We start from the raw sequence: 57,671 nt of genomic DNA on the forward strand, positions 1-57,671 counted from the left end.
GTTCGCCGACGACGGTGCGGGCCCAGCAGCGGTTGTTGAGCGCCTCGACGTCCTTCGGATTGATCCGGATGGTGTCGTCGAAATCGCGGATCGCCTGCGCGTAGGCGCCCTTGCTCGCATACACCTGGCCGCGCCGGTACAGCGCGCCGGCATCCTCCGGATTGGCCGCGATCTTGGCGCTCAGGCTCTTGATCGTCGGATCGTCGGCGAACGGATCCTGCGCAGGCGCTGCCGGAGCGGCGGGGGCCGCGGGCGCAGCCGGAGCGGCGGGCGCCACGTTCGCGATCACAGGAGATGGCGTGGGCGCCGGCGGCGCTGGAGCAACCGGCGGCGCGGGCGGCGGGGTATCCACCTTCTGCACCGGCGTCGGCTGCGGCGCGGGCGGAGCCGGCGGCAGCGGTGACGGTACCGGCGGCGCCACCACGACCTGTGTCGGGGTCGGCGCAGGTGCAGGTGCAGGTGCGACACTGCTCTCGGCCGGCGGCGTCGGCCTGACGCCGTTGCCCGGCACGAAGGAGAAGTCCTCCGCCAGCGACGACGAGATCCACGGCACCTGCTCGCTGCGCGACGCGCGGGTGACGCCGACGCGGGTGCGGTTCAGCGTCTCCTCGGCGGTGAGGTCGGGAACGCGGATCTCCTTCAGCAGCTCCTGTACGAACAGGCTGCGATCACGCCCGCCATCCGTCACGACAGCGGACAGCGCCGCCGAGTACATCACCAAAGTACCGCTCGGTGCGATGACCGGCGCGAGGCCGGCCGAGGCGGTGCGGAACCTGCGCTCATAGGGATTGCGGCGGGAGGCATCGAGCAGCGCGATCTTCACGCCGGCGCCGCGGCTGTTGATCTCCTGCAGCACCTGCTCGAGGCCGATGCCGTCGCGCCGCACGTCGGCCTCCTGCCAGATCTGCGCGTCGACCGGGATCATGTAGCTCTGCCGGCTCGACTGGATGCCATAGCCGGAGAAGAACAGCAGCGCCACCGAGCCTGGCTTGATCTTGCCATAAAGCCGATCGAGGCCGCGGCGCATCGCGTCGCCGCCGGCATTCTCCAGCGTCTCGACGCTGAAACCGTCGCGCTTCAACTCGTCGGTGAGATCGCGGGCATCGTTGACCGGTTCCTTGAGCGGCGCCTCGGCATCCGGATATTTTGCATTGCCGATCACCAGCGCGAAGCGGTCGCCGGCCGCGTGCGCGGGCCAGGAGACCACGGCCGAGACCACGGCCGAGAACGCGACGGAGAACATCAGGCCGAGCGGCAACAGCAGGCGGAAAGTCATCACGATGGCGGTCCAGCGGTCAGCAATCAGGCGCCGTCCAGCTTGCGCCGCGGCGACCATATCCCACGCGTCAGGCATTATCAAATCGCCGTGACGGCACGTCAACCGCTTGCAGAGGTTGAAGAATCGTCTGAGGCGGCGACCGCCCGCAGGAGCCTCTTGCGAGCTGCGGGTCATGACACGAGCGGACCATGCAACGATCCCAATGGCTTGAAATGTGAGATGCCTCACGCTGTGTCGCGGCAGCGCACCGTCCGGTTCGACGCGCACCGCGATTGACCTCGATGCGATTGACCTCGATCCCTGCCGATGGCTCGATGGCGGCCGTGCCCAACCAACGAGAAGGCCATCATGGGGAACGCCGCCGAGATCTACGCGCTGCGCTATGCGACGATGTCGCCGCGCACGCCGCACATGAACTTCCTGCAGCCCGATCCGCACGACAGCATGGCGCAAGACCTCGACTATTTCGTGTGGCTGATCCGCCGTGACGGGCGCGACATCCTGGTCGATACCGGCTTCAACGCCGCGGAGGCCGAGATCCGCCACCGCACCCTGACGCGCGATCCGATCGACGCGCTCGCTTCCTTCGGCGTCGACGCGGGCGGCATCCGCGACATCATCGTGACCCATCTGCACTACGATCACGCCGGCAATCTCGACCGCTTCCCGAACGCGCGCTTTCATCTGCAGGAGCGCGAGATGGCCTATGCCACCGGCCGCTGCATGTGCAACGGCATGCTGCGCTACCCGTTCACGGTCGAGCACGTCACCACCATGGTGCGCCACGTCTATGGCGACCGCGTCACCTTCCACAACGGCGACGGCGAGGTCGCGCCGGGCGTCACCGTGCACCGGGTCGGCGGCCATTCCGACGGGCTCCAGGTGGTGCGCGTCGACACCGCGCGCGGCCCGGTCGTGCTCGCCTCCGACGCCGCGCACTACTACGCCAACCTGCAGCGCCGCAGCCCGTTTCCGATCGTGCTCAATATCGGCGACATGATCCAGGGCTGGGAGATCATCGAGCGCCTCGCCGGGCATCCCGACCGCTTCATTCCGGGGCATGATCCGCTCGTCACCGAGTTGTATCCACGCGTCAACGAAGCGGCCGATGCCTACGCGCTGCACGTGGCGCCGTCGCGCTCGTTTGCGAGGTAGTGGCCGGGCAGCCCGGGCCTCATGGTTCGAGACGCGCCGTAACCGGCGCTCCTCACCATGAGGGTCAAAAGCCGAGGCGGCACTGCACACTGGACCATGAACAGGCCGAGAGGCGTGTTCATGGAGAGGAGGAGCAATAGCTCGCTACGACCTCAGTCCTCATCCTGAGGAGCCCGCCGCAGGCGGGCGTCTCGAAGGATGGCCACACCAAGGATGGCCGCATCGAGACGCTGGAGACCTGTTGTTCTGATGTGATTGTCAAACAGCCCACGCGGCTGCACGACCGCGTTCTCGCGACGCATTTCGCATCCGAGCTGTGATCATCGGGACACCCTCTTGAAGCAGAGGGCGCAGGGAGAGCCAGGCCTCGGCTGAGGCCTGCGGTCCGCGTGCAGCAAACAAGCACGCGGCAGAACCACAGGTACAGCCGGAATGACCCGGCCCTCCCTGCGCGATGGCTTTACGATTTATACGCAGTCTCCCCGGTGACCGGCTTGTTTGCCACCGTGGCGACAACGCGCGCATGACGCGCATTGCGCGGACCTCAGCGTCGGGAGGCCAGGACCCTGCGACTTCACCGTCCGCGGCATGGCGTACGTCGGCGTGCCGAGCACGCTGCGCCACATCGCGGCCATCGCATCCCACCCCAACGCGTCGTGACGTTCGCGAAAGCGCCCCTCTTCAATGAGGCGGGACGGGCGCAAATCTCATCCTGATTTGCCCGACGGCGCAAGAGATTTCTTTTTTACCGAATGACTGGACTAGGCAAATCAGTTTGAGATGACTAGACAAATTCGCTTTTTGCGACCAAGGATTGAGCGCAATTTTGATGAGACAATTTGGCTGCGATGGGGGCTTCCAGCAATTTCGATTTTCTCGCCGCGCAGGACGAGCGTCTTGCGCGGCTCGGCGCATTGGCTGAGCGCTATTTTTTCGATGACGCTCCCTCTGCCCTGATCAAGCTGCGGCAGCTCGCCGAATTCCTCTCAAAGGAAGTTGCGGCACGTCACGGGCTGCTGCCGAGGAGTTCGATCACCTTTGATGAGGTGCTGCGCACCCTCCGGGTCCAGGCGATCCTGCCGCGCGAGATCGCCGATCTCCTCTTCCACTTGAAGCGTCTGGGCAACGAGGCCGTTCACGAGGACGTCGGCACGACCGCCAACGCCTTATCCGCCCTGAAGATCGCGCGGGCCGCCGCCATCTGGTTTCACCAGAGTTATGGCGGCAAGATGAATTTCAAGCCCGGGCCATTCGTTCCGCCGAGGCCGCCGGTCGACGCCACTGCCGCTCTCAAGGCGGAGCTGGAGGAATTGCGAAATCAGGTCCGCGCCAGCTCCGACGAAGCGGCGAAGGCGCTGCTGGCTTTTCGAGAGGCAGAAGACGCGCGGCTGAAAGCGCTCTCCGAAGCAGAGGCGCACAGGCAGGACAAGGAGTTCTGGGAAGGCTACGCCGCCCAGACCGAGGCCGGCCTGCGGAGCACCGAGGCAGCGCTGAAGGCGGCCCAAGCAACGGCGGAAGCGGCGCCGCCGCAGCAGCTCGATCTCCTGGCACAGCTCGCCAACCGTCAGGCGCAAGAAGTCGAGCTGGACGAGGCGACGACGCGCCTCCTGATCGACGACCAGCTCCGCGCCGCCGGCTGGACCGTCGACAGCCGCACGCTGCGGCATGCGGCCGGTACGCGGCCGCAGCCGGGACAGGCAATCGCCATCTCTGAATGGCCGACCGACAGCGGCCCGGTCGACTATGCGCTGTTCGTCCAGGCCCGCTGCGTTGGCGTCATCGAGGCCAAGCGCGGCATCGCCGATGTGCCCGGCCGGCTCGGCCAGGCCAAGCGCTACGCCCGCGACATCCGCCTGCTGCCGGATGAGACCGTTCCGGGCGGCCCGTGGCTGCAGGGCCTCGATCGCTTCCGGGTGCCGTTTCTGTTCGTCACCAACGGCCGGCCCTATGTGAAGCAGTTCGAGACCAAATCAGGCATCTGGTTCTGGGATGCGCGCCCGACCGGCGGCAATCCCTGCGCGCTGCCGGAATGGTTCGCGCCGCGCGACCTCACCGAACGGCTGGAGCAGACCGAGGATTTCGATGCGCTGGCCGAGCGCGAGCTCGGCGTCACCGGCCTGCGTCCGTATCAGACCGACGCGATCACGGCGGTGGAGACCGCAATCGCCGCCGGCCAGAAGAACATTCTGCTGGCGATGGCGACAGGCACCGGCAAGACCCGGCTCGCCATCGCCCTGATGTACGAGCTGCTGCGCCGCCAGCGCTTCCGCCGCATCCTGTTCCTGGTCGACCGCAATGCGCTCGGACGCCAGACGCTGGATGCGATGAGCACGACCGACACGGCCGGCTTCCTGAAGTTCGACCAGGTGTTCCCGGTCGCCGATCTCACCAAGAAGTTTCCCGAGGCCACCGACCGCGTCCAGGTCGCCACCGTGCAGGCGATGATCCGCCGCGTCTTCGACGACCCCGACGTCACCAGGCCGACGCCCGGCACCTATGACCTCATCATCGTCGACGAGGCGCATCGCGGCTATACGCTCGATGCCGAGCTGCGCGAGGACGATCTCGGCTTTCGCAATCTCGACGACTATCTCTCCGCCTATCGCCGCGTCCTCGACTATTTCGACGCCACCAAGATCGCGCTCACCGCGACGCCCGCGCTGCACACCCGCGAGATCTTCGGCCCCGCCGTGTTCCACTACGGCTACCGGCAGGCCGTGATCGACGGCTACCTGATCGACCACCGGCCGCCGCGCCGCATCACCACGGCGCTGAGCCAGACCGGCATCAGCTTCGAGGCCGGCGAGGACGTCAACATCATCGATCCCCGCACCGGCCAGATCGATCTGTTCAACCTCGACGATCAGGTCGATTTCGAGGTCGCCGAGTTCAACAAGAAGGTGCTGACCACGGCCTTCAACCGTGCGGTTGCCGACGCAATCGCACGCGAATGTCCACCGAGCGACCGCGGCAAGACGCTGATCTTTGCCAGCCGCGATGATCACGCGAACACGTTGGTCAAGGCACTCCAGGATGCGCTGACTGAGGAATACGGCTCCCAGCCGCACGACATGGTCGAGAAGATCACCGGCTCCGTCGACAAGCCGCTCGACCGGATCAAGGCGTTCAAGAACGATCCCCGCCCGAAATACGTCGTCACCGTCGACCTCCTGACCACCGGCATCGACGTGCCGGCGATCACCAACCTCGTGTTCGTCCGCCGGGTCAACAGCCGCATCCTCTACGACCAGATGATCGGCCGCGCCACGCGGCGCTGCGACGAGATCGGCAAGGAGTATTTTCGCATCTTCGACGCGGTCGACATCTATGCCAATCTGCAGGAGGTCAGCGACATGCGGCCGGTGGTGGTCAACCCCGCGCTGTCGTTCGCAACCCTCGTCGGCGACCTCGAACGTGCCGCGACCGAGGAGGACCGCGCATTCGTCCGCGACCAGATCGTGGTCAAGCTGCGCCAGCGGCTGAAATATATCGAAGGCCAGCCACGCGAGACCTTGGAGACCGTGCTGGGGCCGCTGGCTGCATTGCCGGACCGCCTGCGGGATGCGCCACCGGCCGACACGCTGGCGCTGTTCCAGCAGCACCCGCTGCTCGCCGGCATTCTCGACAATTCGAACCCCCGCCGCGGGCGCGACGGCGTCTATATCTCCGAGCACGAGGACGAGCTTGTCAGCGTCGAGGACGATTTCGGCGGCCGCGCCAGCCCGGCCGACTATATCGAAAGCTTCGAGGCCTTCGTGAAGGCCAACATGAACGCCGCCCCGGCGCTGATCGCCGCGACCCAGAAGCCGCGCGAGCTGACCCGCAAGGAGCTGAAGGCACTCGCGGTGCTGCTCGACGCCAACGGTTTCTCGGAAGCCAGCCTGCGCCAGGCCTATGGCCGGGTGCGCAATGCCGACATCGCCGCCCACATCATCGGCTTCGTGCGCCAGGCCGCGCTCGGCGATCCCCTGGTGCCCTACGAGACCCGGGTCGAGAACGGCGTTCAGCGCATTCTCGGCAGCCGGCCCTGGACGGCGACGCAGAAGCAATGGCTGATCCGCATCGGCCGCGCGCTGAAGGCGCAGCCGGTCGGCGACCCCGACATCCTCGCCGACCCGCTCTTTGCACAGGCGGGGGGCTTCGCGGTCATTGATCGGGCCTTCGATCACGGGCTAGGTGACATCCTGAAGGACCTCAACGGCGCGATCTGGGACCACCACGTCGCCTGAGGATGGAACGGACATGAATCCAGCGACCGATCTCGTCAACAGGCTGTGGCGTTTGTGCGCGATGCTGCGCAAGGACGGCGTCACCTACCAGCAATACGTCACCGAGCTGACCTATCTGCTGTTCCTGAAGATGGCCTCGGAGCAGAAGGACGAGAGCCGCATCCCGGAGAAATATCGCTGGAGCGCGCTGAAATCGGCGCCGGAGACCGAGGTGCTGCAGCGCTATCGCCAGGCGCTGATCGATCTCGGCGACGGCACCAAGATCGCCGACCGGTCGGTGGTCGCGATCTTCCAGAACGCCGCGACCATCATCCGCGAGCCGGTCAATTTGCGCCGGCTGATCGACGCCATCGACGGCCTGCACTGGTACAGCGCCGAGCGTGACGCCTTCGGCGACACCTATGAAGGCCTGCTGCAGAAGATGGCCGAGGAGACCAAGCGCGGCGCCGGGCAGTATTTCACGCCGCGCGTGCTCATCGAGGTCATGGTGCGGCTGATGAAGCCTGATCTGGGAGAGGTGATCCAGGACCCGGCTGCCGGCACCGGCGGCTTCCTGATCGCATCTGATCGCTTCATGCGCGCGGCCAACGACGATTACTACGTCCTGCTTGAAAATCCTCGCAAGGCGAAATTCCAAATGACCGAGGCCTTACGCGGCATCGAGAACGTACAGGACACCTTCCGCCTGCTCTTGATGAACCTGCATCTTCACAAGATCGACCCTGACCATATCGATTTCGCCGACACGCTGTCGCCGAGCGGCATGCAGCCGAAGTTCAAGAACGCCGACCTGATCCTGACCAATCCGCCGTTCGGCCCGGCCGGCGGGCCGCCGACCCGCGACGACCTCACCATCACCGATCGTGTCTCGTCCTATCAGCTCCCCTTCGTCGAGCACTGCATCCGCGCGCTCAAGCTCGGCGGCCGCGCCGCGATCGTCGTGCCCGACAACGTGCTGTTCGATGACGGCAAGGGCAAGCAACTGCGGCAGCGGCTGATGAACTGGTGCGATTTGCACACCATCCTGCGGATGCCGACCGGCATCTTCTACGCCCAGGGCGTCAAGACCAACGTGCTGTTCTTCACGCGAAGCAAGGAAGAAGCCCCCGCCAAGGACGCCACCGAGGCGGTGTGGATCTACGACATGCGCTCCGGCGCACCGGCCTATGGCAAGACCAATCCGCTGAAGCTCGAAGATTTCGACGGCTTCGTCGCCGCGTTTGGTGATGATCATCATGGTCGCGGCGTGCGGACAGACCAGGGCGAGCAAGGCCGCTTCCGCTGCTTCACCCGCGAAGAGATCGCGGCGCGGGCTGACAATCTAGATATTACGTGGCTCAAGGACGGCAGCGGCGATCCTGAAGACGGGCTGGAATCTCCAGAGGAGATTGCAGCAGCGATCGAGGGACATTTGTCGTCAGCACTAGAGGAGATCAGGGCGCTGGTCGAAGAGCTTGGTGTTGAGGAAATCGCCTCCGAAGTCGGCGAGGCTGCGGAGTGACTACCGGCAAAGGACCCTGGCCCCTGCCGTCTTCTTGGTCTTGGGCGCCCGCATCCGTAGTAGGGGAAGTGACTCTGGGTCGCCAGCGCTCTCCCGAACACCACGGCGGCCCAGATATGAGGCCATACGTCAGATCAGCCAATATCACTTGGGGCGGATGGGACCTTAGCGACGTCAAGGAAATGAACTTCGACGCGCGCGATTTCGAGACCTTCCGTTTAAGCGCCGGCGACGTTCTTCTTAATGAAGGATCTGGTAGCGCCGACGAAGTCGGAAAGCCGGCCGTTTGGGAGGGGCAGGTTGATAATTGCTGCTTCCAAAACACACTATTGCGTTTCAGATCGAATGGCCTCGACCCTTGGTTTGCTCACGCTTTCTTCAAACACTCGGCGCGAGCGGGCCATCTCGTGCAACACACGCAGGGCGTAAATATCTTCCACATCGGAAAGAAGAACCTCGAGCAACTGCCCCTTCCTGTTGCGCCCTTGGCCGAACAGCGCCGCATCGTCGCCAAGCTGGATGCGCTGTTCGCGCGCTTGGCCCGCGCGCGGGCGGGACTAGACAGGGTGACCAACTTGGCCGAGCACGCTCGTACTCAAGCGCGAGCTTCGGCATTCGTCGGCGGGCTAACGCGCGCGGATCGCAAGGGTGCAGACGCTGACTGGCCTGAGAACAAGCTCGGCGAGGTTGCAGATGTTGTCACTGGATCGACGCCGCCCACGGCGGACAAAGAGCGCTACTTCGGTGGTGACCTTCCATTCTTCAAGCCAACTGACCTTGACGCGGGCTACTTCGTGAGAACTCCGCGAGAGACGCTAACCGCGGAAGGCGCAGACCGGGCCCGAGTTGTCCCAGTAGGCACGACGCTTGTTACATGTATCGGCGCAACCATTGGGAAGGCGGGGTTGGCGCGCGTCGCATGTGCGTTCAACCAGCAAATAAACGCTGCGGTACCCAAGGCAGAGGCAGTAAATCCGGAATGGCTTTACTGGGCCATTACTTCTCCGCAGTTTCGTAGCAAGATCATTGCTAACTCATCGGCTACGACCATGCCGATTATCAATAAGGGGCGATTTCAGGCTTTGCGCCTACGTATCCCGCCGCTTTGGGAGCAAGCCATCATTGTCGAAAGACTTGAGGCGATCCACGTCCGCGCCGACCGCCTCGAAGCCGAGGCGACGCGCGCACGGGCGCTGCTCGACCGGCTGGAGGCGGCGATCCTGACCAAGGCGTTCAAGGGCGAGCTGGTGCCGCAGGCCCCGAACGACGAGCCGGCGAGCCGGCTGCTGGAGCGCATCCGCGCGCAGCGCGCGGCGGCGGAGCCCCCGAACGGCAAGCGAGGTCGGCGGGCCCCCCTGTCAAATGATCGGCTTTCGTTTTGAACGGGGGCGACCGCCCCCTCGAAGCGGCCGTCAGCGACTGACGAGCACTTGAGGAACTGGGTTTCGCATCAGCATGTACGTCTCCGAATAGAGCGAGCCGCTGACGTTGCTCATCGGTGCGGCGCCGATCAAGACCTCCTTCTGCTGTGACTCGCTGTCGGGCAGGATCACGTGGAAACGCAGGCAGGCCAGCATGAGGTCGCCGTTCTTCGGCGCGGGTGTGAGATCGAAAGCAGTTAACCTGCCGTCCCGGACCTCGTAGCTGATCGCACGCGTGGGCCCCGAAAAGCCCGACGCGGCGGCGCCAGCTTCACCGTCCTCCAACGTGTCGAGCGCGAGGAGACTCATTTCACCTGGCTTGATCACCAGAGGCGTGAAGACATAGTTCAAAAGCGCCTTCATTCCATGCTCATCGCACGACGGCTCTGGCCTCTCGTTACCGGGACGAAACCAGACGGTGAGGTTGATCTTGGTGACCGCCACAGGCCGGTTGCCAGCGTTGACGAAGACGAGATTTTGGCTCAGCCCGCTCAGCTCCTGCGCTTTCGACGACACCGACATGAATGGGATATTGTTGATGACCACGCGGAGGTCGTCCCTGGTCCTCACCACGGTCGCATACAGGCTCGCCGCCGATAGCAACAGCGCCAGCCACGCCACCGGCGAGCCGATCCACTTCGACCAATCGACACCTGGCTTGGGCGGCGGCCACAGGCGGTCGCGCAAATGCTCCGGGGTCATGTTCGGGCCAGCTTTCCGGTTGCGGTGGACGCGATTATGCGCGCTGGATGGGCGTTGGCAATGTCCGGGCGGCGGCGTAGAGCGTGTTTGTCTGGCTTTGCTACCGTCTCCTCATGAGTTGCGTCGTCATTTGCGAGGCGCAGTTGCGCCGAAGCATTCCAGAATGGCCCCGCGGACATCGTCTGGATCGCTTCGCTGCGCTCGCAATGACGTGCTGCGCTCGCAATGACGTAGGGCTGGCATGGTGCGCTCAGCCGTCGTCCCGCAGGCAGCATCGCGCGATGGCGCGGCGTGGCACTGACTAGGGCCCCCACGCGCCGCAGCGGTTGTCGGGGCGCGGTGTCAGCGACCCGTCTGCCTCAAACGACTTCCTGGGGTTATGGGTCCCGGCTCAAGGCCGGGACGACAGCGGAGGTTGCCGATGCGGCTTGGGTCCAAAGAAGGCCGATGGAAATCGCAGCAGCAACGCCCCGTTCAATGCAGCTCCACCTTCGCCTTCTTCGCGAGGTGGTCGCCGAGGAATCGCACGTCCCAATTGGTCAGCCGCACGCAGCCATGCGACTCCGACTTGCCGACCTTGGACGGCTCGGCGGTGCCGTGGATGCCGTAGCCGATGCCGACCGACAGGCCGATCCAATAGGCGCCGACCGGGTTGTTCGGGCCGGGCTTGATGGTGAACGGCTTGCGCGCCTTCACACCCTTGAACTTGTAGTCGGGGTTATAGCGGTAGTTCGGGTTGGCATCGATCGAGATCACCTTGAAGCTGCCGACCGGCGTCGGCTTCTCTTCGCTGCCGACCGTGGCGGGAAACACCGCCACCAGCTTGCCGTCCCGGTCGAACGCCTGCACGGTGCCGGCGTCCTTGCTGATGTCGAGCCGCATGATTTTCGGCGCGGCGTCGTCCGGCTTGATCACATTGGCGACGGAGATCTGCTCGCCCTCCTTGTCGAAGCCGGCCTTCGGATTGAGCGCCGACAGCAGAGCTTCGCTCATGTGGAATTTTTCGGCCAGCGCCTCGCGCGGCGAGGTGTAGCCGAGCGCCGGCAGGTCCTTCATGTCCTCCATGTGCTGCGGCAGCTTCTTCAGGAACGGCCCTTTCACATCGTCGCGGGTGATCGTGTAGGAGACGATGGCAGGCGCCTGGTCGCCGCGCAGCAACGCATCCCACAGCTCGGGCGTCAGCTTCGCATCACCGGCAAGCCCCTTGGCGCGAGCGAACGCGGCGAGCGCCTTGCGCGCATTGTCGCCGAAGCGGCCGTCGATCTCGCCGGGCGAGACGCGCGCGCGATCGAGCAGCACCTGGGCGCGGATCGCCACCGGATCCATCTTCTCCTCGGCCGGCGGCCGCTTGCGCAACTCGGCGCCGTTGACGGCGTCGGCGGTGAGCTCGGCGGAGACCGCAGGCGTGACGACGACGGCGCAGAGCAGAAGCGGTATCCAGAGCCGAAGCATGAGCGTGAGTCCCAAGTGGAGATGGCTGACATTCGGCAGCGTCAACGAGGACCCGGCCGAGAAGTTCGGCACAGTCGGCTGAACGTCGCGGCATCCTGGCGCGACTACCAGGGACGCGGGTCGGCTGGCCCGGCGGCTGCGCGTCTGCTATCTCGACCACGGCCGTTCAATGAATGGGTTTTCGCGAGGATCGGTTTCGCATGGGACATGCCGCAATTGCCGCCACGATGCGCCGGATGCCGATGCTCGCCGCCGCGGGCCTGCTGGCGATGATCCAGGCTGCGGCGGCGGCCGAGGACACCGCGCCGAGGGGCGCCGCGGTCAGCGTGCTCAAGGCGACCAAGGCCTGCTTCGACAACACCGTCGAGGTGTCCGGCATGGTGCTGGCGCGCGACGAGACCGCGGTCAGGCCCGACCGTCCCGGACTGAAGGTCGCGGAGGTGCTGGTCGATGCCGGCGACACCGTCACGGCCGGACAGAACCTGGCGCGGCTGACGCCGCCGGAGGGCGGCACGATCATGATCCAGGCGCCGGTGGCGGGCACCATCCTGTCGTCGAGCGCCACCATCGGCGCGTTTGCCTCCGGTCGCGGCGAGGCGCTGTTCTCCATTCTCGCCCGCAACGAATATGATCTCGTCGGCCTGGTGCCGAGCGCGCAGCTCGCCAAGCTCGCGGTCAACCAGACGGCGCGGATCCGCATCGTCGGGGCCGGCGAGGTCGAAGGCAAGATTCGAAGGGTCGCGCCGACCGTCGAGCCGAACAGCCAGCTCGGCCAGGCCTTCATCGGCATCAACGGCACGGCGCGGCTGCTGGTGAATTCGTTCGGGCGTGCCGTGATCAAGATCGGCCAGAGCTGCGGCGTCGCGGTGCCGCTGACCGCCGTGCTGTACGACCCGGACGGCACGGTGGTGCAGGTGGTCCGCGCCCAGCGCATCGAGACCAAGCGGGTCGAGATCGGCCTGATGGCCGGCGGCCAGGTCGAGATCCGCGACGGCCTCGCCGAGGGCGACGTCGTGGTCACCCGCGCCGGCGCGCTGCTGCGCGAAGGCGACCCGGTGCGGCCGGTGATGGCGAGCAATTGAGGGACACGGCCGAGTCCTGCGGGACATAGCGGGGGAGACCGCGCCAGACGCGGTCCGCTCCCCTCCCCCTTGCGGGGAGGGGTCGGGGGTGGGGGTTCTCCGAGTCGCACTCGACGTGATGAGCGCGCGAGCTCCAGGGAAATCTTCAGCGATCTAGGACAGGGCCATGCGGGGAATCGCTATCCCTGCCAAAGCGGCTTGTAGGGAAGGCTCAAGCCAACGACGCGCGGCGCCCTGACCGACCGGGTTGATCCCTGACATTTTGGACCGGGCTGATCCCTGACACTATTCGATCACTGCTGTGTTGTCTCCGCCGTTTCCTGCGCGACGCGGAGCCGCGCACGCGGCGGAGCAAAGCGCAGGAAACGGCGGTCGCGGTCGATCAGCCCGAGGTCTCGGCCCCAGAAGCGGACGATGTGGCCGCCGGTATCGTGCTTGGCGAGGCCGATGAGTTCGCCGGCGAGCGCTTCGCCAACGAAGACGTGCTCGCCTTGCCATTTGATGTCCCCGGTGGGACGCACGCGGCGGACCTCGTGATCGGCGTCGTACCAGGGATCATCGAGACGGTCTGGCATGAAGCGCACCGGCCTGCGCCAGAGCTTGACGGGGGCCACCTGGTCGAGCGCCTCGTGCGGCCGCTCCTCGTTGAAGTGGCGGCGAAAGGCGTCGAAGCGTCGCTGCTGCTCGGCGGCCGTGTCTGCCGGTGGCTTCGACGTCTCGGCCTTCAGCGTGCGGTGCATGCGCTCGTGCCGGCCGTTGTCCTGCGGGCTCGCTGGTGGGATGTAGCGTGGCTCGATGCCGAGCTTGAGCCACCACACCGAGAGCGCCGAAAGGCCGCCAGCTCCCGTCGATCCGAACGGTACTCCATTGTCGGAGCGGATCGCGTCGGGAAGGCCGATATCCTTGAAAACGCGCTCCAGAGCGCCCTTCACGCCAGCCCAGGTCGGATCGACAATGCGCACCTCGATGAGATAGCGGCTCGCCGCATCGGTGATGGTGAGCGGATCGCAGCGCGTGCCATCGCCAGTGCGGAACCAGCCTTTGAAGTCGATCGCCCACTCGTCATTGGGGCCCTCCGCCGGCGTGATCAGCTCGCCTTGCGCGATCGCCCGACGTCGGCGTGGCCGCGCTTCGACCAGGCCTTCACGCTTCAGGAGGTCGCCGATCGTCGAGGCCGCCGGCCAGTCGACCTCCGTTCGCTCGCGCGCGAGCCAGGCCTTGATCTTCTTGGGGCCAAAATGCGGAAACCGTCGTCGTGTTGCGATGATGCGCCGTGCCAGCCGGTCCGCTGTGGCGTGCGGGCAGTTCTGCACGGCGTGGCTCTTCTCCTCGAACCACTGCGGATCCCCGCTCGCGCGGCGGCGCTCCCAAACGTAGAACGTCTCCCGGCTGATGCCGTGCCGCGCGCACAGCTCCGTCACCGAAAAAGCTCCCGTGTCGTACTCCCGAAACAACCCGATACGCTGCTCCACAGGACTGCTCTCCCTGAAAGGCATCGACCGATCCTCCTTCGAATCGGACGAAGCTTGCCTGTCAGGAATCAACCCGGTCTGAATTGTCAGGACTCAGCCCGGTTCATACCCCTGCGGACCCCCACCCCCAACCCCTCCCCGCAAGGGGGAGGGGAGCTGACCGTCAGCTTGGTGAGAGCGGGGCAGACGCTCCGAGCGTCAGATGCGTTGGACGAGAGATGGAAAACCGCCGCCTCAACTGCCGGCGTTCGCGACGTCGGCGCTGAAGCGGATGTCCTCGACCAGCGAGGACGACACGGTCGGCACCTGCTCGCCGTCGGAGCTGCGCGCGATGGCGTTGCGGGTCTTGTTGAACACCGCCTCGGCGCTCGGGCTCTTGCCGAGCTGATTGAGCAGCTCGCCGACCAGCACGCTGTTCTGGCCCTTCGGATCGTCCAGCACCTTGCCGGGCGTCGCCGACGACAGGATCAGCGCATTGGCAGGCGCATTGATCGGCGCCAGGCCGTGCGAATAGGCGCGGAAGCGGCGCTCATAGGGATTGCGGCGCGCGGCGTCGATCACGACCAGCTTGGCGCGCGCACCCTGCTCGCGGACCGTATCGAGCAGGCCCTCGATGCTGGTGCCGTCGCGGCGCACGTCGGCCTCCTTCCAGATCTTGGCATCGACCGGGATCATGTAGCTCTCGCGTCCCGCCTGGATGGCGTAGCCGCCGAAGAACAGCATCACGACCGAGTCGGGCTTGATCCTGGCCTTGAGGCGCTCGACCGCGCGGATCATGTCGTCCTTGTTGGCATCCTCGACGACATCGACGTCGAAGCCGTCGCGGCGCAGCGCGCCGGTCAGCGCCCGGGCATCGTTGATCGGCTGGACGAGCGGCGCATTCGCATCGGGGTAATGACCATTGCCGATGACCAGCGCGAGGCGCGCGCCGTTGCCGGTCGCCACGCTGCTCTGCTCGGAGGCTGCCGCCTTGGGCGCCTCGAGCGAACGCTTGTTGAGGGCAGCATGCGCACCGATCGCGAGCGACACCGTGCAGAGAAGCGCGGCGGCGATCACGGCCGATCGGCGGGAGAGAGAAGGCTGCCTTGCGGTCATCACGTCAATCCTGGTCCGAGCCTGCCCAAGCGTGACCAAAGGGGCGCACCCTTTGGTCGCGCTGGCGCCTCTGAGGTTTGAGGGGTTGCGAGACGATGTGTCGTCGAATTGCGCGCAATTTGCGGCACCGCAACGAGGAAAGGCTTAACCCGAACCCGCATCCCAAGCAACATCGGAACAGCCTTGACTTTTCAAGCACTTGAAGAGAAACGCAAATTTAACCATGGCGCCGATCTCCAAAGGGCCCTGGGCGGACCGCCGGGAGGCCATATTGCCGCCCAATCCGCCTCGCGCCGTGACCGCCGTCACGTTGTCTTTGGCCGTCCAGCGTGTCAGTTTGCCCCATGCATGCGCGTGACGCGCCGTTTGCCGGGCGTTTCGAGCAGCGCATGCCGTTCGTCCCGCCTCCGACAACCCGCGAGTCCTCGCTTGAGTTTCCAGTATTTCGCCGGCGCGGCCTGCCGCGCACTGACGGCCCGGAAGGATGGGCCCTCGCTGTACGAGGTCTGCGATCCCATCCTGCGCCGGCCCGGCAGCGGCGACCCGCATCTGTCGAAATTCTACCGGACCGCGCTGGGGAACCCCGCGCTGCGCGCATTGCTGCGCCGTGCCGGCCTGCCCGAGTTGAACGATCCCGCTGTTCTCAATGCGCTGCGCGACGCGCTGGTTCTCGCCCGCGACAATCCGACGCCGGACTGGGAGCAGGTCGGCCGCCCGATCGCCGATCTGGTCGACAGCGTCGCCTTGCATCACCCTGCCCCGCCGCGCCGGACCGCGGCGGCGGCCATGCCGCCGGAAGGCGAGATCGACCGCGTGATCCGGGCCTGTGGCGCCGACCTGCTCGGCTCGTTCAGCCGCAATGGCTTCATCCCGACCTATGCCGCCTTCAACCTGATCGGCGATCCCGACATGAAGGGCCGCGAGGTGCTGATGGCGCTGCAGGGGCTGGACGCGCGCGGCTACAAGAACTCGACGTTGCTGTTCAACCTCGCCCGCGTCTTCATCGCGCGATCGCCGGCGGCGGCCGTGATCAATCCGCCGTGGCGCGGCATCGCCGAGCCGATGTGGGAGCCGGTGCAGATCCGCCACCGCTCGGCCTATTACGACGCGTTCTTCACCGAGGCGCTGCTGAGCTATCTGGAGACCGGCCTCGCCTCGTCGGAGCAGACGACCGCGGCGCGCACGGCGATTTCGGCCATGGTCGAGTTCTGCCTGACCGTCAGCCGCGAGGAGGTGCGCGGTGCCGACGGCAAGAGCTACAATGTCGTCACCGCGCTGGCGCCGCCGCCGCATCCGCGCTTCTCGCGCTTCTTCACCCAGATCAAGCAGGACCTCGGCTTCGGCGTCTACGTGCCGGATTGCGACACCACGGCGTGCTCGTTCTCGGCGGCGACGCAGGCCGGCTCGGACGATCCGATGCTGAACCAGCCGCTGCTGGATTTCTATGCCGGCTACCAGGTGCGCGCCGGCGGCAACGAGCCGCGCGTGACGGTGCCGATCAACGACAACATCGACTATGAAGGCGGCATCGCGACCTGGATCGACAGTCTGGCCGGCGAGCGGCCCTACGGCAACGATCTCGATCCGACGCTGAATCTCGACGTGCTCGAAGTGTCGTTCCGCAATCTCGGGCGCTGGCAGGTCCTGGAGACGCAAGCCCGGCTCGACGTCGTCAGGCGAATCGTCGGCTTCCAGCAGCGGCTGGTTCTGAGCGGCGCCTTCGCCGACCCGCGCGCGCACATCTATTATCTGCCGGAGCTGTACTGCGCCTATTTCGGCCGCTGCTACCACGCCTTCATGGCACTGCCGCCCGCCGCGCGGCGGGCGATCGATCCCGACGGCGCGTTCGAGCTCATTCGTCTGCGCGTGCTCGGCTATGTCGAGGACGAGCTGATCGGCCGCGAGATGAACCCGTTCGACGCCGCGCTGGCGCTGATTGCGCTCGGACATCTCGGCGGCGCTGCGGCGAGCTTCGCGCCCGCGGTGCATTGCATCGTGACGTCGTTCGGCGAGGGCGGCCGGCGGCATCCGTACCGCGCCTATGAATGGAACAAGATGAAGACCCCGACCCGCATCCTGGTCGGCGGCCCCGAGGTGACATCTGCCTTCGTGCTGATGGGCCTGGCGCTGGCGCGGCGGGTCGTGGTGCGGTGAGGACGAAGCTGTGTCGCCGATGTCGGTCCACTCCCCTCCCCCTTGCGGGGAGGGGAGCGCACCGCCGTTGTGGTGATAGCTCGAGTCGCAACTCCCGTCCCACCATCGCGCGAAGTTGAGCGGCTCAGGCAATCACGGCGCTGGAACCACGGGCCGATCCGCCGCACAATTGCCCCCATCAATCCATCCCAAGGACGTTCCGCGCCCTTTCATGTCGATGAAGCCAGCACTTCTTCTCCTGCTCACGCTCGCCCCGTCGCTCGTCCATGCCGCCGACATCACCGGTCCCGCCAAGGTCCGCGAGGCCGACAGCGTGCTGATCGGCACGACGCGCATCCGGCTCGGCGGCATCGACGCGCCCGCCGTCGATCAGCTCTGCCTGAACAAGAACGGCGAGCGCTGGACCTGCGGCGTGGCGGCGCGTGACGAACTGATCAAGCACGCCGACGGCAAGAGCTGGACCTGTCATCCGCGTTCGATCGATCGCCGCGGTCGCCAGGTGGCGCGCTGCGACGTCGACGGCGAGGACATCCAGAAATGGCTGGTGCGCAGCGGTTGGGCGCTGGCCTATCGCACCATCTCGCACGATTACGAGCCCGACGAGGCCGAGGCGCGCGCCGCCAAGGCCGGCATGTGGCAGGGTGCATTCATCGCGCCGTGGGACTGGCGCGTGCGCAACAAGAAGACCACGATCCTCGGCGCCACCAAGCCACCGGACAGCGCGAAAGCCATCCTGCTCGCCTCGGCCTCGGGACCGGTCGCGCCGTCGCCCGACTGCACCATCAAGGGCAACGTCAACGGCGCCGGCGAGTGCATCTATCACACGCCGAAGAGCCGTTGGTACGCTCAGATCAAGATGCACGTCGCCAAGGGCACGCGCTGGTTCTGCTCGGTCGAGGAGGCCGAGGCCGCCGGCTGCCGCGAGACGAGGCGCTGACGGCCTGACGCGCCGGCCTGCCGGGGCATGCCAGCCCCCCGGCTTCTCCGGCTTTTCTTAATGCGCCGCGCCACGTAAAACGACCATGGGCCAGCCGTGTGCGAGAGCCCGCCACCACCCTCAACCGCCAAACCACATCGCCGAGGACACTGACAATGACCGTTCGCGCGGGCCGGGAGTTTCTGGCCATCCCGGGACCCACCACGATGCCCGACGAGGTGCTGCAGGCGATGCACCGCCCGGCGCTCGACATCTACTCCAAGCAGATGGTCGAGCTGACCGACGGCATCATGGCCGATCTCGGCCGGCTGTTCGCGACCAAGGGCAAGACCTACATCTACATCGCCAACGGCCATGGCGCCTGGGAGGCCGTGCTCTCCAACGTGCTGTCGCGCGGCGACAAGGTGCTGGTGCTGGAGAGCGGCCGCTTCGCGATCGGCTGGGGCCATGCGGCGCGCGCGATGGGCGCCGAGGTTGAGGTGCTCCGCGGCGACTGGCGCCGCGCGGTGCGCCCGGCCGAGGTCGAGGCGCGGCTGCGCGCCGACAAGGAGCACACCATCAAGGCCATCGTCGTGGCGCAGATCGACACCGCCTCGGGCGTCGTCAACGATGTCGAGGCGATCGGCCGCGCCATCAAGGCCGCGGGCCATCCGGCGCTCTATATGGTCGACACCGTCGCCTCGCTCGGCTGCATGCCGTTCGAGATGGATGCCTGGGGCATCGACGTCGCGATGTCCGGCTCGCAAAAGGGCCTGATGACACCGCCCGGTCTCGGCTTCGTCGCGGCCAACGACCGCGCGCTCGAGGCGCATAAGCGCGCCAACATGCGCACGCCCTATTGGGACTGGAGCGAGCGCGAGGGCGCCGAACACTATCGCAAATATGGCGGCACCGCCCCGGTGCATCTGTTGTTCGCGCTGCGCCAGGCCATGGACATGCTGTTCGCGGAAGGGCTGCCGCATGCGTTCCGCCGCCATGCCCTGCTCGGCGAGGCCGTGCGCCGCGCGGTCGCCAAGTGGAGCGAAGGCCAGGTGATCGGCTTCAATATCGTAGACGCCGCGGAGCGTTCCAACACCGTGACCACGGTGCTGGTCGGCGGCGGCTATGATCCGGCCGTACTGCAGACCTACTGCAAGGAGCAGTGCGGCGTCGTGCTCGGCACCGGGATCGGCGACCTCCAGGGCCAGGCGTTCCGCATCGCCCATATGGGCCATGTCAACGCGCCGATGGTGCTGGGCACGCTCGGTGTGATCGAAATGGCGCTGGTGGCGTTGAAGATTCCGCATGGCCGCGGCGGCCTCGACGCCGCGATCCAATGGCTCGGCGAGAGCGTGACCCCGTAAAGGACGACATGACCGACAGCAGCACAAGTGCGCCGGTGGCGCCGCGCCGCCCTTATTCCTTCACTCGCCACGGCATCACCGTGAGCGACGATTATGCCTGGCTGAAGGATGCGCGCTGGCAGGAGGTGCTGCACGATCCGTCGCTGCTCGACGCCGACATCCGCGCCTATCTCGAGGCCGAGAACGCCTATGCGGAATCCGTGCTCGGCCACACCGCACCGCTGCAGAAGAAGCTCGTCGCGGAGATGCGCGGCCGCATCAAGGAGGACGATTCCTCGGTGCCATCGCCGGACGGGCCCTACGCCTACTTCCGAAAGTACCGCGAGGGCGGGCAGCACGAGCTGTTCTGCCGCACGCCGCGCAACGGCGGGGCGGAGACCATCGGGCTCGACGGCGATGCGCTGGCGCGCGGGCATGAGTATTTCAAGTTCGGCGGCAGCCGGCATTCGCACGACCACAAGCTGGCCGCCTGGAGCGCCGACACCAAGGGCTCGGAATATTTCACCATCCGCGTCCGCGACTGGGACGGTGGAAACGATCTCGTCGATCTCGTCGAGGAGACCGACGGCGGCGTGGTGTGGTCGCGTGACTGCAAGAGCTTCTTCTACGTCAAGCTCGACGACAATCACCGCCCGATGCAGGTGTGGCGGCACAAGCTCGGCACCAACCAATCAGACGATTTGCTGGTCTATGAGGAGAAGGACACCGGCTGGTTCACCCATGTGCACGAGTCGACCTCCGGCCGGTTCTGCGTGATTGCCGGGGGCGACCATGAGACCTCGGAGCAGCGGCTGATCGATCTCGATGATCCCGATGCGCCGCCGCGGCTGGTCGCCGCGCGCGAGAACGGCGTGCAATATTCGATCGCGGATCGCGGCGACGAGCTGCTCATTCTCACCAATGCCGACGGCGCGATCGACTTCAAGATCGTGACCGCGCCGCTGGCCGCGCCCGAGCGCGCTAATTGGCGCGACCTCATTCCGCATCGCGCCGGCATCTATGTGCTCGACCACGATCTCTATGCCGGCCATCTGGTGCGGCTGGAGCGCGCCAATGCGCTGCCGTCGATCGTGATCAGAGACCTGAAATCCGGCGAGGAACACGCGATCGCCTTCGACGAGGGCGCCTATTCGCTCGACGCGATGGGCTCCTACGAGTTCGACACCACCAACCTGCGCTTTGCCTATTCGTCGATGACGACGCCGTCGGAGGTGTGGGATTACGACATGGTGACGCGCGCTAGAACGCTGCGCAAGCGCCAGGAAATCCCGTCGGGGCACAATCCGGCGGACTACGTCACCACGCGCATCATGGCGAAGGCGGACGACGGCGCCGAGGTGCCGGTCTCGCTCTTGCATCGGCGCGACTTCAAGGCCGACGGGTCAGCGCCGCTGCTGCTCTACGGCTACGGCTCCTACGGCCATGCGATGCCGGCGTCGTTCTCGGCCAACCGGCTGTCGCTGGTCGACCGCGGCTTCGTCTATGCCATCGCGCATATTCGCGGCGGCACTGACAAGGGCTGGGGCTGGTATCTCCAGGGCAAGCGCGAGAAGAAGACCAACAGTTTCGACGATTTCTCAGCCTGTGCGCGGGCGCTGATCGCGGCCAACTACACGAGCGAGAAGCGCATCGTCGGCCATGGCGGCAGCGCCGGCGGCATGCTGATGGGCGCAGTCGCCAACCGCGCGGGCGAGCTGTTCGCCGGCATCGTCGCCGAGGTGCCGTTCGTCGACGTGCTCAATACCATGCTCGACGACAGCCTGCCGCTGACGCCGCCGGAATGGCCCGAATGGGGCAACCCGATCGAGAGCGAGAAAGACTTCCGCACCATCCTGTCCTACTCGCCCTACGACAACGTCGCCGCCAAGCCGTATCCGGCGATCCTGGCGATGGCCGGCCTGACCGACCCGCGCGTCACCTATTGGGAGCCGGCGAAATGGATCGCGCGGCTGCGCGCGACGATGACCGGTGGCGGCCCTGTCGTGCTGCGCACCAACATGGGCGCCGGCCACGGCGGCGCCTCCGGCCGCTTCAACCGCCTCGACGAAGTCGCGATCGCCTATGCGTTTGCACTGTGGGCGGTGGGCTTGGCGGATAGAAGCGCGTGAGCGCGGCGACTGACAGCAACAGCGAGATGTGTAGCGGGATCTCGCCCGACCAACAGTGTCGTCCCTGCGAACGCGGGGACCCATAGCCACCGTCCCCGGTTGTTGGGCAGGCTGGAGCTACTTTCTTCGTAGTCACATCCGCCTGTGTTTCTGGGTCCCGGCTCGAGGCCGGGACGACAGCGGAGTGTGTGACGGTTACCTGCCGTTCTTCGCGCGCCACGCGGCGAAATCCGCCGGCGTCTGCGGATCGGTCGCCGGATAGAGGCCGAGGATGGAGCGGCCGTTCGCGACCTGCTCGGCGACGAAATCTTCGAACGCGGTCATCTCGAACGTCTCCTCGGCGATCTCGTCGGCGAGATGGGCGGGGATGACGATGACGCCGTCGGAATCGCCGAGGATGACGTCACCGGGAAACACCGGCGCGTCGCCGCAGGCGATCGGGCCGTTGATCTCGATCGCATGATGCAGGGTGAGATTGGTCGGCGCGCTCGGGCGCTGGTGGAAGGCGGGAATGCCGAGCTTGGCGATCTCGGCCGCATCGCGAAACCCGCCATCGGTGACGACACCGGCGACGCCGCGCTGCTGCAGGCGGCTCACCAGGATGGCGCCGGCCGAGGCAGCCCGCGCGTCCTTGCGGCTGTCCATCACCAGCACGGCACCGGGCGGACACTCCTCCACGGCCTTGCGTTGCGGATGGGCACGGTCGCGAAACACCTCGATGGTGTTGAGGTCCTCGCGCGCCGGGATATAGCGCAGGGTGAATGCCTCGCCGACCATGGTCGGCGCGTCCGGATTGAGCGGATGGACGTTCTGGATGCACTGGATGCGCAGGCCGCGCTTAAACAGCGCGGTCGCAACGGTGGCGGTGGAGACGGTCTTGAGCTTGTTGCGGGTGGTGTCGCTGAGTTTGGTCATGCGGTGCTCGTCGTTCTCCCCTCCCCCTTGCGGGGAGGGGTTGGGGGTGGGGGTCCACATCAACGGTGTCGCTTGGGGTACCCCCTCCCCGACCCTCCCCCGCAAGGGGGGAGGGAGCGCACCGGGTGCGCGGAAACAGCGCGGGCTAACGCGGCGCTATGAACTAATAAATCGCGGGCTCCCCGACCGCGGCGCCGAAGCCGGTCTCGAGGAAGTCGAAATCGCAGCCGTCATTGGCCTGCTTGATGTGGCGGGCGAACATCCAGCCATAGCCACGCTCGAAGCGCGGCGTTGGCGGTGTCCAGGCGGCACGGCGGCGCGCCAATTCGTCCTCAGGCACATCGAGATTGATGGTGCGCGCGGCGACGTCGAGCGTGATGCGGTCGCCGTTCTTCACCAGCGCCAAGGGACCACCGACATAGGCCTCCGGCGCGACGTGCAGGATGCAGGCGCCGTAGCTGGTGCCGCTCATGCGGGCGTCCGACAGCCGCACCATGTCGCGCACGCCCTGCTTCACGAGCTTGGTCGGGATCGGCAGCATGCCCCATTCGGGCATGCCCGGCCCGCCCTGCGGCCCGGCATTGCGCAGGATCAGCACGTGATCGGCCGTGACGTCGAGATCGGGATCGTCGATCGCCTTCTTCATCGACGGATAGTCGTCGAACACCAGCACCGGGCCCGTGTGCCTGAGGAAGCGCGGCTCGCAGGCGGAGGGCTTGATGACGCAGCCATCCGGCGCGAGGTTGCCCTTGAGCACGGCGAGCGCGCCCTCGCGGTAGATCGGGTTGGATTGCGGGCGGATGACGTCGTCATTGTAGACGCCGGCGCCTGTGATGTTGTCGCCCAGCGTGCGGCCGTTGACGGTGAGGCAGTCGAGATGGAGATGCTCTTTCATCCGGCTCATCAGGCCGGGCAGCCCGCCAGCGTAATAGAAGTCCTCCATCAGATAGGTGTCGCCGCTCGGCCGGACATTGGCGAGCACCGGCACCTTGCGGCTCGCGGCCTCGAAATCGTCGAGGCCGATATCGGCGCCGGCGCGGCGTGCCTGCGCGATCACGTGGATGATCGCGTTGGTGGAGCAGCCCATCGCCATCGCGACCGCGATCGCATTCTCGAACGCTGGCCGCGTCTGAATCTTCGACGGCGTCAGGTCCTCCCACACCATCTCGACGACGCGGCGGCCGCACTCCGAGCTCATGCGGATGTGCTCGGCATCGGCGGCGGGAATCGACGAGGCGCCGGGCAAGGTCATGCCGATGGCCTCGGCAATCGCGGTCATGGTCGAGGCCGTGCCCATGGTCATGCAGGTGCCGTGGCTGCGCGCGATGCCCGCCTCCATCGCATTCCAGTCGGCGTCCGACAGTTTTCCGGCGCGGCGCTCGTCCCAGTACTTCCAGGCATCGGAGCCGGAGCCGAGCGTCTTGCCTTTCCAATTGCCGCGCAGCATCGGTCCTGCGGGGAGATAGATCGCCGGCAGGTTCATGCTGGTGGCGCCGAGCAGCAGCGCCGGCGTGGTCTTGTCGCAGCCGCCCATCAGCACGACGCCGTCGACGGGATGGCTGCGCAGCAGTTCCTCGACGTCCATCGCCAGCATGTTGCGATAGAGCATCGTGGTCGGCTTCAACAGCGACTCCGACAGCGACAGCGCCGGCAGCTCGATCGGGAAGCCGCCGGCCATCAGCACGCCGCGCTTGACGTCGTCGACCCGCTGCTTGAAGTGCATGTGGCAGGGCTGCGCGTCGGACCAGGTGTTGATGATGGCGATGACCGGCCGGCCCTTCCATTCCTCCTGGGCGTAGCCCATCTGCATCACGCGCGAGCGATGGCCGAAGGAGCGGAGATCGTCGGGTGCGAACCAGCGCGCGCTGCGCAGCTGATCGGGTTGCTTGCGCTCGCTCATGATTGCGTCCCCCAGGTCAGCACGGTCCGGCGCTCGATGGTGCGGAAGATCAGGTTCTCGACCACGAGGCCGATCACGATCACGGTCAAGAGGCCGGCGAAAACGGCGGGAATCTCCAGCAAATTGCGGTTCTCGAAGATGAACCAGCCGAGGCCGCCCTGCCCCGAGGACACGCCGAACACCAGCTCGGCCGCGATCAGGGTCCGCCACGCAAACGCCCAGCCGATCTTGAGGCCGGTGAGGATGGCGCCGAACGCCGCCGGAATCAGGATGCGGATGACGTAGGAAAGGCCGCTCAGCTCGTAGTTCCGGCCGACCATGCGCAGCGTGTTGGACACGCTCTTGAAGCCGGAATGGGTGTTGAGCGCGACCGGCCACAGCACCGAATGGATCAGCACGAAGACGAGGCTGCCGCTGCCGAGCCCAAACCAGATCAGCGCCAGCGGCAGCAGCGCGATCGCCGGCAGCGGGTTGAACATCGCCGTGACGGTCTCGAGGAAATCGGTGCCGATGCGGGTCGATATCGCGAGCACGGTCAGGATGGCCGCCAGCGTAATGCCGGCGGCATAGCCCATGAACAGCACCTTCAGCGAGGTCCAGGCGCGCATCGGAATGGCGCCGTCACGGACCTTCTCCCAGAGAGCAGCGATGGTGTCGGAGAAGGTCGGGAACAGCAGCGGATTGTCGAGATAGCTGCCGTAGGCCTGCCAGATCGCGGCGAGCACGACGATGATCAGGGTCTTGCGCACGAAGCCGTCGTTCCACAGCAGCTCGAGCATGCCGAGCTTGCGCTCGACCTCGGCCGGGGACGCGCTCGCCGCAGCCGTGTCGCGCAGGATGATCTTTGCGTCAGCCATGGGAGCGGCCCTCAATGTGCCGTTGCGGGTTCAGAAAACAGCAGGTCATGGATCTGCTTCTCCAGGCGTGCGGCACTGCCATCCTCGGCCGAGACCTTGTCGACGTCGATGACCTCGGCCTTGACCCGGCCAGGGTGCGGCGACAGCAACAGGATGCGGTTGCCGATCTTGATGGCTTCCGCAATCGAATGCGTCACGAACAGCACGGTGAACTTGGTCTCGCTCCAGAGCTGCAACAGCTCGTCCTGGCAGGTCCGCCGCGTCAGCGCGTCGAGCGCCGCGAAGGGCTCGTCCATCAAGAGAATGTCCGGCTCCATCGCCATGCCCCTGGCGATCGCGACGCGCTGCTTCATGCCGCCCGACAGCGTATGCGGATAGGCATCGACGACGCGCGTCAGCCCGACCTTCTCGATATAGGCGCGGGCGCGGCTCTCGGCCTCCTTGCGCGGCATGCGCCGCGCCGTCAGCAGCGGGAACATCACGTTGGCAAGCACGGTCTTCCATGGCAGCAGTTGATCGAACTCCTGGAAGATCATCATGCGGTCGGCGCCGGGACCGGTGATCTCGCGGCCGTTGATGCGCATCCGTCCCTCGCTCGGCTTGATGTAGCCACCGACCGCTTTCAGCAAGGTGGACTTGCCGCAGCCGGACGGTCCGAGCAGCACGAAGCGATCGGAGCGGTCGACGGAGAAGCCGACACGTTCGGTCGCCGTGATCACGGCGCTGGAGGTCTTGTAGCGCAAAGTGACGCCATCGACATCGAGCAGCGCAGACATCAGTTGCCCTTCAGATCATGGGCGACCGGAAGATAATAGTCGGTCCAGGCCTTGGGCTGGGTCTTGATGGTGCCGATCTTGGCGAGATGCGCGGCGAACTTCATCGTGCCCTGCGGCTCCAGGTTCCACTCCATCATGCCGGGCTCCTTGAGCCAGGCGAGCAGATCCTCGACCGAGGTCTTGTCGCCGGTGATCTCCTTGTAGATCTCCACCGCCGTCCGGGTATCGCTGCGGATCAGGTCTTGCGCCTCCTTGGTGGCGTCGCGGACCGCCTGGATGATCTTCGGGTTAGCGTCCGCGAACTTCGTCGTGGTGAAGAACTGCGCCTGGCTGAGCGGTCCACCCATCACGTCGGGCGAATTCATCACGACGTGCGCGCCGGGGACGTTCTTCAATTCGAGGAACGTATAGGGCGGAATCGAGAAATGGTTGTGCACCTCGTGCTGCGGGTTCGAAAGCGCGGTATAGGCGTCGGGATGGCCGAGTTGCACGGTGTTGGCGTCGAGCTTGTTCCACTGATCGGCGCCGAACGCCTCGGCGGCCGCGATCTGCAGCACGATGGCCTGGGTCGAGACCTTGACGGTCGGCACGGCGATCTTGTCGCTGGGACCGAAGTCCTTGATCGACTTGATGTTGGGATCGCGGCTGATCAGGGTCATCGGCTGTGCGGAGGTCGCGACGATACCCTTCACGCCGCCGCGGGTACGGTCCCACAACAACAGCAGATTGCCGGTGCCGGTGTTGAGAATGTCGACGCTGCCCGACAGCAGCGCATCGGTCTGCGCGCCGCCGCCGGAGAAGGTCAGCCATTTGGTGGTGACGCCGGGCACGCCAAGCGCGGCAGCATGCTTCTCGATCAGCTTGTTCTTCTCGATGATGTGGCTCGGCATGTAGAAGATGCCGGGCTGGCGCGACAGCGAGACCTCGGTCTTCTGCTGGGCCTGTGCGGCGTCATTCCAGGCCGCCGCTACCAGCAGCGCGGCCAGCAGGCCGGCGGCTCGTGCGGCCGAGCGCCCGAACTTCTCGAACATGGGACATCCCTCCTTGCGTGCCGGCTCCTTCTTGACGGCCGGCGGAGAGATGCACTAATGCATTAGTGCATCTCTGACAAGGGCTGTTCTGCCCTGCGACATTCGAGCCGGACGTCCGACCAAATGGCATTGCCCGCGACGCCTGCTGCGGTTCTCCCGCCCGAACGGCTCGATCCGAGCCGGCGCGCGGCACCGCAGGTCTTCGAGCGGTTGCGCGACCAGATCATCGCGCTGGCGCTGCCGCCGGGAGCGCCATTGTCGCGGCCGGCGCTGCAAGCCGAGTTCGGCCTCAGCTCGACACCGATCCGGGACGCGCTGATGCGGCTGGCCGAAGAGGGCCTGGTCGACGTCTTCCCGCAGCATGCGACCCTGGTCAGCCGCATCGACGTGGCACGCGCGCAGCAGGCGCAGTTCCTGCGCCAGGCGCTGGAGCTCGAGATCGTGCGGCTGCTCGCGCTGACACCGGCGGCGGCCCCGATCGACGAGCTGCATGCCCTGATCGCCCAGCAGAGACGGTTCGCCAAGGACGGCAACTTCACCTCGTTCACGATCGTCGACAACGCATTCCACGAGCGGCTCTACACCGCCGCGGACAAGCACGAGCTGTGGAGTCTGGTCCGCAGCCGCAGCGGTCACATCGACCGGCTGCGCCGGCTGCATCTGCCTTCGCCCGGCAAGGCGCAGACCATCCTGCGCCACCACAAGCAGATCGTCGACGCGATCGCCGCGGGCCGGCCGGACGAGGCGCAGACGCATCTGCGCGAGCACCTGACCGGCACGCTGAGCGACCTCGCGACCATTCGCGGCCGCTGGCCGGACTATCTCAGCGGCTAGCGGCCCGCCCAATCGGAGGACGTAAGCGGTGTCACGCCGCATCCCGGCATGTCGCTCCTGTGGCCACTCCGTCCCGTGCAGGTCCGCATCGCCTCCCACCCGTCGCGCCGCCCGGGATCGTAGGCCTTAGACATGTGCTCAAATATTGTGCATTCAGCGCAACTGCCCTCGCCGGGACGGGGCGATTGTGAAGCGCTCCGCGCCATGCAACTACGGCGCGAGCGCCTCGAATGCAGGCACGGCGCCCGGATGGTCCACCCTTCGCCCGCACGGGAGATCGATCATCGCGTCCCATCCTGCATGTGACTTGCGCGGCGAAGCGCTTGCGGCGCGCCGCGAATTGGGCAAAACCTTTACAACTGACCGTTGGTCTTGCTGCCAGCCAATCGGGAGATGCGGAGCGTGGCGAAGATTCTGGTCGTGGACGACGATCCGCTCATGCAGCTGACAATTCAGCGCGTGCTCGAACGGGCCGGTCACGTCGTCGGCATCGCCGGTGACGGCCAGAAGGCGCTCGTCCGCTTCAAAAGCGAGAGCTTCGACCTGGTGATCCTGGACATCTTCATGCCGGGCATGGACGGGCTGGAGGCGATGCGCATGATCCTCAAGCAAACGCCGGGTGTTCCGATCATCATGACCTCGGGACGTCCCCACACCCCGACCTCGATGTCAGAGCCCGACTATCTTGCCATGGCCACCAAGCTGGGAGCGGTTTCCGCATTGCCCAAGCCGTTCAAGCCGGCAGCCCTCCTGACGATGGTTTCCGATTGCCTGGCATCGGCAGGCGATCAGGCTACTCGACCCAGGCTAGGCCACGATGCTGTTCCGAACTCCTGACAGCCGAAGCGAAGAGCCCCTGCTGAGCGGCGCGCAGCCCGCGAGCGAGGGTCCGCGGCTCGGCGGCCGCATCACGCTGACGACGCGACTGGCTGTCGCGATGATCCTGCTGGTCGCGATCGCGGTGTTCGCCGTCGGCTGGCTCGGCTACCGCAGCCTCGAGCGGGCGCTGCTGCCGCGCGCGCTCGATCGAATCGAGTCGCATTCGCGCCTGATGGCGACCGAGCTCGAAAACTATGTCGGCGGCGCCCGCAACGACATCAACGGCTATCGCGCCTCGCCAAATCTGGCAACGTTGATACGCACGCTGAAGACGGGGGCTCCCGATCCCCGCGAAGGGCTGCCGGCGCAGTCGTGGCGCGAGCGGGTCGCAATGCGCTACTTCGCCGAGCTGCAGGCCAAGCAGACCTACGCGATGATCCGCCTTGTCGGGATCGAGAACAATTATCGCGAGCTGATCCGGGTCGACCGGCTCGGGCCGGGCAATACGGTGCGGATCGTTCCGGAGAACGAGCTGATCACGCGCGGCGAGCGCAACTACATCAAGGAGACGCTGAGCCTGCCGCCCGGCGGCATCCGACTCTCGCCGATCATTCTCGACGGCAACACGACGGATCCCAAGACAGGCGTGCCGATGCTGTGCGTCGGCACGCCGGTGTTCGCGCCGGACGGCAAGCCGTACGCGATCCTGATGATCGATCTCGACATGCGCCCGATCTTTGCGCATCTGCGCGCCGCGGCCCGGCCGGGCGCCCAGCTCTACGTGGTGAACGCCCGCGGCGACTATCTCTTCCATCCCGAATCAGACCGGGAATTCGCCTCCAAACGCGGCCGATCGACGCGATGGCAGGACGATTTTCCGACGCTCGCCGGCGCGACGGGCAGCGCCGAGAGTTTCGCGCAGATCCTGCACGACGAGGCCGATCGTCCCGGCGGCGTCGCCTTCGCACCGGCGCTGCTCGCGGGACAGGAATGGGTGGCGGTGATCGAGACGATCCCGAACACCGCCTTCATGGCGCCCGCCCTCGCCATCCGCAAGACGGCGATCGAGGTCGGCCTGATCGCGATGCTGTGCGCAGCCGCGCTCGCCTTCGTGGTCGCGCGCTCGCTGACGCGGCCGATCAACCAGCTGACCCAGGCCGTCGAGGGCGTGGGCCGCGGCGAGGCGGTGAACATTCCGCTCGAGGCGGTCGGCGAGACCGGCGTGCTGGCGCGCGCCTTTGCCCGCGTGCTGGACGAGGTTCGCACCAAGACCGCCGAGCTCGAGCGCGAAGTCCAGGAGCATTACCTGACCGAAGCGGCGCGCGACCATTTCGCCGCCCGCGAACGCCTGTACAGTGCAGCGGTGGAATCGTCGAACGACGCGATCGTGACGCTGTCGCTGGACGGCACCATCACTGCGTGGAATCCGGCAGCCGAGGCCATGCTGGGCTACTCCGCCGAGGAGGCCGTGGGCCGCCGTGCGGATTTCCTCGTGCCGCCAGAGCGCATGGCCGAGGCCCAGGACATTCTGGCGCGCATGGCCCGCGGCGAGCGGATCCAGCACTTCGAGACGGTGCGGATCCGCAAGGACGGTGAGCTGGTCCAGGTCTCGCTCAGCGTCTCGCCGATCAAATCACCGACGGGCCAGATCATCGGCGCCTCCAAGATCGCACGCGACGTCACCGAGAGCCGCCGGACCGAGCTGGCGCTGCGCCAGCAGACCGAGGAGCGGCGGCGCATCTTCGAGACGTCGCGGGACCTGATCCTCATCACCGACCGCAATGGCATCCTGGTCCAGGTCTCACCGAGCGTGGAGACGATTCTCGGCTATACGCCGGCCGAGATGATCGGCCGCAGCGGCGCGGATTTCATCCACTCCGGCGATCTGCTCAAAGCACGCGAGGAGCTTCGCGCCTCGCGCCTCGGCCTGCGCGCACGCACCTCCGATTGCCGCTACGTCCACAAGGACGGCCGCGTGGTGACTCTGTCTTGGACCTCGAACTGGTCGGAGCCGGTGCAGCGCCACTTCTTCATCGGGCGCGACATGACCGAGAGCCGGCTGGCGCAGGAGACTCTGCGGGAGAGCGAGCAGCTCGCCCGCAACATCATCGAGACCGCGCTCGATGCCTTCGTCCAGGTCGACGACAACGGCGCCATTCTCAACTGGAACTCCCAGGCCGAGAAGATCTTCGGCTGGTCGCGCGCCGAGATCATCGGCAAGGACGTGTTCGACGTGATCACGGTCGGGGACGTCGGCGAGGAGCTGCGCGAGGCGCTCGGCCGCATCCTGATGACCGGACAAGCGAGCGCGCTCGGGGTCGGCCGTCGGCGCGAGGTCATGGTGAAGCGGCGCGACGGCCGCGAGTTCAAGGCCGAGCTCAGCGTGACCGCGCTGAAGACCCGCAACGGCTTCGTGCTGAACGGCTTCTTCCGCGACCTCACCGACAAGATCGCGACCGAGGAGCGGATCCGCCAGTCCGAGAAGATGGAGGCGATCGGCCAGCTCACCGGCGGCATCGCGCACGACTTCAACAACATCCTCACCGTGATCACCGGCACAATCGAGATTCTCGCCGCGGCCGTGGCCAAGGAGCCGCAGCTCGCCGCGATCACCAGGATGATCGACGAGGCCGCCGCGCGCGGTGCCGATCTCACCCAGCATCTGCTCGCCTTTGCGCGCCGGCAGCCGCTGCAGCCGCGCGAGGTCGACGTCAACACGCTCATGATCGACACGGCCAAGCTGCTGCGGCCGACGCTCGGAGAGCAGATCGAGATCGAGTCCGTCTTCCAGGACGAGACCTGCGTGGCGCATGTCGATCCGAACCAGCTCGCCACGGCGGTCATCAACCTCGCGCTCAATGCCCGCGACGCGATGCTGAATGGCGGCAAGCTCATCCTGGAGACCGGCTGGGCCGACCTCGACGAGAACTACGCAAGTCTCTACGACGACGTGCGGCCCGGTCGCTACGCGATGATCGCGGTGAGCGACAGTGGCAGCGGCATTCCGGCCGCCATCATCGACAAGGTGTTCAATCCGTTCTTCACCTCGAAGGGGCCGGGCAAGGGGACAGGGCTCGGATTGTCGATGGTGTACGGCTTCGTGAAGCAATCGGCCGGACACATCAGGATCTACAGCGAAGAAGGCCACGGCACCACGATCCGGATGTACCTGCCGCCGGGCAGCGAAGAGGCGGTCACGGAGCCATCGGGCGCCGCGCCGGCGATCCAGGGCGGCCAGGAGACGATCCTGGTGGTGGAGGACGATCGGCTGGTGCGCGGCTACGTTCTCGCCCAGCTCCATGCGCTGGGCTATGCGACGCTGGAGGCGGCCAATGCCGCCGAAGCGCTGGCGATCACCAATGCCGGGGAGCCGTTCGATCTGCTCTTCACCGACATCATCATGCCGGGGACGATGAACGGCCGCCAGCTCGCATCCGAGATCCAGCGGATTCGCCCGGCGCAGCGGGTCCTATTCACCTCCGGCTACACCGAAAATGCCGTGGTGCATCACGGCCGGCTCGACGAGGGAATTCTTCTGCTGCCGAAACCGTACCGCAAATCCGAGCTCGCCAAGATGATCCGCAAGGCGCTCGCTGCCACCGAGGCTTGAGCAATGCGGCTTGACCATGCGGCCTGACCAACGCGGCCTGGCGCTTGCGATTGCCGCTGCTCCAGAGCGAGGCCACGTGCGGGCGGCCCGGCCATCGGCTCAATTGGCGCGCGACGCCGTCATCACGATGCGGATCAGATCGGCCGCGTTGCGCGCGCCGAGCTTCTTCATGATGTTCGCGCGGTGATCCTCGATCGTGCGCGGGCTGATGCCCAGCGTGCGCCCCGCCTCCTTGTTCGAGGCCCCCGCCGTGAACTGTTCCAGGACCTCGCGCTCGCGCCGCGTCAGCGGCTCGCGGCCGGGGAAATGCAGCGAGCCGATCTTCGGCGAGGCGTTCTCCTTCTGCCGCCGCGCGAACGCGCCGATCGCCTCGTTCAGACGGGCCACGATCTCACTGCCGCGGAACGGCTTCTCGATGAAGTCGAGCGCCCCGTTCTTGATCGCATTCACGGCCATCGGGATGTCGCCCTGGCCCGAGATCATGAAGATCGGCGCCGGATAGTCCTCGCCGTGCAGTTCCCTGAGAATGTCGAGACCGGACTTTCCGGGGATGTGCACGTCGAGCAGGATACAGGCCGGTGTCCTGCTCCGCGCCACCGCCAGGAGCGCGGCGCCGTCCGCAAAACAGATCACTTCATACCCACCCGCCGACAAGACCATCGAGAGGGTGTCACGCACGGCTGGATCGTCATCGACGACAAAGATCTCACCGCGAGAAGTTGTTTGTTCGGCCATGGGCGATTGCTCTTGCAAAGGAGAAGAAACAATGAAAGCGCGTGTTATGATACCATACTCGTCGGGTGCTTTGGGCACCCGTATTTGTACGGTTTATGGTCCTAACCCACAAGTAGTAGCTGCAGATCGGTGACCGCCTTCACGAGACCACGATCTGGACACGATCTCAAGGCAGCCGTCGTGAGCGGCATGCTGCTCTGCAAAACACATCAACGTCGACAGCGTCATGATCGACATCAAGCTCTGATCGCATCGGCGTTGCCCGCTTGCACCACGCCGAACGGGCATGCTCGGTGCCAGACCAGTGCACGGCTCTTGCCACGAAAATCTGCACGGCATTTGACACAAGACGTGCAGCCGTCAGTCGGCCCTTGCCCTCGTCTTGATCAGAAATCGGCGGTATTTGGACGTTGCACAGGATGTGCACTCTGGACCGCGGCTTGTGCCGATGTAGGTCTCTCAGGACCGATGCTTCGCGGCAACACTTTCGGCTGCGACGCCGCCCCAGGTGTGGACCACGGGCAGGCCGAGCGCAGTCTTGCCGAGATTGGCAAGGCAGATGCGCAGCGCCGCCAGATCGACCGGCTTCGGCAGACTCTGCAGGTCGATCCCGAGCGAGCGCGCGAGCAGCCGGGCCTCAATTCGCTTCGCCGCATCCATGCCGCTGATTACGATCACGGAACCGGCGAAGCGGGTATCTGCGATGACCTTGAGGACCTCGGTCCCGTCGCCATCCTCGAGCATGAGATCGAGCGTCACGCAGTCGAAGCGCTTGTTGCGCACCTCGCGGATCGCATCGCGGCAGGTGGCCACGACCGTCACGGCATGGCCGGCCTGCTTGGCCGCCAGCGCGATCAGCGTCCGCTGCGCGGCGTCGTCGTCGACGACCAAGAGCTGCAACGCGCGCCGTTCGCCATCGTCCGCGCGCTCCGGCCGGCTGGGTGCAAGTTCCGAACTCATGACCGGCATTGGTCGTTCCTGGAAAATTTGACCGAGGTCATTGTCATACACGTCCGACCCTGCGGCGGCGTAAAGCGGTTCTCCGAAAAATGGCCCCCGGCCTTAGGACTTGCGCAGGATCCAGGGCGACGCGTCTCCTCGTCGCTTCGCGCGCGGAAGCTTCCCGAGCGGTGGGCGAGCGATGCGCCGCGCTGCCGGAAGGCGAATTAGTTGACGGTCGTTTCCTGGCCGGCGGAAGCGTTGCCACGCTTCTTCTTGTTCTTTCCCTTGATGAACTGGATGTCCATCTCCGAGCCGTTGACCCGGACCAACTCGCAGCGGCGGTAGGCGAGCCCCGTCGAGGACAGCAGCAGAAAGAACTCCTTCAGGTTCAATCCCTGGATCGATCCTTCGACCGTCAGCACCGCGTCGTTGTCCGAGATGGCGTTGAGCTGGCAGTCCCTGCGCCAGGTCCCGTCGATGCCCATGATGCAGACATCGTAGCCGCGGCTGAAGGTGACGCGCTCCGTACCTTTGTTCTCGTCAGACATCTTCGCGTCCTGCTCTATTGGGCTGCGGGAACATCTAGTTGCCCGCGGCCGCGATCCTGGGCATTCCCGGAGCGGGCGCCTTCGCCGCGGAAGCGATCCCGCTCGGGCGATACAGGCCACGCCGGTCCGTGAGCGGCTTGAACACGTCGGTGAGGCCGACGACGGTCTCCGCAGCACCGAGTACGAGGAAGCCGTCCGGCTCCATCTGCTTGGCGAGCCGGCCGAAGATGTTGATCTTGGTGTCCTGATCGAAATAGATCAGCACGTTGCGGCAGAACACGACGTCGAACGTGCCGAGCTGGGAGAAGTCGTGCAGCAGATTGAGCTGCCGATGCTGGACCATGCCGCGCACGTCGGAATTGATCTGCCAGAGCTCGCCTGCCTGCTTGAAATATTTGACCAGAAGCTGGATCGGCAGCCCGCGCTGTACCTCGAACTGGCTGTAGAGACCCGCTTTCGACTTCTCGAGCACTTCCTGGGAGAGATCGGTGGCGATGATCTCGATGCGCCATCCACTGAGCGCAGATCCCATCTCCTTGAGCGACATCGCCAGCGAATACGGCTCCTGGCCGGTCGAGCACGCGGCGCACCAGATCCGGATCGACTTGCGATTGGCGCGGGCCTTGAGGAGCTCCGGCATGATCACGTCACGGAAGTGATCGAACGGGACCTTGTCGCGGAAGAAGAACGTCTCGTTGGTCGTCATCGCTTCGACGACCTGACTGATCAGGGCGCTCGACCCGTCCTTCAGCTTCTGGACGAGATCGCTGATGCTGGCGAGACCGGCCTTGCGCGCGAGCGGAAGCAGGCGGCTCTCGATCAGATATTGCTTGTCGGCAGACAGATCGAGACCCGATTTGTCTCGAAGCAGCTTGCGCAGGAACTCATAATCAGGCTGGTTCACGGACGGCCTCTTCTGGGCAGACGAAGGGATCAGGCGGATTCGGCTGACAGCGCCTGGATGAGACCGACTTCCTGGAATTTGGCGGCGACAATCTCTTTGTCGAACGGCTTCATGATGTATTCGTTGGCGCCAGCGTTCAGCGCGCGCGAAATATGATCGATGTCGTTCTCCGTGGTGCAGAACACCACCTTCGGGCCTTCGCCGCCCGGCAGCCGGCGCAGGCGCCCGAGGAAATCATAGCCGTCCATGACGGGCATGTTCCAGTCGAGCAGAATGGCGTCTGGCAGGCTCTTGGTGCAGATCTCGAGCGCCCGCTCGCCATCCTCCGCCTCGACGACGGAGAAGCCCAGCTCCTCCAGGATACGGCGTGCGATCTTGCGCACGACGCTGGAGTCATCCACGACCAGACAGCTCTTCATTGTTGTCTCCCCTATGGGACGGTTGACGGACTAGGCGGCGATTGCTGCCTTCGGCAGGAGCTCGAGCACGCGATCGACATCGAGGATGACCATCAGCTGACCGTCGAGGCGGTGCACGCCGCCAGCGAGCTTCGCCATGCGCGGGTCGAGATTGACCGGGTTCTCCTCCCGGCCCTCCTCGGGCAGCCGCAGCACCTCGCCGATCTGATCGATCAGGAGACCATAGGACTCGCCACGCAGATCGACGCCGACCGCCATCGGCGGCTTGCCGTCCTCGGCGCGGGCGAGGCCGAGCCGCGCCCGCATGTCGACGACGGTCACGATGCGGCCGCGCAGGTTGAGGACGCCGGCGATCTCCGCCGACGACAGCGGCACCCGCGTCACCCGCTCCGGCATGAACACGTCCTGCACCCGCGAGATGGGCAGGCCGAACAGCTGACCGCCGATCATCGCAGTGACGTATTCGACGGCGGCGCCTTCGGTGGTTTCGATCTTGCTGCTCATCGCACGCTACTCCTGTCCGCTTGCTGTCACGCGGCCCGCCGGTTGGCTTCGGCGCGCGCCCGTTCCTCGATCTGTTCCTTCAGCGCCGCGATCAGGCCGGGCCGGTCGAACTTGGCGATGTAGTCGTAGAGCCCGGCCTGGCGGCCGCGCTCGATCGCCGCCGGCGACACCAGCGATGACACTGCGATGACCGGCATCTGGTTCAGGTTCTGGTCGGCGCGGATCGCCTCGGTGAACTCGAAGCCGTTCATCTCCGGCATCTCGATGTCGGTGACGACGATGTCGAAGCTGTGCCCGGAACGCAGCGTGGCGAGGCCCTCGATCGCCGACGCCGCCGTGCGCACCTTGTAGCCGGCCGACTTCAACACCGGCGCCAGCATGTTGCGGAAGAACGGCGAGTCGTCGACCAAGAGCACCGACTGCGTCTGCGACTCGGTCGCCATCTCCTTGCGGATGAACCAGTCGGCGAACGCCATCGGCAGGAAGTGGCCGACGTCGATCACTTCCGTCGCCTGGCCCTTGATCACCGCCGAGCCGAGGATGCCGTCCTTGGCGCCGGAGACCTGGATGTTGAGCCGCTCCTCGACGATGTCGATGATCTCGTCGACCACGAGGCCCATCGCCCGGGTCTCGTCGGCGAACACCAGGATCGGCTGCGAGCCCGACGTCTGCACCGACACGCCTTCCATCTGCACCAAGGGCATCAGCTGGTCGCGGTACTGCACCATGTAGCGGCCGTTGGAGATCTCGATCTTGTCGGCCGCGATCTCCTCCAGGCGCGTGACCAGCGCCAGCGGCACCGCCTTGGGCTGCGCCGTGCCGGCGCGGAACACCAGCAGCGAGGTGAGCTGCTCGCCGCCGATCGCGTGATGCGCGGCGTGCTCGTCCGACACCGCCTGCGAGGCCGAGCCGGCGGCGCCGAGCGCTTTCGCAATGCCGTTCGGATCGATGATCATGATCACGGCGCCGTCGCCCAGGATGGTGTTGCCCGAGAACATGTCGATGTGACGCAGCTTGGTCGACATCGGCTTGACCACGATTTCCTCGGTGTGGAACACGCAGTCAACCACGATGCCGAAGGTCTGGTTGCCGACCTGCGTCACCACGATGAAGCCGTTCTCCGGATCGGTCGACGAGCCGTCGTCGATCTTCAAGAGCTTCTTCAGATGCATCAGCGGCAGCAGCTTGTTGCGCAAGCGCAGCACCGCGGTGTCCTTGATGCGCTCGATGCGGTGCTCGGAGTTGGCGCGCGCGCGCACCAGCTCGACGACCGACAATTGCGGGATCGCGAAGCGGTCGCCGCCGGCTTCGACGATCAGCGCCGAGACGATCGCGAGCGTCAGCGGGATCTTGATGGTGACCGAGGTGCCCTCGCCGAGCACCGACTTGATGTCGATGGTGCCGCCGATCTGGTCGATGTTGGTGCGCACCACGTCCATGCCGACGCCGCGGCCCGAGACCGAGGTGACGGCGGCCGCGGTCGAGAAGCCCGGCTCGAAGATGAACTTGTGGATCTGCGCTTCCGTCATCTTCTCGAGCTCGGCCTCGGTGACGAGGCCGTTCGCCAAGGCCTTGGCCTTGATGCGCTCGGTGTTGAGGCCGCGGCCGTTGTCGGCGATGCAGATGATGATGTGGCCGCCTTCATGATAGGCGGACAGCCGGATGGTGCCCTGCTCGGCCTTGCCGGCCGCGGCGCGCTCGGCCATCGTCTCCAGGCCGTGATCGGCGGAGTTGCGCACCATGTGGGTGAGCGGGTCCTTGATCAGGTCGAGCACCTGGCGGTCGAGCTCGGTGTCGGCGCCGTGCATCTCGAGCTCGATCTGCTTGCCGAGCTCGGTGGCGAGGTCGCGGACGATGCGCGGCAGCTTCTGCCAGGCATTGCCGATCGGCTGCATGCGCGTCTTCATGACGCCCTCCTGCAGCTCGGCGGTGACGTTCGACAGCCGCTGCAGCGGCACCTTGAACTCGGTGTCCTCGTTGCGGCGGGCGATCTCGAGCAGCTGGTTGCGCGTCAGCACCAGCTCCGAGACCATCGTCATCAGATGTTCGAGCGTGTCGACGTTGACGCGGATCGACTGGTTGGCGACCTTGTCGTTCTCGTGCACCTCGCCATCGGCATTGGCCTTGGCGCGCGCCGCCTTCTTCGGCGCCTCGGCCTTGGCCTCTGCTTCCGCCTTGGCAGGCCCGGCCTTGGCGACCGGCGCCGGGGCAGCGGCCTTGGGCTCAGGCGCCTTCTCATGCGCGGGCGGCAACTCGATCGCGGTCTCGCGGAAGGCGCGCTCGAGCTCGTCGAGCGACACTTCGCCCGGACGCAGCGGACGCTCCAGCGTCTGGTCGATCAGCGAGCCGTGCGTGACCGCGGGCGCGGCCGGCGCTGCAGGCGCAAGCGGTGGCGCGGTCTCGCCAGCCATCGCGATCGGCTCCGCCGACGCGGCCATTGCCGCCATGCCGCGCTCGACCATGGCTTCGAGCTCGCTGATGAGGTCGCGGTCCTCGCCCTCGGGCTCGGCCTCGTTGGCCTCGAGCTGTCCAAGGATGTCCTTGATGCGGTCGATGGTGGTGAGGATCAGCGTCACGGCCTCGCCGGTGACCGGCATGCCGTCGCGGAACTTGCCCATCAGGGTCTCGGCGGCATGCGCCAGCGCTTCGAGCCGCGGCAGGCCGAGGAAGCCGCAGGTCCCCTTGATCGTGTGCACCAGCCGGAAGATGTTATCGAGGATCTTGGCGTTGTTCGGCTCCTGCTCGAACCGCACCAATTGATTATCGACGGTGTCCAGGCTCTCGCTGGTCTCCGTCAGAAACTCACGCAACAGGTCATCCATGAAACTGGCCTTCCAAGAATTGGCGCCGCGGTCACGGGGCGACCGCTGATCCCTGTCAGAGCAACGGTCGGTCCTAGCCTTCACCAGCCGCGCGGATCGATACCCGGCCCTCGCTGACTGGGCTGAACAGACTTTCGTCCGTGCCATCGTTAGGTGGGGCTTTTATCCGTCCCGTTAATTTTATTGTCCGTGCTAATACGGACGTAGCATCAACCTCTCAGGCTGCGGCGAGCCCGGCCCCTTCGGCGGCCGGAATGTCAAGGCATCGCTTCGGCCGGCGCGACTGCACGATCCTCTCGCTCGATCAGCGCCCTGATCTCCTTCAGCGCCTTGTACAGCGCTCCTTCCGTGACATGGCGATCCACCGTCTCGGCTTGGCCGGCGGCTTCCGGAATCGCCCTGCGCAACTCGTTCATGCAGGCGAGATAGGACGCGCGATAGCGGATCGCGTCGTTCTTCAGATACATTGTCTGGACGCAGAGATAGAGGCGCTTGGCCGGCGTATCGGCGGTCTCGGCGGTGACGGTGTCACGTTCGCGGAGGATAGGCGCGTCGCCTTCGACGATGAAGCGGGCGCGCGTGTTCGAATTCACGATGACGCTGTCGCCGATCACGATGCGCTCGAAAGGCTTCAGCTCGACCCGCAGGGGCATGGCCCAACTCTCCTCTCAGAAGGCTCCTCTCGGGAGTCTCCTCTCGGGAGCGGCGTCGTCGGCAGGCTGCATTCGCGTCGACACGACGTTGCTCTCGTGCTCGCTGTCCGGCTGATCCGGCGCCGCAGACGCCGAAGCCGAGCGACGTCAATCTTCGAATATTCTAGAGCCGAAAACGGCGGGGCAAGCCCCGCCGCCTCCGATGTTCGTGGGTGCCGCCCGCGCCTTAGCGCAGGAGCTGCAGCACGCTCGCCTGCGACTGGTTGGCGAGCGACAGCGCGGACACCGCGATCGACTGGCGGGTCGACAGCGCCTGGCTGTTGGCCGCTTCCTCGTTGGTGTCGGCCAGCGTCAGGTTCGACGAGCCGGTCTGCAGCACGTTGATCAGGTTCTTGTTGAAGTCCTGACGAACCTGCACGACCGAGAGGTTCGAACCCAGCGTCGAGGCCTCGTTGCGCAGCGTGGAGCTCGCGGTGGTGAGCACGCCGATGACCTTGTTCGCCGAGCTGTTGTCGAGGAAGTCGGTGCCCGAGGTCAACGTCGAGAGGCCGAGGCCCGCCGAGTTGAACGTGACACCAGTGATCGACAGCGTCGACTTGCCGGTTTCGTTGAAGGTCAGCTTCAGCGTGTCGCCGTTCAGCAGGTTGATGCCGTTGAACGAAGCGTCAGCAGCGGTCGTGTTGATCTGCGCCAGCACGTTGTTGTACTGCGAGACCAGGCTTGCGCGCTGCGTCTGCGCGGTCGCATCCGCCACCGGAGCCGCCGCCGTCAGACCATTGAAGGCCTGGCTGGCCGCAGCCGACGTACCACCGATCGCGCCGATCGTGGCCGAAGCCGCGTCGTTGGTCGTGGTGATCGAGATCTTGCCGGTGGACGAGTCGACCGTGGCCTGCAGGTTGTTGGCTGCGAGCTTGGCGTTGAGATCGTTCAGCGACTTGACCTGTCCTGTCCCTAGACCGAACGTGATGCTGGTCGCCGTGCCACCTCCTGTCGCGCCGACCGTCAAGGTCTGACCCGACAAGCCGTCGCCGACAGCAGTCAGCCCGAGCTTGCCCAAGGTGCCGGTGCTGCCCGAGAGCGTCAATCCCGCCGCCGGAGGCGTCAGGGTGATCGCACCCGCGGTGATCGACGCGGTCACGCCGGTCTGGGTCTGGATCGCCGACAGCAGGTTGCTGACGCTGTCGCCGATGCCGATGTTGGTGCCGGACGAGGACGTGCCGGTGACGAAGGTGAAGGTGGTGCCGTTGACGACCAGCGTCTCACCGGAGGTGATGCCGGTGGCGAGGTTGTTCGACGCGGTGCCTGCCGTACCCGACAGCTTGGTCGAGCCGGTGATCGCCACCGCGCTCGAGGTATTGTCGTTGTTCACGACCGAGCCGGTCACAGCCGTCGAGCTGGAGCCGAGCAGGTCGGTGGCGGTCGCGCCGGTCAGAGCCGCCGAGGTCACGCTCGACTTGGTGGAGTAACCCACCGCGCTCTGCAGAACCTGGTTGGCGATCGACTTGGCGCTGTCGACGAGCTTCTGCAGCGAGGTGATGCCGGTGTTGGCGGCCTGCAGCACCTGCACGCCGTTGCCGATGCCGTCGAGCAGATTGGAGATGTCGGAAGCGCGGTTGTCGAGACCCTGGGCGGTGAAGAAGTTGGTCGGATTGTCGAGCGCCGAGTTGACCTTCTTGCCCGTGGAGAGGTTGTTCTGCGTGGTGGCGAGGAGCTGAGCCGTCGACTGGAGCGAGAGCAGGTTCTGGCGAACCGACGCGGAGAGGACGATACCTGACATTGTCATTCCCTTCTGGATGAACATGAGTAGACATCGCCGCACCGTTCTGTCGGCGATGGCGCAGACTGGTCCGCGGAATCCTACCCGTTCGTTAAATTGATCCCGGAACGGCCGCGCGCGGCGTCCGCCGCCGCCGTTAATCCTAATTGGCCGCTAATCAGTTCGATCAAATGCGCGCAGACCGCAGGGACTCGCGGTAAAATGGCGCGCTGACACGGCCTCGTGGTCGGCGTGCGCCGATGCGCGGTGCGACCGTTAAGGCAGCGCTAACTATGAGCTTGCGGAAGAGCGGCCGACTACGAGGGGACGCGGTCCGCGCGCGGGAGGACGATCTCGACGCCGGCGGTCCGACCGCGCGGCTCCTTGAGCTCCAGACGTCCGTTCGAACGCCTGACGAAATCCTCGACCATGCGGATCTCCGAGAAGGCGGGATCGGCCGGAGAGGCATCCGCCGCGCTCACTGACGCCGTCAACACGATCAGCACGTCGGAGGAAATGCCGTCGGCACCCGAGGCGTCCGCACGCATGCGCCTTGCCTCGATGTCGATGCGGCCGCCATGCTCCAATCGATGTCGGGCCCCGATCGCAAGACACAGCAGTGCCGCCATCAGTTGTCCCGGATCGGCGAAGACGGCCGGCACGTCCGCGCCCACCGATGTCGTCACCTCGACCTCGGTGCCCAATGTCGGACGAAGCAGACGAGCGACGTCGATCAGAAGCTCGTTCAACTCCACCGCACATGGCAGCGGCGGCCGGCCTCTTGCGAACGACAGAAGCTGCGAGGTCAATCGAGCGCCACGAGTCGCAGCCTCGTCGATCAGACGCGCGACGGCCGCCAGTTCGGGCTTGTCCTCGACCGCTTCGGCGAGAATGTCGATGGTCCCCGTGATCACGGTGAGAATGTTGTTGAAGTCGTGCAGCAGGCCACCGGCAACCTGACCGACGATCGCCATTCCTGGGTGGATGTCCGGCGTCGCTGCGGCCGGAATGTCTACGCCCGCGCTTGGCAACGACTGGTTGGACCGCTGGTAGGTGGAAGAGGCCATGAATCCTGCATTACCTGTTGGGGGGGAGGACGGCGGGGCTATCGGGACGCAAACGAACGGACGCCGCTGCAACGTTCAGCTTCGTCTTGGCGCTCAGTCTCATCGCTGACCATCGATCGCGCTCCAGCTGGATGCAGCATCAGGCGGACTCCTGCTCCTGCAATGACGACAACCTCGTCACCGCCAGTCGCAAAGCACCGGCCGATGCCTCCACTCGCGACGAGGGTTGCATCCGACAGAAAAAGATCCGTCAACGAATCAGCGCGCTTATTAGCGATTTTGGCTTCAAGATGTCCGCTGTCAATGCGGCCGCATGCTACGTGGTGTCCGTGCCCGCCGGAGCTGCGGCGGCCGGAGCAAGAAGGAGGCCCGCCGCAAGCGCGTTGCGCTGCTTTCACCAGCCGAGGCCGATGCGTGCCGACTGTATACAACAGCGCGCTATCAGATCAGCACATCGCACACATGTTGATGGCCAAATGCGCAACCGCGCATCCGCGCCCGTCTGCACGACAACGAGCACAGCAGGAACGAATGGCCTTTACTGGGAATATTACCCGTGATTCTTCTTGTCAGCGGATAGGACGCAGTTCTATGGAACCATGAGTGCATTGAGATCTGCGAGGCTCCGTTACTGCAATGCAGGAGATGGCTTTGGACCCCAGCTTGCGTTCTCCGAACGGCTTCCTGTCGTCACTGACCGACGATGACTTCGAGCTGATCCGACCCTATCTGCGGACCGTGGATCTGGTGCAGGACACCGTTCTCGCCGAGGTCGGCGAAAAGCTTTCGCGCATCTACTTTCCTCATCGCGGCGTCATCTCGCTGGTCGTGAACCTCGCGCGCGGAGAGCGCGTTCAGGTGGCGATGATCGGTCGCGATAGTCTCTTCGGAAGCATGTCCCTGCTCGCGGGCGGCGATCCGGTGGTGCTGAACAGCGCGGCGGTCCTCGTTCCCGGTGCAGCATCGGTCGTCGACATCGACAAGGTACGGGCGGCCGCCGAACAGAGCCCCTCGTTTCGCGCGCTGATGTTGCGCCACGCACTCGCCATCTACGTGCAGAGCCAGCAGACCGCCGGTTGCAACGCCGCCCACACCGTCGAGTCGCGTCTCGCCCGTTGCCTGCTGCAGACGCATGACCTTTCAGGCGGCAACAAGCTCTACATCACCCAGGAGGCCCTGGCGCAGATGATCGGCGCCCGGCGCAACAGCGTCTCGCTGGTGGCGAGCACGCTGCAGCAGGCGGACTTCATCCACTATAGCCGCGGCCATATCGAGATCATCGATCTGGACGGGCTGAAGAAGACGGCGTGCGAGTGCTACGGTACGGTGAAGGCCCACTACGAGAATCTGGTCCGGCCACGCAGCGTGCCGTGAGCAGGCGTCGTTCCGGCCCTCGCTCGTCGCGCGCCGTTGCCTCGCCGAGCGCCCTTGCCTCCGTACAACTACGGCCCGTGGCATGATCCCCATCGTCGGCACCGCTGGAATTAACGCGCTGTTCAACGGGCGCTGATAATTGTCGACGTGCTGACGAGCGCGAGTTCCAAGAGGCGTCGAATAATCTTCGTGCTGATATACCTCGCCCGTGTTCGGCTTTTGACCAAACGCGCGGAGTAATGACATGGCCTTTGATCTGTCGATGCCGATCCTGGTGGTCGATGACTACGCCACTATGATCCGGATCATCCGCAACCTGCTGAAGCAGCTCGGATTTGAGAACGTCGACGACGCCAGCGACGGATCGGCCGCGCTCTCGAAGATGCAGGCGAAGAAGTACGGTCTGGTGATCTCCGACTGGAACATGGAACCGATGACCGGCTACGACCTGCTGCGGGAGGTGCGGGCCAGCCCGGAGCTGTCGAAGACCCCGTTCATCATGATCACAGCCGAGTCGAAGACCGAAAACGTCATCGCCGCCAAGAAGGCCGGCGTGAGCAACTACATCGTCAAGCCGTTTAATGCGGCGACGCTCAAGACCAAGATGGAAGCCGTGTTCGGCCCGGCCGAATAGCCGAGCTCCCTGGGAATGTCCTGCGCGGCGGCCGGACCGGTGTTCGGCCGCTTTCTCTTTGGCGGGCGAACTCCGCGTGGTTGACGACGGCAGGACGCATACATCGCCGTGCCCTCCCCGTAGTCGTACGGAAACCAAAATTTACGAGGGGGTCAGAGCCGGCCGATAGACATAATCCTGCTTGCCGATGACCGCGTCAGGGTGGCAACGGGACAGGGAATTCATGCGCAACGACCTCCTCGTGATCGAAGATGCCGCCGTGCATCTGTCCATCTTGCGAAAGATCGCAGCACAGGCCGGCTTCAACACGACGGGCGTGAGCTCGGTCGACGCCGTCTCGATCGTCCTGCAGAAGAGGAACTTGGACTGCGTCATGCCGGACCTCTCGCTGGACAGCCGCCCCGGCACCGAGGTTCTCGAGCTGAACATAGATTCTCCCTTCTCGAAGCCGATCGATCTGATGCGGCTCCGGCAGACTCTGAAGCAGATCGCGCAGGAGACCGATTGCCGGCGGCTGGTCAGAGCGGCGGGCTGGTAGCAGGCGATGAGCAACAAGAAGCGCTTTCTGGGAGCGCCTGCAGCGATCGCGCTGATCCTCATCTGCGTCATTGCCGGCAGCAACCTGTTCTTCCTCACCAACCTGCGCGAGAACGCGCTTCAGCACGCCGAGGAAGATCTCAGCCGCCATAGCCTCACGCTTGCAGAGAACGCCGACCGCTCGGTGAAATCGGTCGACCTCGTGCTCACCAGCGTGCGCGACTACCTAGTGCGCGGCGGCGCCATCGACGCTGCAGCGTTTCGCAAGGTCGCGTCAGACCATCAGACCCACCTCCTGCTCAAGGAGAAAATCGCGGGACTGCCGCAGATCGATGCGGTGACGCTGATCGACGCACAAGGCGGGCTCCTGAACTTCTCGCGCTACTGGCCGATCCCGGACGTCAACATCGCCGACCGCGACTATTTCAAGGCGCTGAAGGCCGACCCTGCACTGCGGACCTTCCTCAGCACGCCGGTTCAGAATCGCGGCGACGGCACCTGGAACATCTATTTTGCCCGCCGGCTCGACGATTCCAATGGCGAGTTCATGGGCATGATGCTCGGCGCCATGTCCGTGCCCTATCTGGAGAACTTCTTCGGCTCCACCGCGCAGGGTCTCGATGCCGCGGTGTCGCTGATCCGCGAGGACGGTACGCTGCTCGCGCATTTTCCGCCCACGAGCGAGATCGGCAAGCCGACCTCCGGCTTCGGTCAGCGCGCACTGTCGGCCGGCGGCGTGCTGCGCGAACCCTCCGCACGAACCGGCGAGATGCGCCGGCGGGCGGCAAAGATGCTGCCGAACTATCCCGCGATGATCGTGGTGTCGGTGTTCGAGCACGACGTCCTGAAGGCCTGGCGCGACATGGCGACGCTTCTGGTCATCGTGTCCCTGGTGAGCGCGATGGCCGTGTTCGCGGCCGCCGTCCTGATCTCACGCTGGTGGGAACGCCACGAGCACCTGATCGAGGCCGCCGAGGCCGCGAACGCGGCGAAGTCCACCTTCGTCGCGATGATGAGCCACGAGATCCGCACGCCGATCAACGCGGTGCTCGGCCTCGCCACGACGCTGCTGGAGACCAATCTCGATCCCGAGCAGCGCCGCTCGGTGGTGGCGATCCACAATGCCGGCGACAATCTGCTCGAGATCCTCAACGACATTCTCGACTTCTCCAAGCTCGAATCCGGCCAGCTCTCGCTCGAGGACATCGCGTTCTCCGCCGAGGCCCTGGTCCACAACACGCTGAGCATCATCGGTCCGCGGGCTTCCGCCAAGGACCTGAAGCTGAGGAGCGTCAGCGACCCGGCCGTGCCGCCGGCGCTGGTCGGCGACGCCGGCCGCATTCGCCAGATCCTGCTCAACCTGGTGTCCAACGCGGTCAAGTTCACCTCGTCCGGCGAAGTGGTCGTCACGACGCGCTGCATCGAGAAGGATGACGAGAAGGCGACGGTGGAATGGACGGTGACCGACACCGGCATCGGCATTGCCGCCGACAAGATCGGCTCGCTGTTCGCGAACTTCGTCCAGGCCGACAATTCGATCAGCCGCCGGTTCGGCGGCTCCGGACTCGGGCTGGCGATCTGCAAGCGCCTGATCGAGCAGATGGGGGGTGACATCAAGGTCACCTCGACGCTGGGCAGCGGATCCACCTTCTCGTTCCGCCTGACGCTGCCGATTGCCGAGACCATCGCGGTGCCAGAGCAGAACGACGACGGCATCTACACCTCGCTGCAGAACCGGATCGCGGCGTTCGGCCGGCCGCTGCGCGTCCTCGTGGTCGACGACAATCCGACCAATCGCCTGGTCGCGACCAAGATGCTCAAGGATTTCGACATCCAGACCGACACGGCCTGCGACGGCGCCGAGGCCGTCACCGCCGCCAGCCGCTTCAACTACGACCTGATCCTGATGGACGTCCGCATGCCGGAGATGGACGGCTTCCAGGCAACCCGGACCATTCGCGCGCGAGGCGAGCGCCGTTCCAACGTGCCGATCATCGCCTTCACGGCGAACGCCTTCATGGAGGATATCCGGGCCTGCCGGGAAGCCGGGATGAACGACTTCGTCGTCAAGCCGGCCCGCAAGAAAGCGCTCGTGGAGGCCATCCTGCGCGTGCTGCCCCTGCCCGTTCCGGTGCTGGACACCGTGGCGTCAGACGCCCCGCTGGTGCCGGCCCAGCCGGATGCCAGGGCCGCCGACATCGCCACCGACACCGAAATTGCTCCCGAAGCCGCGCTCGACCGCGAAGCCTATGCCGAGCTGGTCGGCGAGATCGGAGACGAGGCCGCGGAGGAGATCCGCGACGTGTTCTTCAGCGAGACGGATGCGCGGCTGAAGCAGCTCCGCCAGCTGACGCTCGACGGCGAGCGCATCAAGATCGGCCGCGAGGCGCATTCGCTGAAGAGCGCAGCCGGAACCTTCGGCTACCGTCGGCTTGCGACCTACGCGCTCGCGCTGGAGAAGAGCGCGCCACGCCTGTCCGCCAAGGAGTATGCCGAGCTGCTCGACAACATCGAGGCCGCCTACGCCGCCGCCCGCGCCCAGGAGCTGCAATATTGAAGCGAGGGAGGCCGCAGGCCTCCATGGCGCAATCCGATCTGCGCGGCGTCTCGCACGCCGCACCGCCGCGACGGGCTCGGACGACCGAGATGGCAAACGAGACCTTCACGACGCGGATTCGCTGAACCTGATCTTCATATTCCCTTACAATAAGTTGACGCCGTACTTCTACGGCTCACGATTTTCACAATCAACTAATCATGAGCTGCGAGACTCGGGGTCACATAGGAGATGTGTCCCATGTTTACTTTTGAAACCGCCGACCAGAAGGAAGTCAGGCGTTTCCGAATTGCGCAGTTCAACGGCCGGACCGCGACCGTGAAATCCGGCGGATCGACGATCACCGGCCACGTCCGTTCAGTCATGGAGAACGAAGCGAGCGTACCGCCGCGCTGGACCATTACGATCGTGCCGGCACCGCCCAAGGCGCAGGCGCCGCTGCGCCCGACCTCCCGGGTTCGCCCCTTCGCCGAGGATTATTTCTGACAGCACGGACGTCCGCGTCCCGCTCAGCGCGTTCGACCGAGCCGGTCGGACGCCGATCTTCATTGCCTGCAGCGCGGGGCACCGCGGGGGTCGAAAGCGCGAGCGCGGCATTCGCGCTCGTCCGCCGTCATCCGATCTGGTTGAGAAGTGCTGCGCGAACGAGTTCGGCCGTGTTGCGCGCGCCAACCTTGCGCATGGCCTCGGCGCGATGGCTCTCGAAGGTGCGGGGGCTGATGCCCATGCGCAAGGCGCCCTCCTTGTTCGAATGCCCCTCACTGATCAGCTTGAGGACCTCGTGTTCGCGCGGGGTCAGCGACTTGCTGGCCCGGCCGGGTGGTCGCGCGGGCGCCGTGCCCTGCTCGTGAGCCGGCACCGCCCGTGACAGTGGTCCGAACTGCCCGTGCGCGCCGGACATCTGGTTGACCAGGGCGCAGATCCGCTCGGTCTGCAGCAACGCGTTGTCGACGACCACCTGGACATGCCGGCGCTCGCCGGGCGTCCTGGCGATCTCGTCGCTGCGCTGCTTGATTTCCTCCATGTAGAGCATCAGGGCGGTGAGCGAACCGTTCAGCTGACGCGCCAAAGCGAGCGTGCCCTGGTCGTCGTGACGTCCCATCGCGAGCGGCGCAGATGTGCCGGAACGGGTCGCCAGGAGGTCCGGGTCGTTAACTCCTTGGCCGCCCGGAGCAGGTGCGGCGTGAGCGTCGGAAAGGCTGTTGTTCAGCTGTGCCATGCCTCATTCTGACGCGGCGGCAACTTTAACATGGTTAATTATGCCGTCCGTAGCAATACGGGATTTTTCCCGACAACTCGTGCAACCGCCGCTAATTTTCCCAAAAGTTACAATCTGAAATGGTTAAGCCGGGCGTGATGCCGTGCTTCGGGAGACCCGTCCCCGGCGCGTGCCGCGACGCCTGTCCATGATGTCGTGCAATGCTACGATTGTTTACTGACATTAATTTCGCACCAACTGTTTCGTGCTTCGATGAGCTCCGTGCTCGTCCGTGGAGACGAGCGACCTTGACATATAGCTGACAGCCTGACGCCAATGGGACCGGTCGACCGGATCTGGGAATTCCTGCAGCGGTTGTCACCGCTGACACGAAGCTGCCTGCTCAGCGAGCTCGAACGGCTGGAGCTGAGCGGCGTCGACATGCCGGGATCCGCCGACCTCCAGGCCCGGCTGCGCGCCGAGATCCGCAACAACAATGGCGCCGGCGGCCACCGCACCATCAATCCTTCGCGCTACTTCTTCATGCCCGTCGAGCAGCTTCTCATCGACGGTTCGCCGGAGCATGCCAATGAGGGCCGCATTGCCCGCGGCTCCCTCACGCCGATCTGGGAATGGATCTCGCGCGATCTGCTGCCGACCATGGCGCGAGACTACAACGCGCAGATGAAGGACCTGATCGCCGGGGACAAGCAGCGCGAGATCCGCCAGGTCGCGAGCGCGTTCCAGACCAAGGTGACGAAGTCGCTGGAAGGCACGTTGGCGCGCGCCGAGGGCATCGAGCAGGTCCGCAGCAAGCTGAAGGCCTATACGGCCTCGCCGTCGGTGTTCGACGACGTCGTCAAGCTGTTGAAGGCGCTGCGCGCCCGCGAGGAACTCGCTAAGTTCGCCGATTCGCTGCCGGACCGGATCGTTGAGTTCGACGATCCGCAGGTGAAGAAGATGGTGCTGCTGCTCGATGCGCTGCGCAAGAGGCAGCCGGAAGCCGTGCCCTTTGCGTTGACGCTGGTCGCCAAGCGTCTGAAGGAGCCCTGGCAGGTGTTGCGGCTGGCGACCAAGGCGGCGCGCTCGAAGAACGTCGCGGATGTCATCGCGGCGCCCTACGCCATGACCGTGCCGATGGTGCTCGATCAGCTCGAGGACAAGCGGCTCGCGCTTCGTGTCGCGTTGAAGAACAACCGCGTCGTGACCGCCAAGGAAATCCTAACCAGCATCTATGACATCGAGTATGCGATCCAGGTCCGCATCGATCGCATCGACGAGTCCGAGTGGGGCACGCGCCTGAACGCCATCATGGCCAATACCGACAGAATGGTGCAGGCCGAGGTCAAACGCTTCCCCGCAGAAGTTGGGCACGTGCTCGGCTCCAACAGGCTGCGCAGCCATCGCTCGTTCGGCGGCCGCCTCACCTATTTCGCCTGGAAGGGCCGTGACGCGATCAAGACGGTGCTGCGGTCGGCAACCGGTTGACGGCCGCGCGTTCAGAGCGCCCTTCCGGCCATCCTATCCCTGGGCCATGCGCTCGCGCGCCGACTTGAATCCTGCCACGAAGCGCGCCAGCGTGTCCGAGGTCTTGCCGCGCGGCAGCATCACTTCGATCAGCGAGAAGCGTCCGCGCCGATGCACCGCGCGCTCCAGCGCAGCGACGAGCTCGCTCCGGGTGGCGACGCGCTCGCCGGTGCCGCCGATGGAATTGGCGATGTCGGCATAGTGCCAGTCATCGAGATCGTTGAACCGCGACTCCGGCTGGAACACGCGCAGCATCTCCCAGCTGCAATTGTTGAACAGCACGACGATCGGATCGAGGCCGTAGCGGCGACAGTTGCCGAGCTCCCATCCGGTCATCTGGAATGCGCCGTCGCCGACCAGGATCAGCGGACGAAGGCCGGTCGCGGCCACGCCGATGCCGGCCGGCACGCCGAAGCCCATCCCGGCGTAGTAGCCCGGCGCGGCCAGCGCCGTGTTGTCAATCTCCATCGCGGTGAACAGGCAGTCGCCGATATCGGAGGTCATCGGCATCCGGCCATGGCGATCGAACATGTCATTGATCGCGGTCGCGATGTCCGAAGGCGCGATCGGCGCACCATCGGCCGCGAGACCGCGCGGATAGGCCGAGCGCTGCCGCGGCAGGCCGGACGCCGCGGCCCGCGGCGTCGCGCGCTCGTCCAGCGCATCGATCAGATCGCCAAGCGGCATGTCGCGATAGGCGTGATGGCCGATCTGGACCTCACGGCTGGCGGCCAGGATCATGCGGCGCGGGTCCGGCGCCCGGTTGGACAGCGCGAAATTGGTGTCCGACAGGATGACGCCCAGCATCAGCACGAGATCAGCATTCTCGACCAGTTCCGTGATCGCCGGGTTGCCCGCGGCGCCGAGATAGGTGCCGGCGACGACATCGTCGGCCCTGTCGAGCAGGCCGCGGCCCATGAAGGTCGTCACCAGCGGCAGGCCCAGCTTGCGCGCGAGCGCCGCGATCCTGTCCTCGACGCCGTAGCGGCGGATTTCGACGTCGACGACGATCACGGGACGCTCCGCCTGCGCGATGCGGGCGAGGATCTCCTCGACGCATTCGTCGAGCGCCTCGCGGCTGGCCCGCCGCGGCGGCAGCGGCACCACCGGCTCGACCTCGGCATCGACCATGTCGCGCGGAAATTCGAGATAGACCGGCAGCGACATCTCCTTCGCGCTGCGCAGCACGCGCGCAATCTGGGCCGGCGCCGTGGCCGGATCGGTCAGCACCGCCTGATCGCAGGTGATCTCCTTGAACACCGCGAGCTGCGTGTCGACGGTGCGGGCCTGGTGGTGCAGCAGAAAACCGGAGACGCGCTCACGCGCGCCGGGCGCGCCCGCGATCACCACGACCGGCGAGCGTTCGGCATAGGCGCCGGCGACCGCGTTCACGACGTTGAAGGCGCCGGCGCCATAGGTGACGACGGCGACGCCGAGGCCGCCATGATAGCGCGCGGCCGCATCCGCGGCGAAGCCGACCGCCGGCTCATGGCTCAGCGTGAAGCTCGGCAGGATGTTGCTCTCCTCGATGACCTTGAACAGCGGCAGCACGAAGTCGCCGGGAATGCCAAAGATCTCGCGGGCGCCGTGGTCCTTCAGGGCGGCAAGCAGCGCATGGGCAAGAGCAGGCATCCGGATCCCCTGAGCGTGGCGTGACGTTCAGCCGGTGCTACACGATGAGGGGCGGACTGCCAACCGCCGGCCGTTCGGTCTGCGAGCCGTACCGTTCGGATTGCCCCGTCCAAACTTCATGCTGGAGCGGCAAGCCCCGAGCTCACCCGCGCCACATCAGTTCGCCGTCAGCCGCAGAACCTGGGCGGAGGGTGCAACGCCATGCGGGACGGCAAGCGTAACCGTGAACAGGATGGCGACTGCCATGATCATGCAGAGCTTCATCATGACCGTCCTGCGATCGGTGATCGGCAGGAACAGGAAGAACAGCAGCATCGCCGCCAGCGCGAGTTCGAAAATGTAAGACATGGATGACCACCTCCGTTGCCAGGAGGATGGCGCAGGCCGGAAGCCCAGACTGTGCGTGCCGTCACATCGGTCCCATAGACCACGCGAGCCAGTATCCCGGCCGCCGCAGTGGGACCATGCAACCCAATCGATTGCCACCTCTCAGCCGTCGAACAGCGCGGCCTCGGTAAAGGCGAGATCGCCGAGACGCGGCGGATGCGGACCCTTGGCATATTTGCGTCCGCGCTTGTCCGAGTACCAGCCGGCCAGCCCGGCAACGGGCTCGTTCGCATCGAGCCGCACCAGCAGGCCGCCCCGCCGCAGCAGGAACCGGCCGATGTTGCCGGCCAGCCGCACGAGGTCGGCGACATCCCGGCAATACAGCAGGCGATACACCGGCAGCGCATTCATCACCCGGTGCTTCTGAAACACGAACGGATACGCCGCATCGGCCTCGCGCGCGACGAGACTGAGACACCCCCATTGCGCATGCTGCCGCAACAGATCGGCCGCGTCGGGAGAGAGCCCATGCACATCGTCCTCGGAGAATTCTTCGATACGGACATCCGAGCGCGATCGCGACAGGGCCAGCGCGGCGTAGACCTGTCCCTTGCAGTAGACCGAAAAGCCCTGAGCCTCGACCTGCGGCCAAGTGTGCGGGGCTGGCGTGATGTTGAAATAGGTCACCGTCTTGTCGCGCGTCGCCGCGCGCACCAGCATCGAGCTGAAGGCACGGAACGCCGGCTCGACATACCAGCTCGAGACATTGGCCCTGACGATCGGCTTACCGCCGCTGTGGAGCTCGGAGAACAGCAGCAGGATCACGCCCACGGGAACGCCGCCATGGTCGAGACAATAGCCGAATGCCGGAAAGCCGGCCGGCCGCGGGCGCGCCGCGTGACGTTCGAGTCCGCGCAACCAATAGGCCTCGCTGCGAAAGGCGAATCCGCGCGTCAGCAGCGCAGCGACCGCCGGCAGATCCGCCGTGCGGATCTCTCGGATGCGAACCCCGGTCACGGCCTGCGCCGGCACCGGCCTGTCGTTCGCAATCTCGGCCTTTTTGATCGGCTGCATTCCAGCATCACCCGAGAGAGGTCCAGCGCGTCACCCGTCGCGCGGCGGGATTGTCGTGGCTGCAATTATCGTAAAAAGGTCAGGTGGCAGTGAACCACGTCGCGCTGGCCTTACTTTTCAGTTAACGGGATTCGCGAACCACATCGAGATGTTGTCACTCGCCCCCTCACGGGGACCTTCGCGACTGGCGTCGTCACTCACGGCCGCGGCACGCGAAACATGTAGGTTTCGTCGGCATTGAGGCCGTCGACGAAGAAACGTCCGGGCTTTGCCTCGATCCGGCGCCGCAGCCCATCCCAGCCCCAGACCTCGAGGCTGCGCGTCCATGCGGGCAGCTCGAGCTCGACCGCGCGGCCGGGCCGGTCGGTCCAGCCGGCAATGTTCTGCCACACGATCAAATCGGCATCCGGTCCGCGCAGCGTGTACAGCGCCAGCCGCCGGTCGATGGACACGATCCTCATGTGACCGGCGAGCTGCAGCACCGTCTTCACCACGAGGCTGCGCGCCTCCGGGGTCCAGGGATCCTTGCCCGTCGCCATTGCATAGGCCACACCGTCGACATCGGGCGTGTCGCCGAGATTCCAAGGAAACGCCAGCATGGACACTGGCATGCTGCCATCCTTGCCGACCACCGCAAGCTGGTCCCAGATCGCATTGAGAAACAATCTCGCCGCGTCCGTATCGCTGTCCCACGCGCCGGCGCGCGCGACGTTGAACTCGGTTGCGTAGAAGTTGATGTCGCGGCTCAGCCCCATCGCCTGCTTGATGCGGTCGAAGCAGGTCTGCACCGAGAACTCGCGGCCGCGGGTCATCGGATACCATTTATCATGGTAGTAGGTATGCAGGTCGATGCCATCGAGACGGCCGTCCTCGAGCAGATCGGCGATCACCGGACCGTAGCCGCGCAACGTCGCATCGCCATGCGAGTTGCAGGTGGCAAAGCCGCCGGGAACGACCCGCAGCTTGGGGTCGACGCTGTGAACACCGTCGGCAAGCCCGGCTAGCGCGTCGTGATAGTCCCGGCGCGGGATCGTGGCCTGCACGTCGGGCTCGTTGATCGCGCTGAAGACGGTTGCGCCCCAATCGGGAAAGCCGTTCTCGCGGCCCCAATCGCCATCGGGACGGAAACGCCTCGCCATCGCCTGCCCGGCGGCGAACCAGTCCTGATAGGATCCGATCGGCTGCGGCGGATCCAACCTCTGATAGCTGCCTTCGTACTCCAGCAGGATCAGCGGTATGATACCGTTCTTGTGCGCCTCCATCATGGCGGCATCGAAGTCGTGCGGCGTGGGCACCCGCGCCAACGTCCGCCAGCCATAGGAGTCCATTCGTCCCATCCTGGCACCGACGCCGTGCAGCGCCTGATAGATCTGCGCGCTCTTGCCGGCCAGATGCGTGACCAGATTGCCGCCGCCGATGCGCTCGTCGATCCGCAGCGCCGAGGCGTTCGTTTCGCCGGCGTGGACAGCGCTCGACCATGGCGACGTGACAAACGTTAACAGGGCTGTGCTAATGACCAGCAGATTGGAACGAAGTCGCAATGTCTGATCCCTTAGATTTCCGTTATGACGTTTGAGATTGTCCAGATCGTTCAAGAGATAAGCAATGCGGGCGGCGTGGAAACCGTTGCTATCGAGCTGGCGCGCGTTTTCGGCCGGAATGGTTTATCGAACGTCGTGCTCGCGAGCACCGTCGCGGACAATCTCGAACACACGATAAGGGTCGAGCGCGTTGCGCCATGGCTGGCGCGGATTCCGACTCGCGGACTGTTTCGGCACATCGGCCGCGCCGTGGTCGTGCCGCTGTTCACGCTCGCTGCGACACGGGCGCTGGCGCGGCACCCCGATGCCGTCGTCGTCAGCCACGGCGATAGTCTCAAGGGCGACGTGCTGATCGTGCATGCGGTCAATGCGCAGAGCCTGGCCGAGAAGCGCGCCGCCGGCAGCTGGCGCTGGATGCTCAACCCGATGCATCTGTGGGTCGCGCTGCGCGACCGATTCATGATCGGAGGCCTGCGGTATCAGGCGTTCGTGGCGGTGTCCTCCCGCGTCACCGCGGAGCTGCAGCGCTTCTTCCGCGTGCCGGCCGCCCGCATCCATGTCATCTCCAACGGCATCGATCTCGCGCGCTTCAAGCGCGACGCCGTCGGCGGCCAGGCCATCCGGCGCGAGTTCGGCATCCCGGAGAACGCGCGCCTGCTGCTGTTCGTCGGCCACGAATTCAACCGCAAGGGACTGGCGCATGCGATCGGCGCGCTCGATCGGCTCGGCAACGACGTCTGGCTGCTGGTCGTCGGCTCGGACAATCCCGCGCCCTACCGCAGACTGGCGCGTAACGCCCAGCAACGACTGATCTTCGCCGGCCCACGCTCGGACCTGCCGGCGCTGTACTCGGCGGCCGATGCCTTCGTGCTCCCCACGAGTTATGAGACCTTCTCGCTCGTCTGCATGGAGGCCATGGCCTGCGCGGTGCCGGTGTTCGCAACGCCGGTCGGCGGAATCGAGGATTATCTGCACGACGGCGTCAACGGCTTCCGCATCGCGGCCGACGCCGACGACATCGCGGCCAAGCTCGCGGCGGTCTTCGCCGATCCCGCACTGATGCGCCGGCTGCAGGACGGCGCCCATGCGACCGCGCAGACCTATGGCTGGGACCAGATCGGGCTGCAATACATCGAGCTGCTCAAGCAGATCGATGCCGCCAAGCGACAGCCTGGCCACGCAGCGATTGCACTGCCGCTGAAGGCCTAGCTAATTCGTCTGCAGCCGCTGTGGGCGAGCGAGGCAGGATGCGGTTCTCGACTGATGGGCCGCACGGCATGCCGTTTCAATCGCCGCCGCGACCGCATCATAGGTGAAGCGCCGGAGCACGTTTGCGCGGGCCGCCTCACTGCGAACGGCGAGCTCCGCCCACTGGCCGCTGAGCTCATCGATGAGCCGACACAGGCTGCCGGGATCCTGCTCCGGCACGATCCAGCCGCCGTCGCCGACGACATCCGGAATCGCTCCGCAGGTTGATCCGATCACCGGAATGGCGCAGGCCTGGGCCTCGATGATCACCCGGCCGAACTGCTCGCGCACCGCGTCCGTGGTTCGCGTCAGCAGCAGCAATGCGTCCAGGCCGCGCAGGAAGGCCGCGACCGCGGCCGGTGAAGCCCAGCCCTGGATCGTGACGCGCCCGCTCAAGCCGAGTTCGGCCACGCGCCGGCGCAGATGCGGCTCGTGCGGACCTTCACCCATGATGCTCAGCGTGGCCGCCGACTTGCTCCGTGCGAGCGCATCGAGCGCATCGTCGAGACCCTTCTCGACCACCAGCCGGCCGACATAGCCGAGCCGCAGCGGCGAGCCGGTCGTCGCATTCGACGGATCATCCGCCGGCATGAAGGTCGCGAGATCGACACCATAGCCGATCGGGGTCACCGGACCCGTGTAGCCGCGCGCCCTCACGACCTCAGTCGCGTCGGGACTGCGCGACAGGATGTGAGCGGTGTGGCCGAGGACGAATTTGCGGATCGCCTCAAACGGCGGCGGCAGCCGTTTCAGGATGTTCTGGTCGACCTCGAGCACGAGCGCCGCACGACCACGCAGCATCTGCGCCTGCAGCGCGACGATGCTCCAGGGCTCCTCCCAAAGATGAATCACGTCCGGATCGAGCTCGCGCAGCAGGCGACGCAGTGCTGGATAGAAGTGCAGGTACCATTTCATCGGCCCGGCGTTCGGCAGCCGGATCGGAAGCCGATGGACGGGAAACCCTTCGTTGGAGTGAGGCGCGGTAATGGTGCGGCCGAAT

Annotated in this window: 45 protein-coding genes (2 of these 45 running past the window's edge); 19 read left to right on the forward strand and 26 right to left on the reverse strand. The window is 65.7% G+C overall.

Annotated elements, in window-relative coordinates; translation table 11 throughout:
* A protein-coding gene (locus QX132_RS19605) for a caspase family protein (protein ID WP_316162568.1) crosses the window boundary here: on the reverse strand, window positions 1–1,276 show its 5' portion. 290 nt of this gene lie to the left of the window's left edge; 1,276 of the gene's 1,566 nt are visible here — the first part of the coding sequence; it begins with the start codon at window positions 1,274–1,276; its stop codon lies beyond the left edge, outside the window.
* A 351-nt stretch (window positions 1,277–1,627) separates the two neighbouring features.
* Between QX132_RS19605 and QX132_RS19610 the strand changes: the two genes are divergently transcribed.
* The 4 genes from QX132_RS19610 to QX132_RS19625 all read left to right on the forward strand — a co-directional run bounded on the left by QX132_RS19610 (window position 1,628) and on the right by QX132_RS19625 (window position 9,546).
* Window positions 1,628–2,434 (forward strand): N-acyl homoserine lactonase family protein, encoded by an 807-nt coding sequence (locus QX132_RS19610; protein WP_316162494.1) that lies wholly within the window; start codon window positions 1,628–1,630, stop codon window positions 2,432–2,434.
* A gap of 848 nt (window positions 2,435–3,282) precedes the next feature.
* Window positions 3,283–6,663, forward strand: coding sequence for a type I restriction-modification system endonuclease (gene hsdR / locus QX132_RS19615; protein WP_316162570.1), 3,381 nt, complete (start codon window positions 3,283–3,285; stop codon window positions 6,661–6,663).
* 13 nt (window positions 6,664–6,676) lie between these two features.
* Window positions 6,677–8,164, forward strand: a complete 1,488-nt coding sequence (locus tag QX132_RS19620; RefSeq protein WP_316162495.1) for an N-6 DNA methylase — start codon at window positions 6,677–6,679, stop codon at window positions 8,162–8,164.
* A 182-nt stretch (window positions 8,165–8,346) separates the two neighbouring features.
* Window positions 8,347–9,546 (forward strand): restriction endonuclease subunit S, encoded by a 1,200-nt coding sequence (locus QX132_RS19625; RefSeq protein ID WP_316162496.1) that lies wholly within the window; start codon window positions 8,347–8,349, stop codon window positions 9,544–9,546.
* A 30-nt stretch (window positions 9,547–9,576) separates the two neighbouring features.
* Here the strand turns inward: QX132_RS19625 and QX132_RS19630 are convergent, their stop codons facing one another.
* Window positions 9,577–10,287, reverse strand: coding sequence for a hypothetical protein (locus QX132_RS19630; protein WP_316162498.1), 711 nt, complete (start codon window positions 10,285–10,287; stop codon window positions 9,577–9,579).
* 474 nt (window positions 10,288–10,761) lie between these two features.
* Entirely contained in the window at window positions 10,762–11,739 is a 978-nt protein-coding gene (locus QX132_RS19635) for a L,D-transpeptidase family protein (protein ID WP_316162499.1), read from the reverse strand.
* Between the two features lie 200 nt (window positions 11,740–11,939).
* Here QX132_RS19635 and QX132_RS19640 point away from each other — a divergent pair, with 200 nt between their 5' ends.
* On the forward strand, window positions 11,940–12,821 hold the full coding sequence (locus tag QX132_RS19640; protein ID WP_315740774.1) for an efflux RND transporter periplasmic adaptor subunit: 882 nt from the start codon (window positions 11,940–11,942) through the stop codon (window positions 12,819–12,821).
* 293 nt (window positions 12,822–13,114) lie between these two features.
* Here the strand turns inward: QX132_RS19640 and QX132_RS19645 are convergent, their stop codons facing one another.
* Both QX132_RS19645 and QX132_RS19650 read right to left on the reverse strand, forming a co-directional pair.
* Window positions 13,115–14,317, reverse strand: coding sequence for an integrase core domain-containing protein (locus QX132_RS19645; protein ID WP_315796132.1), 1,203 nt, complete (start codon window positions 14,315–14,317; stop codon window positions 13,115–13,117).
* A gap of 210 nt (window positions 14,318–14,527) precedes the next feature.
* Window positions 14,528–15,388, reverse strand: a complete 861-nt coding sequence (locus QX132_RS19650) for a caspase family protein (RefSeq protein WP_315740775.1) — start codon at window positions 15,386–15,388, stop codon at window positions 14,528–14,530.
* Between the two features lie 429 nt (window positions 15,389–15,817).
* Here QX132_RS19650 and QX132_RS19655 point away from each other — a divergent pair, with 429 nt between their 5' ends.
* From QX132_RS19655 to QX132_RS19670, 4 genes are all read left to right on the forward strand, one after another.
* Window positions 15,818–17,542, forward strand: a complete 1,725-nt coding sequence (locus tag QX132_RS19655; protein WP_316162501.1) for a hypothetical protein — start codon at window positions 15,818–15,820, stop codon at window positions 17,540–17,542.
* Window positions 17,543–17,753: 211 nt separating this feature from the next.
* Window positions 17,754–18,479, forward strand: a complete 726-nt coding sequence (locus tag QX132_RS19660) for a thermonuclease family protein (RefSeq protein ID WP_316162503.1) — start codon at window positions 17,754–17,756, stop codon at window positions 18,477–18,479.
* 155 nt (window positions 18,480–18,634) lie between these two features.
* Window positions 18,635–19,822, forward strand: a complete 1,188-nt coding sequence (locus QX132_RS19665) for a pyridoxal-phosphate-dependent aminotransferase family protein (protein ID WP_316162505.1) — start codon at window positions 18,635–18,637, stop codon at window positions 19,820–19,822.
* A gap of 8 nt (window positions 19,823–19,830) precedes the next feature.
* Window positions 19,831–21,930, forward strand: a complete 2,100-nt coding sequence (locus QX132_RS19670; RefSeq protein ID WP_316162506.1) for a S9 family peptidase — start codon at window positions 19,831–19,833, stop codon at window positions 21,928–21,930.
* 195 nt (window positions 21,931–22,125) lie between these two features.
* On the opposite strand, the gene QX132_RS19675 is transcribed toward QX132_RS19670, so the two are convergent.
* The 5 genes from QX132_RS19675 to QX132_RS19695 all read right to left on the reverse strand — a co-directional run bounded on the left by QX132_RS19675 (window position 22,126) and on the right by QX132_RS19695 (window position 27,409).
* On the reverse strand, window positions 22,126–22,845 hold the full coding sequence (locus QX132_RS19675; RefSeq protein WP_315773914.1) for a ribonuclease activity regulator RraA: 720 nt from the start codon (window positions 22,843–22,845) through the stop codon (window positions 22,126–22,128).
* 163 nt (window positions 22,846–23,008) lie between these two features.
* A complete protein-coding gene (araD, locus tag QX132_RS19680) occupies window positions 23,009–24,745 on the reverse strand; it encodes an L-arabinonate dehydratase (protein ID WP_315773915.1) in 1,737 nt (578 codons plus the stop codon).
* Window positions 24,742–25,602, reverse strand: a complete 861-nt coding sequence (locus QX132_RS19685) for an ABC transporter permease (protein ID WP_316162507.1) — start codon at window positions 25,600–25,602, stop codon at window positions 24,742–24,744. Before QX132_RS19685 ends, araD begins: the two co-directional genes overlap by 4 nt.
* A gap of 11 nt (window positions 25,603–25,613) precedes the next feature.
* Window positions 25,614–26,378 carry an ABC transporter ATP-binding protein gene (locus QX132_RS19690; RefSeq protein ID WP_316162509.1) on the reverse strand — a complete coding sequence of 255 codons (765 nt, stop codon included), beginning with the start codon at window positions 26,376–26,378 and terminating at the stop codon, window positions 25,614–25,616.
* The gene (locus QX132_RS19695) at window positions 26,378–27,409 is read right to left on the reverse strand and encodes an ABC transporter substrate-binding protein (protein ID WP_315740783.1); all 1,032 of its coding nucleotides are present in this window, start codon (window positions 27,407–27,409) and stop codon (window positions 26,378–26,380) included. The genes QX132_RS19690 and QX132_RS19695 overlap by 1 nt, the downstream gene beginning before the upstream one ends.
* 123 nt (window positions 27,410–27,532) lie before the next feature.
* Between QX132_RS19695 and QX132_RS19700 the strand changes: the two genes are divergently transcribed.
* The 3 genes from QX132_RS19700 (at window position 27,533) to QX132_RS19710 (ending at window position 32,672) form a co-directional block, all read left to right on the forward strand.
* Window positions 27,533–28,243, forward strand: coding sequence for a GntR family transcriptional regulator (locus QX132_RS19700; protein WP_315773920.1), 711 nt, complete (start codon window positions 27,533–27,535; stop codon window positions 28,241–28,243).
* Between the two features lie 402 nt (window positions 28,244–28,645).
* On the forward strand, window positions 28,646–29,080 hold the full coding sequence (locus QX132_RS19705; protein WP_316162511.1) for a response regulator: 435 nt from the start codon (window positions 28,646–28,648) through the stop codon (window positions 29,078–29,080).
* On the forward strand, window positions 29,061–32,672 hold the full coding sequence (locus tag QX132_RS19710; protein WP_316162513.1) for a PAS domain S-box protein: 3,612 nt from the start codon (window positions 29,061–29,063) through the stop codon (window positions 32,670–32,672). The genes QX132_RS19705 and QX132_RS19710 overlap by 20 nt, the downstream gene beginning before the upstream one ends.
* Window positions 32,673–32,771: 99 nt before the next feature.
* Here the strand turns inward: QX132_RS19710 and QX132_RS19715 are convergent, their stop codons facing one another.
* The 10 genes from QX132_RS19715 to QX132_RS19760 form a co-directional block, all read right to left on the reverse strand.
* A complete protein-coding gene (locus tag QX132_RS19715) occupies window positions 32,772–33,407 on the reverse strand; it encodes a response regulator transcription factor (protein ID WP_315717165.1) in 636 nt (211 codons plus the stop codon).
* Between the two features lie 459 nt (window positions 33,408–33,866).
* Window positions 33,867–34,376 carry a response regulator gene (locus tag QX132_RS19720; RefSeq protein WP_316162515.1) on the reverse strand — a complete coding sequence of 170 codons (510 nt, stop codon included), beginning with the start codon at window positions 34,374–34,376 and terminating at the stop codon, window positions 33,867–33,869.
* Between the two features lie 197 nt (window positions 34,377–34,573).
* Entirely contained in the window at window positions 34,574–34,897 is a 324-nt protein-coding gene (locus QX132_RS19725) for a PilZ domain-containing protein (RefSeq protein WP_315740788.1), read from the reverse strand.
* 34 nt (window positions 34,898–34,931) lie between these two features.
* Window positions 34,932–35,801, reverse strand: a complete 870-nt coding sequence (locus QX132_RS19730; protein WP_316162517.1) for a protein-glutamate O-methyltransferase CheR — start codon at window positions 35,799–35,801, stop codon at window positions 34,932–34,934.
* A 29-nt stretch (window positions 35,802–35,830) separates the two neighbouring features.
* Entirely contained in the window at window positions 35,831–36,220 is a 390-nt protein-coding gene (locus tag QX132_RS19735; RefSeq protein ID WP_315716971.1) for a response regulator, read from the reverse strand.
* A 30-nt stretch (window positions 36,221–36,250) separates the two neighbouring features.
* Window positions 36,251–36,724, reverse strand: a complete 474-nt coding sequence (locus QX132_RS19740) for a chemotaxis protein CheW (protein ID WP_315716970.1) — start codon at window positions 36,722–36,724, stop codon at window positions 36,251–36,253.
* 26 nt (window positions 36,725–36,750) lie between these two features.
* Window positions 36,751–39,546 carry a hybrid sensor histidine kinase/response regulator gene (locus tag QX132_RS19745; protein WP_315757213.1) on the reverse strand — a complete coding sequence of 932 codons (2,796 nt, stop codon included), beginning with the start codon at window positions 39,544–39,546 and terminating at the stop codon, window positions 36,751–36,753.
* Window positions 39,547–39,803: 257 nt separating this feature from the next.
* On the reverse strand, window positions 39,804–40,199 hold the full coding sequence (gene flbT, locus QX132_RS19750) for a flagellar biosynthesis repressor FlbT (protein ID WP_315740791.1): 396 nt from the start codon (window positions 40,197–40,199) through the stop codon (window positions 39,804–39,806).
* Window positions 40,200–40,425: 226 nt separating this feature from the next.
* Window positions 40,426–41,976, reverse strand: a complete 1,551-nt coding sequence (locus QX132_RS19755) for a flagellin (protein WP_315740792.1) — start codon at window positions 41,974–41,976, stop codon at window positions 40,426–40,428.
* A gap of 296 nt (window positions 41,977–42,272) precedes the next feature.
* On the reverse strand, window positions 42,273–43,022 hold the full coding sequence (locus QX132_RS19760) for a histidine kinase dimerization/phospho-acceptor domain-containing protein (RefSeq protein ID WP_315740793.1): 750 nt from the start codon (window positions 43,020–43,022) through the stop codon (window positions 42,273–42,275).
* Window positions 43,023–43,673: 651 nt separating this feature from the next.
* Between QX132_RS19760 and QX132_RS19765 the strand changes: the two genes are divergently transcribed.
* From QX132_RS19765 to QX132_RS19785, 5 genes are all read left to right on the forward strand, one after another.
* The gene (locus QX132_RS19765) at window positions 43,674–44,396 is read left to right on the forward strand and encodes a Crp/Fnr family transcriptional regulator (RefSeq protein WP_316162518.1); all 723 of its coding nucleotides are present in this window, start codon (window positions 43,674–43,676) and stop codon (window positions 44,394–44,396) included.
* A gap of 244 nt (window positions 44,397–44,640) precedes the next feature.
* Window positions 44,641–45,030: a response regulator gene (locus QX132_RS19770; protein ID WP_008968243.1), complete on the forward strand. Its 390-nt coding sequence runs from the start codon at window positions 44,641–44,643 to the stop codon at window positions 45,028–45,030.
* A 223-nt stretch (window positions 45,031–45,253) separates the two neighbouring features.
* A complete protein-coding gene (locus QX132_RS19775) occupies window positions 45,254–45,568 on the forward strand; it encodes a response regulator (protein ID WP_316162572.1) in 315 nt (104 codons plus the stop codon).
* A 6-nt stretch (window positions 45,569–45,574) separates the two neighbouring features.
* Window positions 45,575–48,124, forward strand: coding sequence for a hybrid sensor histidine kinase/response regulator (locus QX132_RS19780; protein WP_316162519.1), 2,550 nt, complete (start codon window positions 45,575–45,577; stop codon window positions 48,122–48,124).
* 240 nt (window positions 48,125–48,364) lie between these two features.
* Window positions 48,365–48,610, forward strand: coding sequence for a hypothetical protein (locus tag QX132_RS19785; protein WP_315740795.1), 246 nt, complete (start codon window positions 48,365–48,367; stop codon window positions 48,608–48,610).
* 127 nt (window positions 48,611–48,737) lie between these two features.
* On the opposite strand, the gene QX132_RS19790 is transcribed toward QX132_RS19785, so the two are convergent.
* Window positions 48,738–49,343: a helix-turn-helix transcriptional regulator gene (locus QX132_RS19790; protein WP_316162521.1), complete on the reverse strand. Its 606-nt coding sequence runs from the start codon at window positions 49,341–49,343 to the stop codon at window positions 48,738–48,740.
* A gap of 315 nt (window positions 49,344–49,658) precedes the next feature.
* Between QX132_RS19790 and QX132_RS19795 the strand changes: the two genes are divergently transcribed.
* Window positions 49,659–50,810, forward strand: a complete 1,152-nt coding sequence (locus QX132_RS19795; RefSeq protein ID WP_315740797.1) for a hypothetical protein — start codon at window positions 49,659–49,661, stop codon at window positions 50,808–50,810.
* A gap of 33 nt (window positions 50,811–50,843) precedes the next feature.
* Here QX132_RS19795 and ipdC read toward each other — a convergent pair whose 3' ends face one another.
* The 4 genes from ipdC to QX132_RS19815 all read right to left on the reverse strand — a co-directional run bounded on the left by ipdC (window position 50,844) and on the right by QX132_RS19815 (window position 55,300).
* The gene (gene ipdC / locus QX132_RS19800) at window positions 50,844–52,481 is read right to left on the reverse strand and encodes an indolepyruvate/phenylpyruvate decarboxylase (protein WP_316162523.1); all 1,638 of its coding nucleotides are present in this window, start codon (window positions 52,479–52,481) and stop codon (window positions 50,844–50,846) included.
* 156 nt (window positions 52,482–52,637) lie between these two features.
* Window positions 52,638–52,829, reverse strand: coding sequence for a hypothetical protein (locus tag QX132_RS19805; protein WP_315740799.1), 192 nt, complete (start codon window positions 52,827–52,829; stop codon window positions 52,638–52,640).
* A gap of 141 nt (window positions 52,830–52,970) precedes the next feature.
* Window positions 52,971–53,882 (reverse strand): acyl-CoA acyltransferase, encoded by a 912-nt coding sequence (locus QX132_RS19810; RefSeq protein ID WP_316162526.1) that lies wholly within the window; start codon window positions 53,880–53,882, stop codon window positions 52,971–52,973.
* 197 nt (window positions 53,883–54,079) lie between these two features.
* Complete coding sequence (locus QX132_RS19815; RefSeq protein ID WP_410052875.1) at window positions 54,080–55,300, reverse strand: hypothetical protein; 1,221 nt, start codon at window positions 55,298–55,300, stop codon at window positions 54,080–54,082.
* Between the two features lie 147 nt (window positions 55,301–55,447).
* Here QX132_RS19815 and QX132_RS19820 point away from each other — a divergent pair, with 147 nt between their 5' ends.
* Window positions 55,448–56,632: a glycosyltransferase family 4 protein gene (locus QX132_RS19820; RefSeq protein WP_316162528.1), complete on the forward strand. Its 1,185-nt coding sequence runs from the start codon at window positions 55,448–55,450 to the stop codon at window positions 56,630–56,632.
* On the opposite strand, the gene QX132_RS19825 is transcribed toward QX132_RS19820, so the two are convergent.
* A protein-coding gene (locus tag QX132_RS19825; protein ID WP_316162530.1) for a glycosyltransferase crosses the window boundary here: on the reverse strand, window positions 56,633–57,671 show its 3' portion. Its footprint extends 140 nt past the window's final position; only the last 1,039 of its 1,179 coding nucleotides appear in the window; the start codon falls outside the window, past its right edge — the gene reads right to left on this strand; its stop codon occupies window positions 56,633–56,635.

Source organism: Bradyrhizobium sp. SZCCHNRI20481 (genome assembly GCF_032485055.1).
In the GTDB taxonomy this organism is placed as follows: Bacteria; Pseudomonadota; Alphaproteobacteria; order Rhizobiales; family Xanthobacteraceae; genus Bradyrhizobium.

What these genes read in the sequence shown, in the direction of transcription:
- QX132_RS19610 (WP_316162494.1), top strand. Translation starts at nt 1,628, where the DNA reads ATGGGGAACGCCGCCGAGATCTACGCGCTGCGCTATGCGACGATGTCG.
- hsdR (WP_316162570.1), top strand. Translation starts at nt 3,283, where the DNA reads ATGGGGGCTTCCAGCAATTTCGATTTTCTCGCCGCGCAGGACGAGCGT.
- QX132_RS19620 (WP_316162495.1), top strand. Translation starts at nt 6,677, where the DNA reads ATGAATCCAGCGACCGATCTCGTCAACAGGCTGTGGCGTTTGTGCGCG.
- QX132_RS19625 (WP_316162496.1), top strand. Translation starts at nt 8,347, where the DNA reads ATGAACTTCGACGCGCGCGATTTCGAGACCTTCCGTTTAAGCGCCGGC.
- QX132_RS19630 (WP_316162498.1), bottom strand. Translation starts at nt 10,287, where the DNA reads ATGACCCCGGAGCATTTGCGCGACCGCCTGTGGCCGCCGCCCAAGCCA.
- QX132_RS19635 (WP_316162499.1), bottom strand. Translation starts at nt 11,739, where the DNA reads ATGCTTCGGCTCTGGATACCGCTTCTGCTCTGCGCCGTCGTCGTCACG.
- QX132_RS19640 (WP_315740774.1), top strand. Translation starts at nt 11,940, where the DNA reads ATGGGACATGCCGCAATTGCCGCCACGATGCGCCGGATGCCGATGCTC.
- QX132_RS19645 (WP_315796132.1), bottom strand. Translation starts at nt 14,317, where the DNA reads ATGCCTTTCAGGGAGAGCAGTCCTGTGGAGCAGCGTATCGGGTTGTTT.
- QX132_RS19650 (WP_315740775.1), bottom strand. Translation starts at nt 15,388, where the DNA reads ATGACCGCAAGGCAGCCTTCTCTCTCCCGCCGATCGGCCGTGATCGCC.
- QX132_RS19660 (WP_316162503.1), top strand. Translation starts at nt 17,754, where the DNA reads ATGTCGATGAAGCCAGCACTTCTTCTCCTGCTCACGCTCGCCCCGTCG.
- QX132_RS19665 (WP_316162505.1), top strand. Translation starts at nt 18,635, where the DNA reads ATGACCGTTCGCGCGGGCCGGGAGTTTCTGGCCATCCCGGGACCCACC.
- QX132_RS19670 (WP_316162506.1), top strand. Translation starts at nt 19,831, where the DNA reads ATGACCGACAGCAGCACAAGTGCGCCGGTGGCGCCGCGCCGCCCTTAT.
- QX132_RS19675 (WP_315773914.1), bottom strand. Translation starts at nt 22,845, where the DNA reads ATGACCAAACTCAGCGACACCACCCGCAACAAGCTCAAGACCGTCTCC.
- araD (WP_315773915.1), bottom strand. Translation starts at nt 24,745, where the DNA reads ATGAGCGAGCGCAAGCAACCCGATCAGCTGCGCAGCGCGCGCTGGTTC.
- QX132_RS19685 (WP_316162507.1), bottom strand. Translation starts at nt 25,602, where the DNA reads ATGGCTGACGCAAAGATCATCCTGCGCGACACGGCTGCGGCGAGCGCG.
- QX132_RS19690 (WP_316162509.1), bottom strand. Translation starts at nt 26,378, where the DNA reads ATGTCTGCGCTGCTCGATGTCGATGGCGTCACTTTGCGCTACAAGACC.
- QX132_RS19695 (WP_315740783.1), bottom strand. Translation starts at nt 27,409, where the DNA reads ATGTTCGAGAAGTTCGGGCGCTCGGCCGCACGAGCCGCCGGCCTGCTG.
- QX132_RS19700 (WP_315773920.1), top strand. Translation starts at nt 27,533, where the DNA reads ATGGCATTGCCCGCGACGCCTGCTGCGGTTCTCCCGCCCGAACGGCTC.
- QX132_RS19710 (WP_316162513.1), top strand. Translation starts at nt 29,061, where the DNA reads ATGCTGTTCCGAACTCCTGACAGCCGAAGCGAAGAGCCCCTGCTGAGC.
- QX132_RS19715 (WP_315717165.1), bottom strand. Translation starts at nt 33,407, where the DNA reads ATGGCCGAACAAACAACTTCTCGCGGTGAGATCTTTGTCGTCGATGAC.
- QX132_RS19720 (WP_316162515.1), bottom strand. Translation starts at nt 34,376, where the DNA reads ATGCCGGTCATGAGTTCGGAACTTGCACCCAGCCGGCCGGAGCGCGCG.
- QX132_RS19725 (WP_315740788.1), bottom strand. Translation starts at nt 34,897, where the DNA reads ATGTCTGACGAGAACAAAGGTACGGAGCGCGTCACCTTCAGCCGCGGC.
- QX132_RS19735 (WP_315716971.1), bottom strand. Translation starts at nt 36,220, where the DNA reads ATGAAGAGCTGTCTGGTCGTGGATGACTCCAGCGTCGTGCGCAAGATC.
- QX132_RS19740 (WP_315716970.1), bottom strand. Translation starts at nt 36,724, where the DNA reads ATGAGCAGCAAGATCGAAACCACCGAAGGCGCCGCCGTCGAATACGTC.
- QX132_RS19745 (WP_315757213.1), bottom strand. Translation starts at nt 39,546, where the DNA reads ATGGATGACCTGTTGCGTGAGTTTCTGACGGAGACCAGCGAGAGCCTG.
- flbT (WP_315740791.1), bottom strand. Translation starts at nt 40,199, where the DNA reads ATGCCCCTGCGGGTCGAGCTGAAGCCTTTCGAGCGCATCGTGATCGGC.
- QX132_RS19755 (WP_315740792.1), bottom strand. Translation starts at nt 41,976, where the DNA reads ATGTCAGGTATCGTCCTCTCCGCGTCGGTTCGCCAGAACCTGCTCTCG.
- QX132_RS19760 (WP_315740793.1), bottom strand. Translation starts at nt 43,022, where the DNA reads ATGGCCTCTTCCACCTACCAGCGGTCCAACCAGTCGTTGCCAAGCGCG.
- QX132_RS19770 (WP_008968243.1), top strand. Translation starts at nt 44,641, where the DNA reads ATGGCCTTTGATCTGTCGATGCCGATCCTGGTGGTCGATGACTACGCC.
- QX132_RS19775 (WP_316162572.1), top strand. Translation starts at nt 45,254, where the DNA reads ATGCGCAACGACCTCCTCGTGATCGAAGATGCCGCCGTGCATCTGTCC.
- QX132_RS19780 (WP_316162519.1), top strand. Translation starts at nt 45,575, where the DNA reads ATGAGCAACAAGAAGCGCTTTCTGGGAGCGCCTGCAGCGATCGCGCTG.
- QX132_RS19785 (WP_315740795.1), top strand. Translation starts at nt 48,365, where the DNA reads ATGTTTACTTTTGAAACCGCCGACCAGAAGGAAGTCAGGCGTTTCCGA.
- QX132_RS19790 (WP_316162521.1), bottom strand. Translation starts at nt 49,343, where the DNA reads ATGGCACAGCTGAACAACAGCCTTTCCGACGCTCACGCCGCACCTGCT.
- QX132_RS19795 (WP_315740797.1), top strand. Translation starts at nt 49,659, where the DNA reads ATGGGACCGGTCGACCGGATCTGGGAATTCCTGCAGCGGTTGTCACCG.
- ipdC (WP_316162523.1), bottom strand. Translation starts at nt 52,481, where the DNA reads ATGCCTGCTCTTGCCCATGCGCTGCTTGCCGCCCTGAAGGACCACGGC.
- QX132_RS19805 (WP_315740799.1), bottom strand. Translation starts at nt 52,829, where the DNA reads ATGTCTTACATTTTCGAACTCGCGCTGGCGGCGATGCTGCTGTTCTTC.
- QX132_RS19810 (WP_316162526.1), bottom strand. Translation starts at nt 53,882, where the DNA reads ATGCAGCCGATCAAAAAGGCCGAGATTGCGAACGACAGGCCGGTGCCG.
- QX132_RS19820 (WP_316162528.1), top strand. Translation starts at nt 55,448, where the DNA reads ATGACGTTTGAGATTGTCCAGATCGTTCAAGAGATAAGCAATGCGGGC.